The 57,671-nt window shown below is 51.2% G+C and carries 41 protein-coding genes, 1 tRNA gene, 3 pseudogenes, 1 CRISPR repeat array and 1 riboswitch (2 of these 47 only partly in view); of the genes and pseudogenes, 31 read left to right on the top strand and 14 right to left on the bottom strand.

All coding sequences use genetic code 11. The features are described 5' to 3' along the window. The 4 genes in view from EBA_RS18750 to EBA_RS18735 are tightly spaced (at most 60 nt apart) and all read left to right on the top strand, a layout consistent with a single transcriptional unit that may run on beyond the window. Positions 1–34, top strand: partial view of a DUF4912 domain-containing protein gene (locus tag EBA_RS18750; RefSeq protein ID WP_192376116.1) — the end only. Its footprint begins 650 nt before the window's first position; 34 of the gene's 684 nt are visible here — the last part of the coding sequence; its start codon lies off the left edge, out of view; the stop codon is at positions 32–34. 7 nt (positions 35–41) lie between these two features. Beyond that, a complete protein-coding gene (locus EBA_RS18745; protein WP_192376115.1) occupies positions 42–1,631 on the top strand; it encodes a glycoside hydrolase family 57 protein in 1,590 nt (529 codons plus the stop codon). Between the two features lie 48 nt (positions 1,632–1,679). Beyond that, entirely contained in the window at positions 1,680–3,176 is a 1,497-nt protein-coding gene (locus EBA_RS18740) for an endonuclease/exonuclease/phosphatase family protein (RefSeq protein ID WP_192376114.1), read from the top strand. 60 nt (positions 3,177–3,236) lie between these two features. Next, the gene (locus EBA_RS18735; RefSeq protein WP_192376113.1) at positions 3,237–4,829 is read left to right on the top strand and encodes a phospholipase D-like domain-containing protein; all 1,593 of its coding nucleotides are present in this window, start codon (positions 3,237–3,239) and stop codon (positions 4,827–4,829) included. 333 nt (positions 4,830–5,162) lie between these two features. On the opposite strand, the gene EBA_RS18730 is transcribed toward EBA_RS18735, so the two are convergent. Together EBA_RS18730 and EBA_RS18725 are read right to left on the bottom strand one after the other, a co-directional pair. Then, positions 5,163–5,999, bottom strand: a complete 837-nt coding sequence (locus EBA_RS18730; RefSeq protein WP_192376112.1) for a sterol desaturase family protein — start codon at positions 5,997–5,999, stop codon at positions 5,163–5,165. Between the two features lie 97 nt (positions 6,000–6,096). Then, positions 6,097–6,726, bottom strand: a complete 630-nt coding sequence (locus EBA_RS18725) for a hypothetical protein (RefSeq protein WP_192376111.1) — start codon at positions 6,724–6,726, stop codon at positions 6,097–6,099. Positions 6,727–7,031: 305 nt separating this feature from the next. Here EBA_RS18725 and EBA_RS25030 point away from each other — a divergent pair. Continuing rightward, positions 7,032–7,393, top strand: a pseudogene (locus EBA_RS25030) (IS3 family transposase); the annotation flags it as partial. Positions 7,394–7,542: 149 nt separating this feature from the next. Here EBA_RS25030 and EBA_RS18715 read toward each other — a convergent pair. Continuing rightward, a pseudogene (locus tag EBA_RS18715) lies at positions 7,543–9,122 on the bottom strand (IS3 family transposase). 218 nt (positions 9,123–9,340) lie between these two features. Between EBA_RS18715 and EBA_RS18710 the strand changes: the two are divergent. Continuing rightward, entirely contained in the window at positions 9,341–10,270 is a 930-nt protein-coding gene (locus EBA_RS18710) for a 2OG-Fe(II) oxygenase family protein (protein WP_225616370.1), read from the top strand. 172 nt (positions 10,271–10,442) lie between these two features. Here the strand turns inward: EBA_RS18710 and EBA_RS18705 are convergent, their stop codons facing one another. Further along, positions 10,443–10,754 carry a hypothetical protein gene (locus tag EBA_RS18705; protein WP_192376108.1) on the bottom strand — a complete coding sequence of 104 codons (312 nt, stop codon included), beginning with the start codon at positions 10,752–10,754 and terminating at the stop codon, positions 10,443–10,445. 441 nt (positions 10,755–11,195) lie between these two features. Here EBA_RS18705 and EBA_RS18700 point away from each other — a divergent pair, with 441 nt between their 5' ends. The 4 genes from EBA_RS18700 to EBA_RS18685 all read left to right on the top strand — a co-directional run bounded on the left by EBA_RS18700 (position 11,196) and on the right by EBA_RS18685 (position 14,871). Next, complete coding sequence (locus EBA_RS18700; RefSeq protein ID WP_223146712.1) at positions 11,196–11,411, top strand: hypothetical protein; 216 nt, start codon at positions 11,196–11,198, stop codon at positions 11,409–11,411. A 124-nt stretch (positions 11,412–11,535) separates the two neighbouring features. Continuing rightward, positions 11,536–11,766: a hypothetical protein gene (locus EBA_RS18695; protein ID WP_192376107.1), complete on the top strand. Its 231-nt coding sequence runs from the start codon at positions 11,536–11,538 to the stop codon at positions 11,764–11,766. 12 nt (positions 11,767–11,778) lie between these two features. Next, positions 11,779–13,146 carry a DNA repair protein RadA gene (gene radA, locus EBA_RS18690; RefSeq protein ID WP_192376106.1) on the top strand — a complete coding sequence of 456 codons (1,368 nt, stop codon included), beginning with the start codon at positions 11,779–11,781 and terminating at the stop codon, positions 13,144–13,146. 75 nt (positions 13,147–13,221) lie between these two features. After that, the gene (locus tag EBA_RS18685; protein WP_192377337.1) at positions 13,222–14,871 is read left to right on the top strand and encodes a sulfotransferase family protein; all 1,650 of its coding nucleotides are present in this window, start codon (positions 13,222–13,224) and stop codon (positions 14,869–14,871) included. Between the two features lie 154 nt (positions 14,872–15,025). On the opposite strand, the gene EBA_RS18680 is transcribed toward EBA_RS18685, so the two are convergent. Next, on the bottom strand, positions 15,026–15,862 hold the full coding sequence (locus EBA_RS18680; protein WP_192376105.1) for a PEP-CTERM sorting domain-containing protein: 837 nt from the start codon (positions 15,860–15,862) through the stop codon (positions 15,026–15,028). Between the two features lie 66 nt (positions 15,863–15,928). Further along, complete coding sequence (locus EBA_RS18675) at positions 15,929–17,167, bottom strand: hypothetical protein (protein ID WP_192376104.1); 1,239 nt, start codon at positions 17,165–17,167, stop codon at positions 15,929–15,931. A 98-nt stretch (positions 17,168–17,265) separates the two neighbouring features. Next, positions 17,266–17,349, bottom strand: a riboswitch (cyclic di-GMP riboswitch). 376 nt (positions 17,350–17,725) lie between these two features. Here EBA_RS18675 and EBA_RS18670 point away from each other — a divergent pair. The 11 genes from EBA_RS18670 to EBA_RS18620 all read left to right on the top strand — a co-directional run bounded on the left by EBA_RS18670 (position 17,726) and on the right by EBA_RS18620 (position 26,942). Further along, on the top strand, positions 17,726–18,001 hold the full coding sequence (locus EBA_RS18670; protein WP_192376103.1) for a hypothetical protein: 276 nt from the start codon (positions 17,726–17,728) through the stop codon (positions 17,999–18,001). Positions 18,002–18,205: 204 nt separating this feature from the next. After that, on the top strand, positions 18,206–19,579 hold the full coding sequence (locus EBA_RS18665; protein WP_192376102.1) for an ATP-binding protein: 1,374 nt from the start codon (positions 18,206–18,208) through the stop codon (positions 19,577–19,579). Further along, positions 19,557–20,105 carry a response regulator transcription factor gene (locus EBA_RS18660; RefSeq protein WP_192376101.1) on the top strand — a complete coding sequence of 183 codons (549 nt, stop codon included), beginning with the start codon at positions 19,557–19,559 and terminating at the stop codon, positions 20,103–20,105. Before EBA_RS18665 ends, EBA_RS18660 begins: the two co-directional genes overlap by 23 nt. 95 nt (positions 20,106–20,200) lie before the next feature. Then, positions 20,201–20,276 (top strand) — tRNA-Lys (locus EBA_RS18655). A 125-nt stretch (positions 20,277–20,401) separates the two neighbouring features. Further along, positions 20,402–21,442, top strand: coding sequence for a tyrosine-type recombinase/integrase (locus EBA_RS18650; RefSeq protein ID WP_192376100.1), 1,041 nt, complete (start codon positions 20,402–20,404; stop codon positions 21,440–21,442). Between the two features lie 372 nt (positions 21,443–21,814). After that, the gene (locus EBA_RS18645) at positions 21,815–22,735 is read left to right on the top strand and encodes a DUF5677 domain-containing protein (RefSeq protein WP_192376099.1); all 921 of its coding nucleotides are present in this window, start codon (positions 21,815–21,817) and stop codon (positions 22,733–22,735) included. Positions 22,736–23,121: 386 nt separating this feature from the next. After that, positions 23,122–24,120, top strand: coding sequence for a hypothetical protein (locus tag EBA_RS18640; RefSeq protein ID WP_192376098.1), 999 nt, complete (start codon positions 23,122–23,124; stop codon positions 24,118–24,120). Between the two features lie 90 nt (positions 24,121–24,210). Beyond that, positions 24,211–24,432 carry a hypothetical protein gene (locus EBA_RS18635; RefSeq protein ID WP_192376097.1) on the top strand — a complete coding sequence of 74 codons (222 nt, stop codon included), beginning with the start codon at positions 24,211–24,213 and terminating at the stop codon, positions 24,430–24,432. 194 nt (positions 24,433–24,626) lie between these two features. After that, on the top strand, positions 24,627–25,151 hold the full coding sequence (locus EBA_RS18630) for a hypothetical protein (RefSeq protein ID WP_192376096.1): 525 nt from the start codon (positions 24,627–24,629) through the stop codon (positions 25,149–25,151). Positions 25,152–25,352: 201 nt separating this feature from the next. Next, positions 25,353–25,820, top strand: a complete 468-nt coding sequence (locus tag EBA_RS18625; RefSeq protein ID WP_192376095.1) for a helix-turn-helix domain-containing protein — start codon at positions 25,353–25,355, stop codon at positions 25,818–25,820. A gap of 12 nt (positions 25,821–25,832) precedes the next feature. After that, the gene (locus EBA_RS18620) at positions 25,833–26,942 is read left to right on the top strand and encodes a tyrosine-type recombinase/integrase (RefSeq protein WP_192376094.1); all 1,110 of its coding nucleotides are present in this window, start codon (positions 25,833–25,835) and stop codon (positions 26,940–26,942) included. A gap of 82 nt (positions 26,943–27,024) precedes the next feature. Here EBA_RS18620 and EBA_RS18615 read toward each other — a convergent pair whose 3' ends face one another. Further along, entirely contained in the window at positions 27,025–27,324 is a 300-nt protein-coding gene (locus EBA_RS18615) for a transposase (protein ID WP_192376093.1), read from the bottom strand. A gap of 178 nt (positions 27,325–27,502) precedes the next feature. Here EBA_RS18615 and cas3 point away from each other — a divergent pair, with 178 nt between their 5' ends. Genes cas3 through cas2e form a run of 8 tightly spaced genes read left to right on the top strand, consistent with a single transcriptional unit; the run spans position 27,503 to position 35,752 of the window. Further along, positions 27,503–30,061 (top strand): CRISPR-associated helicase Cas3', encoded by a 2,559-nt coding sequence (gene cas3, locus EBA_RS18610; RefSeq protein WP_192376092.1) that lies wholly within the window; start codon positions 27,503–27,505, stop codon positions 30,059–30,061. 17 nt (positions 30,062–30,078) lie between these two features. Further along, positions 30,079–31,590, top strand: coding sequence for a type I-E CRISPR-associated protein Cse1/CasA (casA, locus tag EBA_RS18605; RefSeq protein WP_192376091.1), 1,512 nt, complete (start codon positions 30,079–30,081; stop codon positions 31,588–31,590). Next, a complete protein-coding gene (gene casB, locus EBA_RS18600; protein ID WP_192376090.1) occupies positions 31,587–32,114 on the top strand; it encodes a type I-E CRISPR-associated protein Cse2/CasB in 528 nt (175 codons plus the stop codon). The genes casA and casB overlap by 4 nt, the downstream gene beginning before the upstream one ends. Continuing rightward, positions 32,101–32,736, top strand: coding sequence for a type I-E CRISPR-associated protein Cas6/Cse3/CasE (gene cas6e / locus EBA_RS18595; RefSeq protein ID WP_223146710.1), 636 nt, complete (start codon positions 32,101–32,103; stop codon positions 32,734–32,736). Before casB ends, cas6e begins: the two co-directional genes overlap by 14 nt. 40 nt (positions 32,737–32,776) lie before the next feature. Next, entirely contained in the window at positions 32,777–33,826 is a 1,050-nt protein-coding gene (gene cas7e / locus EBA_RS18590; protein WP_192376089.1) for a type I-E CRISPR-associated protein Cas7/Cse4/CasC, read from the top strand. Continuing rightward, positions 33,819–34,535 (top strand): type I-E CRISPR-associated protein Cas5/CasD, encoded by a 717-nt coding sequence (gene cas5e / locus EBA_RS18585; protein ID WP_192376088.1) that lies wholly within the window; start codon positions 33,819–33,821, stop codon positions 34,533–34,535. Before cas7e ends, cas5e begins: the two co-directional genes overlap by 8 nt. Before the next feature lie 52 nt (positions 34,536–34,587). Further along, positions 34,588–35,469, top strand: a complete 882-nt coding sequence (gene cas1e / locus EBA_RS18580) for a type I-E CRISPR-associated endonuclease Cas1e (RefSeq protein WP_192376087.1) — start codon at positions 34,588–34,590, stop codon at positions 35,467–35,469. Next, a complete protein-coding gene (cas2e, locus tag EBA_RS18575; protein ID WP_192376086.1) occupies positions 35,450–35,752 on the top strand; it encodes a type I-E CRISPR-associated endoribonuclease Cas2e in 303 nt (100 codons plus the stop codon). The genes cas1e and cas2e overlap by 20 nt, the downstream gene beginning before the upstream one ends. A 48-nt stretch (positions 35,753–35,800) precedes the next feature. Continuing rightward, a CRISPR array of direct repeats spans positions 35,801–37,413; the repeat unit is 28 nt; unit sequence GTCTTCCCCACGCCCGTGGGGGTGTTTC. Between the two features lie 448 nt (positions 37,414–37,861). On the opposite strand, the gene EBA_RS24650 is transcribed toward cas2e, so the two are convergent. The 7 genes and pseudogenes from EBA_RS24650 to EBA_RS18540 all read right to left on the bottom strand — a co-directional run bounded on the left by EBA_RS24650 (position 37,862) and on the right by EBA_RS18540 (position 47,914). Then, positions 37,862–38,290: a tyrosine-type recombinase/integrase gene (locus EBA_RS24650; RefSeq protein WP_192376085.1), complete on the bottom strand. Its 429-nt coding sequence runs from the start codon at positions 38,288–38,290 to the stop codon at positions 37,862–37,864. Positions 38,291–39,289: 999 nt separating this feature from the next. After that, on the bottom strand, positions 39,290–40,177 hold the full coding sequence (locus EBA_RS18565) for an efflux RND transporter periplasmic adaptor subunit (RefSeq protein WP_192376084.1): 888 nt from the start codon (positions 40,175–40,177) through the stop codon (positions 39,290–39,292). Positions 40,178–40,259: 82 nt separating this feature from the next. After that, the gene (locus EBA_RS18560; RefSeq protein ID WP_192376083.1) at positions 40,260–42,257 is read right to left on the bottom strand and encodes a preprotein translocase subunit SecA; all 1,998 of its coding nucleotides are present in this window, start codon (positions 42,255–42,257) and stop codon (positions 40,260–40,262) included. After that, positions 42,250–44,394: an efflux RND transporter periplasmic adaptor subunit gene (locus EBA_RS18555; RefSeq protein ID WP_192376082.1), complete on the bottom strand. Its 2,145-nt coding sequence runs from the start codon at positions 44,392–44,394 to the stop codon at positions 42,250–42,252. The genes EBA_RS18560 and EBA_RS18555 overlap by 8 nt, the downstream gene beginning before the upstream one ends. A gap of 21 nt (positions 44,395–44,415) precedes the next feature. Next, positions 44,416–46,164, bottom strand: a complete 1,749-nt coding sequence (locus EBA_RS18550; protein WP_192376081.1) for an HlyD family efflux transporter periplasmic adaptor subunit — start codon at positions 46,162–46,164, stop codon at positions 44,416–44,418. Beyond that, positions 46,161–46,993, bottom strand: a pseudogene (locus EBA_RS18545) (HDOD domain-containing protein). The gene EBA_RS18550 and the pseudogene EBA_RS18545 overlap by 4 nt, the downstream one beginning before the upstream one ends. A gap of 54 nt (positions 46,994–47,047) precedes the next feature. After that, positions 47,048–47,914, bottom strand: coding sequence for an HDOD domain-containing protein (locus EBA_RS18540; protein ID WP_192376079.1), 867 nt, complete (start codon positions 47,912–47,914; stop codon positions 47,048–47,050). Positions 47,915–48,308: 394 nt separating this feature from the next. Here EBA_RS18540 and EBA_RS18535 point away from each other — a divergent pair, with 394 nt between their 5' ends. Next, positions 48,309–54,914 (top strand): cadherin-like domain-containing protein, encoded by a 6,606-nt coding sequence (locus tag EBA_RS18535; protein WP_192376078.1) that lies wholly within the window; start codon positions 48,309–48,311, stop codon positions 54,912–54,914. Between the two features lie 110 nt (positions 54,915–55,024). Beyond that, positions 55,025–57,671, top strand: the 5' portion of a protein-coding gene (locus EBA_RS18530) for an EAL domain-containing protein (protein WP_192376077.1). It continues 365 nt past the right edge of the window; only the first 2,647 of its 3,012 coding nucleotides appear in the window; its start codon is at positions 55,025–55,027; its stop codon lies off the right edge, out of view.

Genomic DNA, 57,671 nt, shown 5'->3' with positions numbered 1-57,671 from the left:
GCTTGCCGTAACCGCGTCCGGCCAAAAAAGCTAATTTCTCGATGAACAAAGGCTATCTCAGCATCGTTTTGCATGCCCATTTACCCTATGTGCATCACCCTGAACACAACAGTTTTTTTGAAGAAATCTGGCTGTTCGAAGCGATTACCGAATGCTATTTGCCTTTGTTGGCAATGCTGGAGCGCCTGCATTACGATCAAGTGCCGTATCGGCTGACGTTGTCTCTGTCGCCGACACTGATGACGATGCTGCGCGACCCCTTGCTGCAAAACCGGTATCTACATTATCTGCAAGGCCGATTGGAACTGGCGGAACGCGAGTTGGAGCGCACCCGCCGTCTGCCGCAGTTTGAGCCATTGGCGCAGCTGTATATGCAGTGGTTTCAGGATGCTTTGCATCGCTACCAGCAACGCTATCAATGCGATTTGCTGACGGCGTTTCAACACCATCACAGCGCGGGCGGTCTGGAGTTGATTACAACCGCGGCCACCCATGGTTTCTTGCCACTGTTGAATGTCAGCCCGGTGTCGGTGCGCAATCAAATCGGCGTTGGCATCGCCAACTTTAAGAGTCAATTCGGCTTTGCACCCAGCGGGTTTTGGTTGCCGGAATGCGGCTACTATCCGGGTCTGGAACAGCTGTTGAAAGCCGAAGGTGTAACGTATTTTTTCGTCGATAGTCACGCGATCATGGACGCCGACCAGTCGCCGCGCTATGGTGTGTATGCGCCGCTGGATTGCGGCAATGGTGTGGCGGCGTTTGGTCGAGACCCTGCTGCGTCGCGGCAGGTGTGGAGCGCTGAAGAAGGCTATCCCGGCGATGGCGATTACCGCGAGTATTATCGCGACATCGGTTTCGATTTGCCCCTGGAATATATTGCACCGTATATTCTGGACGGCGAAACTCGGATCAACACCGGCATCAAGTACTATCGCATCACCGGCGCCAAGCAAACCAAGCAGGTTTACCAGCCGGAGCTGGCCAAGCTGAAGGCACGCCAACATGCCGAGGATTTTATCTTGCGCCGTCAGCAGCAAATCGATGCCTTAGCCGCGGAAATGCCGCAGGCACCGATTATCGTCGCACCTTACGATGCTGAACTATTCGGACACTGGTGGTTCGAAGGACCTTTATGGTTGGAGCAAGTATTACGCTTGGCGGCCAGCAGCGAAAACAGGATCCAGACCGTCAGCTGCGGCGATTATTTGCAATTGCCCTTGCAGCACGTACAGGCTATGCCGGCTGCCTCCAGTTGGGGCGAGCACGGTTATTCCAGTTACTGGCTGAACGAAAGCAACGACTGGATTTATCCCTTGTTGCACAAAGCCGCCGCCGAGATGGAAAAGCTGGCGGGCGATTTGCGCGGTTTTACTGTGAGTGATTTACAGCAACGGGCTTTAAATCAGGCCGCCAGATCGTTGTTGCTGGCGCAGTCTTCGGATTGGCCGTTTATCATGAAGGCCGGCACCACTATCGATTATGCGCGCAAGCGCATCACCGATCATTTGGCCCGTTTTAATTACTTGCACGATGCGATCCGCAAAAATCGTATCGATGAACGCTATCTGACAGCGCTGGAGATCATGGACGATATTTTTCCGGACATCGATTTTCGCCATTATGCCGCCTAGACAGATGCCCGTTTCGGGCAATGCCTAACTCAACCTCCAGGGGGAGCTATGGATAACATCCAATTGTTGTATGTAGCCAATAACGTGACCGGCAAAGCCGCGGCCTGCCAGCAATCCTTGCTGTTTTTGATGCGAGTCGCGGACCTGGATTATGACAAACAGGTGGAAGTACTCTGGGCCGGAGACGATGGGGTTTGGCACTTTTTGCCAGCCTTATTTAACCGCAAGGCGGAAGACGGCCAGGAGTATTGGCAGGCTGAAATCGTGTTTCCGCCGCAAGCGCATGCCGACATTCCCGGCGATATTCGTTTTGCTTTGCGTTTGCAAGCAGCCGGCAGCGAATATTGGGATAACAACGAAGGCGCCGATTATTTTAGCGGTGCCGGCAGCGGCGGCAGATTGACCGGTGCCGCGGCCATACTGCAATTGAGCCACGCCGAACAACTTCGAGATGGCCAGCATTCCGTGCCGATCAAGCTGGCGGTGGACGCCGCGCTGGAAATAGACCATGTAACCATACATTGGACCATCGATAATTGGCAACACAGCCATACCACCAGTTGCCGCCGGCAGGCCGTCAGAAAATCCGCCAGTAAAGCGGTTTATGCCGGTCTGCATCTTGCTCAGCTGTGGAGCGGACGGATCAAGGTAGGGGATGGGTTTCGTCTGCAATACAGCATCTGCTGCGAAAACAAGGCGCAGACGCTATGGGATAACCGCGCCGGCCAAAATTACATTCTGAGCCGCGCACCGCTGCGACTGTTGATTTTGAATCTGCATTGTTACCAGGAAGACGAGCAAGACCGAAAGTTCTGGCAAATTGCGCATGCCATAGACGAACTGGACGCCGATATAGTCTGCTTGCAAGAAGTGGCTGAGCACTGGAATGACGGGCATGGCGATTGGCCCTCGAATTCCGCAAATATCATCAATCAACGGTTGCCCCAGCCGTTTCATTTGTATAGCGATTGGTCGCACCTGGGTTTTGATAAGTTCCGCGAGGGCGTGGCCATTCTCAGCCGTTATCCCTTGGCCGAGCAAGAGGCGCGCTATGTGTCCGATAGCCATGACGCCTACAGCATCCATTCCCGCAAAGTGGTGTCAGCGCGGATCAAGGTGCCTTACATCGGCACCATCGATGTATTTTCCGCGCATTTAAGTTGGTGGGAAGACGGCTTTCAGCAACAATTTCAACGGCTATCCGCTTGGGCCGATGGTAAACGCAGTGGCGAGGTGGATGCCACCTTGCTGTGCGGCGATTTCAATATCGCCGCCGGCTCGACTGGCTACCAATTAGTGGTCAACGGCCATCAATACGACGATCAATATCTGGCCGCCAACGCCCCGGCGCTGTTCGAACAGATTTTTCGGGTGAACGATGCACATTGGCGGGATTATCTGGCCGACGATTATCGGATCGATTACATTTTCATGGACAGAGATAGCGGTTTGCGGGCCGGCTCGGCGCGAACTGTGTTCACCGAGCAGGACTACGGACCGGTGTCCGATCATTGCGGCTATCTGATGACCTTTGAGCCGCTATAGACTAAATTGCTAAGGCGATTTTACGATTGAATTTAAGCTTGTTTAATTAGGCAGCACGATATGCAAGTAGCAGAACATTACGCCAGACCGGTATTTGGCAAACTCGGTGGTTGTTTTCAACGCGGTAACGACTTTAGGGAAAGCTTCGACGTTCGCTGGGGCAAGATAGACTTCGACATGTCGCATGGCATTACCGCCAATTTGAAGGTGGTAGTGAAGGTGTATAGGGAGTCGATTTGCGAAACCTATATCGTCGATACCGATGCTTACGATGTGCAGTGGGATAAGCACAAACGCTCGACGCGGGATTTTTACGTCATGCCTTATTCCGCGCAGTTCGGCAACATCAGCTGCATCAAATTTTCGTTTATCGTGCATTTGGGCGAGCACTCCATTGCCTCCCGCCACGATTACATTTTTATGGACGGCGACCAGTTGCGCGATAACCACCCGCAGCAGCGCCATATTAACGAGCATTGGGCTACGCCCAACCATTTCCGCAGTTACGAGCTGGACCCAGGCCAGTTGCAAAGCGATGTGGATTGGTACAACCATCATTTCGATTCCTTGCAACTGACGCCAAAATTCACCAAGGGCCAACAGTTTCATCCCTATCACCCCAAGCGCTTTATTCACGATCATATCGATAAAGTCATCGCGGCCAAACACAGCCAGCCTGACCGCTTATGCACCATCAAGGTCAGCGTGGATTGCATCGACGACGGCGATTTTATTAACCACTTGATTCACGCCAGCCAGCAGGGCGTGTGGGTGCAATGCATCGTCGATTGGCGGAAGATGACCCTGACCAATAGTCAGAATTATGCGCGCTTGAAACGTTCCGGCATCGAACTGGTAGGGGTGTTTTGCACGCCCAAACACCACTTGATCGAAGTGGAGCCGGACATGCACACCAAGTTTGTGATCTTCAACGACGAAGATTGCATCATCGGCTCGTTCAACATCACCTTTGATCGTTGGTGGGCCAACTGGGAGTCGGGGATGAGCTTTCATTCCAAGGGCGTGAGCCGCTTGTTGGATAATATTTTCCAAAGCCAGCGCGGCGGCGTGATCCAAAAGTACGGCGTCGATCCGCTTAGCCCGTTCAATTTGTTATACACCTTCGGCCGGCACACCATGGCCAACGGCAGAGTTTATCGGCCGCATCACGCCATATTGGCGGAAATTCACCGCGCGCGCCGTTCTTTGAAACTGTGTTTATTTTTGATCGGTGACTTGCTGGGCGATCATCACGACAGCGTGGTCCAAGCCTTGATTCAAGCCCGCGACCGTGGTGTGGATGTGCAATTGCTGTTTAACGGCCACTTGGCCCGGCAGGGCAAGATCGGCGTTGAGCGCAGCATGGCCGATGAACTGGCACGGCCGCTGTTACCGGCCGTGCAACGCTTGCGTGACGCCGGGATACGCGTGGGTTTGGTCTACGGCCAGGACGACTTGCCGGTACCTTACTCGCCCATCCACAGCAAATATTGCGTAATCGACGATTACATCGTCATCGATGGCAGTTTCAACTGGTACAACACCTCGGTGTTCTCCCACGACTTGATCGTCGTCGCCGCCAATAGAGACGTGGCGCAGCCATATTTGTACGAGTTTGGGCAGATTCAGCGCTTGTTTAGGGTGTTTTATTGACAAACGTTTCAGGCGTGCGCCCAACCAAGTCATCCGGAATCAGGGAAAGCCAGTGATAAGGCTTTGGCTCGGTTTGCAAGCCCCCGTGGAGTTATCAAGAACTCCTCTGTACTTTCTCTTACAAGCAGATTTCAAGCAACAATTGATTGGGACTATTTATGGCTTTCTAGCCCCAATTCACGGGTGGTTCGCATATGGTGGATTTGATCAATTACCTTACAGGTGGTCAATTTTCAGCCGGCACCAACGTCTATAGCCACTAAAAGCATCAAAATACCTCACCTACTTTTCGAAGAGAATCGGTCGGATTTTGCATATCAGTGGGTAGAGTAGTTATTTGCTGGTGCGTTTACGGAATGGCATAAGCAACTCATCGACTAGGGTATCTGGTATTGGATTATTAATGCCGTACTGTTGCGGAAGCTGATGGCGGGGCAAATAAAACGTGCCAAACAATTTATCTACCCAGGGCAGTAATGCCGAGTAGTTTTTATTGATTACCTCGGGATTGTCGTTGGCATGGTGCCAATGATGGAATGCCGGGCTAGTAATTAAATATTCAAGGAAACCAAGACGAATTCGACAATTAGTATGAATGAAAAAGCCCCATGTGGTGTTAAAAATCAAAATCATAGCTACAAGATCCAAGATGTCGCTGTTGGCTCGATGGCCGAGTCCCACAAGCAGCAGAAAACTAGAGCTAACTGATCGATCAAACGCCAAATCAATAGGATGCGCCCGAGTATTCACCAGCCAATCAATCTCTGTTGGACTATGGTGGATAGAATGAAAGCGCCATAAATAAGGAACTTCGTGCGACCAACGGTGAGCCCAATAATACGCAATTTCTCCCAGCACCAGCGTAGCGGCTAAACGGCACCAAAACGGCAACTCGCCGACCCAAAAGTAAACACTCTGCGGGAGTTGAGTTTGTACTAGTTTCGCCGGATAAAGAATGGCCACCACAAAAAAAGCGGGGATAATACCGCCCATGAAATAATAAAAAAGGTCATCGATAAAATTTTTACGGAAGACCTTTTGTTTTTTTACTGGCCACAAGCGCTCTAAAGGGGTTAAGAGCAACATGATAATTAGCAGCCAAGCAGCCAGTCCCAATAATCTTGGCGTGCTCTCAGAGAGCAATTGTACCCATTGATTTATCAGTTCCATGCTTTACTCGATAGTCACAAAAAAACGGCGCTTGTGGAGTAAATCAAAAGCGCCGAATTACTTCGATCAATCTGGAATGCTGTCAGAAAAATGCGGATTAAATTGATTTTCGTCTGCCGTATCCGATTAGACCCAAAATACCAGAACCGAACAACCAAATGCCAGCGGGAACGGGGACGGATGAGATTTGTGTCAAGGTGACGCCATCGAGATTAAGGATTTGGGGATTCGCGCCTGGCAAAAATGTTGCCAGAAACTTTAAGGTCTCTGAGGTGTTGGTCGCGGTAAATTGTAGAGTATCGGTAATCCAGGTGGTATTGGTTAAGGTGCTAGATCCAGTTTGGTTTCCAAAAGACACTTCCCATCGTGCCAAGCCATTAGGGTTGGTATGTTCTTCATTCGATTCAAATGACAGGCGGTAAGTTGCTCCAATAGTCAGGTTGTCAATGGTTTGATAAAGACCACCAGCAGAGAATCTGGGCGCAAAAGCGTTTAAGTCCTGAATACCAAAATAAGATCCGCCATCACTACTGAGGATTCCGGGCTCAAAAGTATTCCATAATTCGCCTCCGGGAGTGATTAATGTCCAACCCGTCGGTTTGCCAAGGGAAAAGTTCATTGATCCATTGGTTACCAAATTTGTTACCGGCGAAGCCTGTGTTGTTGTATTTAAGAGCAGAACAAATGCTGCGGAGACTGTCGTTAATTTTTTACTAATATGCTTCATGATTAATTCCCAAGTCGACTTGATAAAGTGTATTTTTTTGCGGCTTTGTTACAAAGAAATCAAAAGCCGAATAAATTTCCTCTAACCCGCGAACGTTCCGCGGAATAAAGGTAACTAATAAATATTGGGCAATATAGCGACAAACCACAGTTAGCCTCGCATAGTCAAAGCAAACTTAGTGCCAATATAAAAAAACGCTTTCTATTTAGATAGATAACTAACGGCTAATTTAACCCGCATTGATCAGTGTAAAAAAAGCTGACGTTCACGTGCGTAGTCTTAACTTGCAGTCAGCGTTTTTACACAGGCTATTTAACGATGCGCTGCTGATGGCCATTTACCCAGAGAGCACAACTGGAAGCGTAAGCCCGCTGGGCTTGTTATGGCATAGCGACCGTGGCAGCATAGGCTTCGGAAAGTCAACGAACGCTATTAAAGGAGTACGGTATCCGGCAGAGCATGAGCCGTAAAGGCAACGGCTGGGATAATGCGGTATCGGAACGTTTCTTTCATCCATAAAAACCGAGCTGATACACCATCATCCCTACCAAACCCGCGCTGAGGCTAAGCAGGCGGGGTTTGAATATATCATAACCACGAGTGATAGCATTCTATCGATGGTTATCAGTCGCCCGTGACATATGAAAGGCAGCCAAAAGCTGCTTAGTCGTGTGTCCGGAAAAAGTGTTGACACATCAGTCTTGTGCAGCCTGTTAAATTGTCGATGATTTTTGAGTTTTCAACGATTTAACGGCTGGCTCTTTTTCGTTTTTTAGCGGAAAATTTCAAGCTAGTTGTCGCCTCAAGGTGAAAATCTTAAGCAGCTATTTTCTCCTGGTTATTAATCTCCTGGGTCGTTTTGTTTTGGGGTTCGGCATGATCGGGATTTAATTTCACGGTATGGACTCTGTTCCAATTCCGAGTGTTTTGGCTCCATCGTCGCGGATTTTGGCGGCGGGCGTCTTCATAAAGCGCTTTGCGTTGATTCAACAGCGCCTCGTCCAATCCAGTATGGCGTTGGGCCGGGGTCACGAAGCCAATGGCACTATGCCGATGCTCGTGGTTATACCAATGCACTAAATCGGCTACCCATTCACGAGCGACGCTCAGGTCGGCCAACGGTTTCAACGGGTATTGCGGACGATATTTCAAGGTTTTGAACAGCGATTCCGAATACGGATTGTCATTGCTGACCGCCGGGCGACTCAGTGAGGGCATGACGCCGAGCTGTTGCAGGGTGGCCAGCATAGTCGCTCCTTTCATGGGGCTGCCGTTATCGGAATGCAGGATGACTTGCCCAGGTTGTAGGCCTTCGCGCCCAACAATATCCCGCAACAGCTCGCTGGCGTAGTGGCTGCTTTCTTCTGCAAACACCTGCCAGCCGACGATCTGACGACTGAAAATATCGAGGAACAGGTAGAGATAGTAGAACTGGCCTTTGATGGCGGTCGGCAGATAGGTAATGTCCCAACTGTAAAGTTGGTTCGGTGCCGTCGCACTTAAGGCTTTGGGCTTGGTGCGAGGCTGGCTAGGGCGTTCACTGCGACGGTGTTTCAGTTGCCGGGCGACTTTTAGAATGCGATAGATCGTCGATTCGGAGCCCAGATAAATGCCCTGATCCGCCAGGCGCGGAACAATCTGGCTGGGTGGGCAATCCGCAAATTCAACGGAATTGACCACGGTCAAAATGTGGGTGCGCTCGGCCTCGGTCAACGCATGCGGTGGCATGTATTGCCGCAGCGGTCGCCGGTCTTCGCCCAGGTTTTCACCGGCTTGCCAGCGCTGCAAGGTGCGCGAACTTAAGCCCAACACCGCACAGGCTTGGTCTTGGCGGGCACCGGCCATGGTCGCTTCGGCGACGGATTCAATCAGGTGTTGGCGCTGCTGAAGGGATGTCATTCGACCTCGCCCGCCAACAGCGCCCGGACCTTTTTTTGTAGGATCAGCAAGGCAGCGGCTTCAGCCAGGGCCTTGTCCTTACGGTTCAGTTCGCGCTCCAGGCGTTGATTCTCGGCTTTCAGGCCGCGCAGCATCAGGCTGTCATCGCCACCTGAACGCGGTCGGGCGGCAGCGCAAAAATCGCTTCGCCACTGAACGAGTTGATGCGCAAATAGCCCGCGTTGCCGACACCAGGCACTCAGCCCTTCACCGGTCAAGCCATGGCTTTCATGGAGTGCCAACAGGCGTTCTTCGGGACGCCAATCTTGAGGGCGCTTGGCCGGGGTGGGTGTGGAGGTGGCGGTCGGTACTGTGTTGCTCATCCAGGTTTTTAGGGTGTGTATACTGAGGTTCGATTCGTCGGCAATGTCTTGAATAGTGCGTTTTCCACGGTTGTAGACTTTTGCCAGGGCTTGCTCTTTGAACTCGTCAGAATACTGCTTTTTCGGGGTAATCATTTTTTATCTCAAATTTCAAAGTGTCTAAAAGTTTGAGGCGACAACTATTCTGACGCGGGGGGTTAGTGGTTCGTGCCACAAATTCCGCTCGGTTTTTCAAGTTTTGCAGCTCCCTCCTTACATAAAATACAGGATACCGGTAGCATGTTGGGGAAAATGTAAATCCGACAATTTTGCGAATGCAAGGTTCGCATAACATCTATGTAGGAGTTTAGCCCTTGCTCGCGCAGCCCATCCACCACGATAATCCCTTCCCGTTTTTTTATGTCAATTCGGCATTTTCTGAGGAGCAGTGTGCGGCGCTGGGGTGTTTATTCTTGCAAGACGCTGAATGGCAGCATCGGGATGGCGCGTTTTATCGGTGTTCTCTAAGAGACGTTACCGAGAGTATTTCCGCTGCTTTTCAGGCGGAAGTGCTCGGTAGAATGCGCGAGATTACAGGCTTGCCGCTCGTTAATCGTGTATTGGTCACGGCTCAACGAATGCTGCCTGGACAAGTCATTGGTATACATAGCGACCGGCCGCTGGTGGGTTATGAGATTGTTCGACTGGTCGTGCAACTCAATAAGCAATGGCAAGCTGAACATGGCGGCGTTCTGGAGTTATTCTCTTCGCCGGAGAGTGATGCGGTTTTCAGTGTTAATCCTGAGTACAACAAAGCCTTTGGCTTTCTGCTTCACGTCGATTCATACCATGCAGTCACCGAGGTTACCCAACCGCGACAAACAGTCGTCTTCAATTTCTGGCATGCGGCGAATACCCCGGAACTTGCCGCGCACGTTCAAGCCTTGTTTACCAACATTCATTTCTCTGAGCTGCCGACCTTACTGAATCCTATTGCCTCGGCAGCAGAATTGAGTCTCCCGGAGGATACGACATTTCGTGCAGGTACAGCTGCGATCGCACTACATCGCTGGGGCTATGATGAGCAAACCATTGTGACCGGGTACCAGCACAGCGCAGGTCTTTCCATCTGTGATACTAACGATGCCGAGACTTATGCCGCCGTGTTACTGGCAGATTGGGTTGCGTGTTTGTATCGGGATTCGTTTGACCTGGCGCGTTGGAATATCTTGCGACACGAACTTGAAGGGATCGAAATATTTGCGCGCCTGATACCCACATGGCAACTTTGTTTGCCGGAATAGAGAGGGCCTGGCAACGACAGTAGTCACGATAGCGACAAAGTTAACCAGCTCACTCTACGCGAAGCAGAGTTTCAAATGGCTGGCGATTTTTCCAGCGATAAGCGCGAAAATCGCGTTTGTCAGTAAAAACGATACTATCGGTTCATTGGATAGTGCTTGCACTAAAACGCTTTTATTCTTGCTGTTCTTCTTGCGTTTCAATCGCGGATAGATCCGTTGCAGAGTCTTTGAGATCGACGTTATTTTGCTCACACTTTCCCTTCAATAAATCGACAGCATTATTCCAGCAAGACGCTTCTACGTAAGACTTGGCATACCAAAGAAACGCGACGCCGGAACAGTCTTCATAGACAATCTTGGCCGGAACGCTAACATCGTTGTCATAAAGTCTTTCAACTTTGCAAAAGTTAACGGGTTCAGACCATGCCATATTTGTTGTCAGGCATAAAAGCGTTAGAACAGATATTTTTTTAGGGAGGGTCATCTTAATTGTCCGAAAATGCTAAATAGTGAGCTCAATAGTCGGCTTTACTATCCTGTTTGTCAAAATTTATACCTGATTTTTTGCGCAAAAAGCTGAAAATTCGCGAAGCCTATAGGAGACCCGACATAGACGCCCCAGTTTGCCAAGTAGTCATTTTGAATCGGGTGTGACAGTAAAAGATTGCAGCCATAAATTCGGACTTTTCTGAAGCTATTTCTGTTGTCCCGAATGGAATCCGCTGACTGAGGTCTGATCACGAAAGCGGGATCCAAGTCCTAAGGCTAACCCAATCACGGCCTGACCTGTCTTGCCATCATCTCAACCTGGCGTGTTTTTCATTAATGACGATAGGCATAATATGAGATTACATAAACAGGGAAAGTTTTGCTATACAACGCCGCCTAAGGCTCATAATATTGAGCAAACTAATCTGGAGCCATCATGAGTATTGCAGCGGCAGAGATAGTGCAGTTTTCCGGGCGCGGACCCAGTTTCCGCGTGATTGGTGCCGAGCGCTTGGATCATTATCATCGTCTGGAGCCTGCGCATATCCATGTATTGTTACTGCGTGAAGTTGAACGTGGGCTGGCGGATGTCGGCGGGGCATCAGCAGGATGCCCGCGTAGCGTTAAAGGAAATCAAAAAAGGCCGGGCTAAATCCGCATCCGTCTGATCCATGTAGCTACGTTTTACCTATAACTTTCTCGCCAATTGGCAAAACATCGATGACTATTGGCAAGAGCATGATTTTCCGCAAGCTTAAGACCGGTTGCTGGGTAGTTTGAGTGACCCTGTCATCTCCAATCTTGAGCGGCATCCGCAAATGGGACGCTTGTTTGCTCGTCACAACCCCGAATCGATCGAAGCGTTGAACGTGATAGAAAAAATCCCGAGCGATATATGCCGATCCGCGAAGTTGTTCTACTTGCAGACCGACACCGTTTATATGCTTGCAATCAAACACTACCAGCAGCTCAGCTATGATCTGGCTGGTTTGTGGCTAACTCGCTAAATCTGTATTTCAATGGCTAAAAAATCAAAATCCGCCTATGTCTGTACCGAATGCGGCGCCGACTATCCCGGTTGGTCCGGACAATGCAACCAATGCGGGGCCTGGAATAGCATCAAGGAAGTGAAGCTGGGCAGCAGCAAAACCGCGCGCGACAACTCCGGCTATGCAGGCAGCCGGAGTGAAGTGCGCTTGTTGTTGGACGTTAATCTGGCGCAAGCCGAACGGATTTCCACCGGTTTGGCCGAGTTTGACCGGGTGCTGGGCGGCGGTATCGTCACCGGCAGCGTGGTGTTGATCGGCGGTGCGCCGGGCGCGGGCAAAAGTACCATCCTGCTGCAAGCCATTGCCCATATCGCTCAGCAATTGCCGGTGCTGTATGTGTCCGGCGAGGAATCGCTGCAACAGATTGCCGAACGCGCCCATCGCCTGCAACTCAATGCCGCAGGCATCAAGATGCTGGCGGAAACATCGGTGCAACAGATTTGCCAGATACTCGACGAAGAGCAGCCCAAGGTGGTGATCATCGATTCGATTCAGGTGATGTACTCCTCGGGTTCGGATTCGGCTCCGGGTTCGGTATCGCAAGTACGCGAGTCGGCCAGCTATTTGACTCAGTACGCCAAGCGTACCGGTGTGTCGTTTTTTATGGTCGGCCACGTTACCAAGGATCAATCGCTGGCAGGGCCGATGACTTTGAGCCATATCGTCGATGCGCAGGTAGTATTGTCGTCCACCGACGATTCAAGATTTCGGGTATTGCGCGCCGACAAAAACCGCTTCGGCAGCGTCGGCGAATTGGGTTTTTTTGCGATGGAAAGCAGCGGCTTGAAGGAAGTGAAAAACCCGTCGGCGATGTTTTTATCCCGCGCGGAAAAGCCGTCGCCGGGCAGCGTGGTGACGGTGTTGTGGGAAGGCACACGGCCCTTGCTGGTGGAGATTCAAGCCTTGGTTACCGAGAGCCAATACGGCAATCCGCGCCGTTTGGCGGTGGGGTTGGATCAAAACCGGCTGGCGATGCTGTTGGCGGTGTTGTCGCGCCACGGCGGCATTTTCACCGGCAACGACGAAATTTACGCCAACGTGGTGGGCGGCATCAAGGTGTCTGAAACCAGCAGCGACCTAGCGATCATGGTCGGCGTAGTCTCCAGCCTGCGCGACCGTGTCATTCCTTACGATACGGTGTTTTTTGGCGAAGTGGGCTTGAACGGCGAGATTCGCCCGGTAGCCAATGGCCACGCCCGCCTCAATGAAGCCGCTAAACACGGCTTCAAGCGAGCGATCATCCCGAAAAGCAATAAACCCAAGGATGTGGTGAAGAACTTGCAAATCTATGCGGTCAGTAATATTCAAGAAGCGCTGGCGGTGTTGGCGGATTTGTAATAATCATCTCTGCAAAACTCGCTTAACCAGCAGTGTTATTATGTCCGCTTTATTGCGTTTTCACTTTCAGGGAATATGAAAAATACTGCCAATGTCTCGGCTAAAGTAGGCCGCAACGATCCTTGTCCTTGTAATAGCGGTAAGAAATTTAAAGCTTGCTGCGGTAACAAAAGCACACCGGCAACGCAACTGACTGTCGTTGAAACACTCAAAATGGCATGGCAGGCAGTCGGACAGCGCGATGTCTTAGCAACTACGCATTGGTTCCAACAAACACTCAAATTAGAGCCGACTAATGCCGAGGCGCTGGCAGGACTTGGCCAAGCCCTTTGCTGGCAGCATCGAATTCAAGAGGGTTTAAGCTATCTAAAGCAAGCGGCCAAACAGTTAAAAAATAACGCGCAGATCAAGCGCGAAGTACGCTTGATTCTGGAACTTGCCGAACAACTGCATCATTGGGGCGATCTTGTCACAGCGATTGAGCTGACCGAACTCGCGGTTACTCTGGAACCAGTCAATCCCGTAGCCTTGAACAACCACGCGCTTTATTTGGTGCGGGTCAATCGCTTCTCGGAAGCTCTATCCTATGCTCAACGGGTTTGCCAGCTTCGCCCCAACGAACCGGCTTGCAACAATATGCTGGCCATTATCGAGGCCCATTTAGGCGATTTATCCACCGCCAAACGAAGGTTTGAAGCAGTAATTAAGGCTAACCTCAATCCGCAACAAACCGCACGTGCCTGGCAAGAACTAGTCGGTGTACTAGACAAAACAGGTGAATACGAGGCCTCGTTTCAGGCCTGTTTACAAGCTAAGCAACGATATAAAGAATTACCCGAAATAAAGGCATTGGATAAACAGCAAATATTCACAGCCATTAAAAATAATCAGGCTGGATACGACCAGGCACTGCTGTCACGCTGGTCAGTTACCGATTTTGCCGACGATCTGCCGACACCCCATTTTTTAATGGGCTTCTTACGTTCAGGTACGACCCTCACAGAACAAGTCCTAGCCGCGCATCCAGAGGTGGAAACCTCGGATGAAAATGATTTGATTCACGGCCTGATACTACAACTGCAAAAATTTACAAAATGCCGCATAGACAATCTGGTTGATGGCGTGCGCCTACTCGGTATCGATCAAGCTCGCCAATTAAGGCAGTATTATTGGCAACGAGTTCGTGAAGAATATGGTCAAACCGCTATTCAAAGCCGCTTTATCGATAAAGTGGCTTTGAATAGCATTGACATTGGACTGATCGCCTGCCTATTTCCTGAGGCCAAAATTTTATTCGCCTTGCGCGACCCCCGTGATGTTTGTTTGAGCTGTTTTCAGCAAGCTTTTGCGCCATCCGCGGTCACCGCCAACCTCACCGATTGGCAGGGGGTAGCCGAACAATATGCCGCGGTGATGAAGCTTTGGTTAACCATCAAACCCATGATGCAACCGAAATTTATCGAATTACGCTATGAAGATACCGTCAATCATTTTGAAAATTCATTTCGGCAAGTCTTTGAGTTATTGAATCTTGAGTGGACTGACGAAATCAATGCATTTCACGAAAAAGCCCAAGGTCGGTTCATAGCGACACCCAGCTTTGTGGATGTTACACAGCCAATTTACACCCGGTCATTGGCTCGTTGGCAGCATTATCAGGCGTTTTATGAGCCTGTCATGCCCATACTAAAACCCTATATTGCCGTATTTGGCTACCAAGAATAGGAAGTGCGCATAAAAAACCCCGAATCGGCTTCCTGCCGTATTCGGGGTTGCATGCGTCCATGTCTTGGTTAATCCGTCAACAATCTACGTTTTATCCTTCCTGTTTAAAACATTGCGCCCGACTCCTTGAGGCAATCCGTCCCCTGGTTTTCTGTTAACCCCAGCCTTTACGCTTGCTTAGACCAAGAAAACCCATCAGTGCAGTACCGAACAACCAGACAGCGCCAGGCACTGGAACCGGTGAACTAACGGTGGCAGCAGAGATAGTTGCGGAATAAGCCAGGTTACTTCCCGCAGAATGTCCCGCCAAAGGACCGTCGTAACCACCAATAATCATAGTGTATTGACCGGCGGCCAAATTAGTCAAAGTTAAGGTGGCGGTACCATCTGAATTGTCGTCATAGGCCCAAGTGCTGGTGCTGCCGTTGATCAACTCCAGATTCGCACCTAAGGGAAATGCCGCCATTGGGTCGTATGCGCCATTATTGGGATAAGCGCCGTGTCTTGATCCGCCGCCTGTATCCCAGCCGCTCCATACACCGAAGGCTGAACGTAAGCCGGAATTCAAATCGGCACTCACAGTAATGGTTACGTCTGCGTTCGTACCCAACTCAAACATTGCGAAATCGGACGAATGCCCCCAGTTAGGTGGTGGGAAATCACCTAAACCACGGGTATCCAAGTACGAATATGCACCAGCGCCTAGAATATAGCTGCTGTTACCGGTCTGCCCTTGAGCGTCGGCCGAACTGGCGGTCAAAGAGTAGGGTACGCCACCCTGATTGTCGATATAGGCCGTCCAGGCAATTGGCAAACTGCCGGCGTATGCCGAGTCCATGCCGTCGCCGGTCCATGACGCGTTATCGTTATCACTCACGTTAGGGCCAGCCGCGTTGTAAGTCAGATGCGCACTGGCGCTGGTACTTACCAGCATCAGGCCGCCAATAGCCGCTGCCAAAGTCGATTGTTTGAACAAAGAAGAAGTTACCATTGTGTTACCTCATAAAAATAAAAGAGGGGCAATGCTGTTTTTGCATTGCCGCACATAATCAGGGGTTTAAGCGTTTTTACGACGACCGAAGCCAATCAAGCCGGCCATTGCGCTGCCGAACAACCAAACTGCGCCAGGTACTGGAACCGCCGAAGTGGTAACCAACACGTCATAGGTTAAGCCTGATAACGCTGAGCCGCCGTGAGCGCCAACCACCAAGGTATAGAAACCATTCGTTTCCGATAGGCCAGCTGTATCGGTGGCATTCCACTCGGCTTGGTTGAAAATAAAGCTGAAAGACAGTAAATCACTTAGACTGGTTGCATGAGCGCTCCAAATTGCCGCACCCAGGTCTGAGCCTTGAATGTCGGTCGGTGCTGCGCCAGTAATATCAGCCGCGGCTGTGCGGCTTGAACTTAAGCTGGAGTCGGCGCCGCGATACAAGGCTACATCCAGCAACCCGCCGGATGCGAGATTGTTTGCAGCGTAGTCGGTATCGGCTTTGATGCTGATGGTGGTTAAGACGTTGCCGGTCGTCGCGCAGTTATCGGTAGCGCTATTGTCACCACAGCTGATATGAATCAAACCGTAATCCAGGCCAAGGCCGGTTTCGGCTGAGTTGCCGGCGACTGCAATGTAGGGATGATCGCCGGCATTTGGGCCCGAGGTCGGCAGGTCGGCCATGATTGTGCCCCATGTAGACGCGTTGGCGCCTGTGTTTTTGGCGTTATAAGCATTCCACAAGCCGGTAGTTACATTGGTACCCCAAGTTCCTGTTGACGGGGCTTGTATCACTTGACCGTTTGGCAAGGTGATGCTGTTGCCGTTTCCAGTTCCGGTAACATTGGCCAAAGAGCCGGTATTGTCAGTAACGCTGCTGCCGGTAAAAATTTCACGCTTGGTGGCACCGGCTGAGACGCCTACGACTGAGCTGTTGGCTTTGACTACATTGCCCGTACCACCATAAGTATGCTGACCGGAGTACCACATATAAGGCAGGTTGCCGGATACCTCGGTAGCGGTCGCAGCTGCTGTACCGGTTCCTGGTATCAAAGTATTGGCGGTTAAGTCGCCGACAGTATAAGTATTGGTGCCGTTGGCAACGCGGTTGGTGCCGTTGGAGTTGGCTGAAACACCGTCAGTGCCGTTAATGCTATTTGCAATCCCAAAGCCTATGGCGGAATCCCCGGAGGCCACGGTGCCTGCCCCCGTCAAGTTGTAATACTGATGCGCGAATGCTTGGCCGGAAACGCCAGCCAGACCGGTTGTCAAGAGAGCTGCTATAGCGGTTTTGCGAAAAATCATGATCATCCTCTTTTTAATTAAAATAAATGCAACAGCGAAACCGACAAAGCTTGATCAATCACATTGCGTCAAACTTTGCTCAGCACCCATGTCGTACATGGGGCAATCCGGCCTTCTTTAAATTGTTTTTAAGAACCGTGATTTTCCGGCCCCGCCTCACGACGGGTGTGGCAATCCTTGCGTTCACCGATTTGCCGATGAGCCAGCGGTAGACATGGCAGGAATGAAGACCTGATAACCGCAGCTGGAAAGCAAATCCCTGAAGCAAGCACGGTATCTAAAGCGAATAATCGGCCATCTTAATAAAATGTATAAGTTTCAAAGAATTGTGACCTTTTTACGTAGGGTGGTTTCGTTGGGTGGTTGTCGAAACACGGGGAAATAACTCAGAGACTTGTTTTATATAACACAGTTTAATTACTGATAGGGTTTCTGGAATGGGAGGAGAGGATTGTTCTGGCGGATTCGCTCAGGAATTTCTTTCTTTTCTAGTCATTTGTTGTTAGGTTGTTGCCCTGCTAATTGGCTTGGCGATAGATTTTTCAGTGGAGAAGAAGTATGCAAAAAACCGATAAAACCCCGCTCTGGGTGTTCCTGGCGCTATCCAGTATAGAAACTCGCAAAGGCGCGTTGCTACTGATCTGGAGTAGTATCGTTTTTACCTTTTACTGCGTGCCTTGGACGCTCTATTTCGATGGTAATGGCTGGGTGGCCAAATTGTTTTTAATCGAGGATTGGGAGTGGTTCGCCATGATGTTGCCTATGACTTTCTGGTATTGGCTAAGCATGAGATGGGTGGATAAAAACGGTGGCTGGCGCTTAGCAAGTGCGTGATATGCCACACTATCGTTCAAAGCGCCGATTTGTTATAAACGGTCACATGCGCCTTACGCGCGCAAGGGTGATGTCGTCGTGTATAGCTAAATCGATTTTGCGTTGTTCGGGTACTGGCATCCTAAGTTGATCGGCTTTGCGCCTTCTTAAACGATCGGCGGTGCGATATCGCCAATAAGCTTTCGTCAATTTACTGTTGTTTCTATGCTTTCACACATCCTGCCTAAAGCCGAAATATCTATTCGGGAAAACCTGCGTTGGCTATACATCCTCAGAAACCTGATGCTGTTTGCCGTCACTGTCGCGGTGTTTCTTGCAGTGAATGGCCTGGGTATCAATTTGCCGCAAAACCAGTTGTGGCTGGCGATTTTTGCGATTTCGATACTCAATCTCTATACCTGGTTGCGACTGAGAACGCCGGAGGAAGTCACCGAACATGAGATTTTTTCGCAAATATGCATGGATGTGTTGGCCTTGGCTTATTTGCTTTATCTGACCGGCGGCGCGTCAAATCCGATCATTTGGGTGTTTCTGTTGCCGTTGATTGTTACCGCCATCATGCTGCCGCAGGCTTATGCCTGGAATATGGTGATCATTACGTCCTGCGTCTATACGGTACTGATAGCCTACAACGTACCGTTGCCGGCGGTGGAGCCGCATATGGCTCATCCGGCGATGGCGGAAATGACGCCGGAAATGACGTTACAAATGCATTTGATGAACGACAGGCGCTATTTCAATCTGCATGTATTTGGCATGTGGTTTGGTTTTGTGTTTAGCGCCGGCTTAGTGGCCTTTTTCGTGGTCGAGCTGTCCAAAACCTTAAAAGAGCGTGAGCGCAATCTGGCCGATGCCCGCGAAAGCGCGTTGCGAGACGAGCGGGTAGTGTCGCTGGGCACCTTAGCCGCTAGCGCCGCGCACGATATGGGGACCCCGCTGGGTACGATTGCGATTTTAACTCATGAGATGGCTGAAGAGTTGTCAGAGCATCGTTACCCGGATTTGCATCAGAAACTGGTGATTGTTCAGCAGCAGATCGACCGCTGCAAACAGGCCTTGTCGGTAATGTCGGCCTCCGCCGGCGAGATGCGGGCCGAGTCCGGTAAGGTAATGCTGGTAAGTGAGTATATCGATGAAGTGCTGGGGCAGTGGCGGACGCATAAAGCTGCTACTCGGCTCAAGCTATTTATTTCGCCGGATGTCGATATGGAGGCGCGAGTAATTGCGGAACGTACGGTGACCCACTCCATCATCAATATCCTTAATAACGCTGCCGAGGCGTCCCCGGTCGATGCTGGTATCGAGTTTCATGTTGAATGGAACGAGGATACATTAAACTTGAAAATCAGGGATTTTGGTCCGGGCTTGCCCGCTGAGTTTATCGAGTTTGCAGGGCACCAACCGGTCAAAAGTAATAAGCAGGGCATGGGTGTTGGATTGTTCTTGACCTACACCACCATCAAGCGACTCGGCGGTAAAATACAGTTCAGTAATTTACAGTCGGGCGGCGCCTGCGTTGAGATCAGTTTGCCGTTACTAGCTAAGGAGAGTACGCATGACCCAATTACCTATGGATAAGCCCAATTTACTGCTGGTCGACGATGACGTCACCTTTTGTTCGGTGTTGAAGCCAGCGTTAGAAAAACGAAATTTTCAAGTGACTGTCGCCAACGATGTCGATACGGCAATGAAATTGGCAGAACAAACCGAGCCTGAATACGCGGTGATCGATTTGCGGATTGGGTTTGACTCCGGTCTGGAAATGGTCAAGAAATTGATTTCCTTGGATGACAATACCCAAATTGTCATGCTGACCGGTTTCGCCAGTATTGCCACCGCCGTGGAGGCCATTAAATTGGGGGCGATTCATTATCTGACTAAGCCGGCGAACGCCGATGAGATTGTCAATGCCTTGTACAAAAACGAAGGCGATGCGACGGTAGCCATCAGCGATAACCCGCTATCGGTGAAGCGCTTGGAGTGGGAGCATTTGCAAAAAGTGCTGATGCAACATGATGGCAATATCTCTGCCGCAGCGAGAGCCTTAAATATGCACAGAAGAACCTTGCAAAGAAAGCTGGAAAAAAGGCCGGTAAAGGAATGAAGCGGGATTTGGGACGAGATGAGGCTATTTTTTGTATTTATTACAATTAATCGTTGCAAAGAAGATATTTTTAAGTATAATGGGCGGCTCATTCAGGGTCGTTAGCTCAGCCGGTAGAGCACCGCACTTTTAATGCGATGGTCGTGCGTTCGAATCGCACACGACCCACCACTGAATTGATTGAAAAAACAAAAGCTTACAAGGACTTTAAGCTTCAGTAACTGTGTGCTAAAACAGCCGACTACAGTGATTTTACTGGTAGTTGTGTTTTAACCCTCTAGCATGAGGAAGCACAGATGCTAAATTTTCATATCATCAAAGTTGATCTCAAAAACGGGGAAACTCGTTACCGCACAATTCTTACCAAATCTGGTAAGGGAATCAAAACTAAAACTTTTCGACGGAAGCAAGATGCCCGCACTTGGGGCAATCGGTCTGTTCTAGAATATCAAGAATTCGAAGCCAAGGGCATTCGTCCATGCACCATTCCTTTTGATCGTCTGGCCGATGAATACATGGCCTGGTGGACGGGCAAAGACCACGACCGTGCGCGTTTAGTCAAATGGTGGGCCGATCAATTCGGCAAAACGCTTTTACCGGAAATCACACCCGATGAAATTCGACTCAAGCTCAGGCCCAAACGTACGCAAGCCCCAGCCACCTACAACCGCTACCTGGCTGTTTTATCCTCTGTCATGGATTTTGCCACACGGCAGCAAGAGGACGATACGGTTGCAGAACAATACATCGACGAAAATCCCTGTAAAAAAGTTCGCTCTCAAACTGTAGACAATAAAGTCATACGCTATCTATCTGATGAAGAAAAACCGCGTCTGATTCGCGCCGCCCAAGCGATTGGTGGCAAATTTTATCTAAAAGTCCTGATGGCGCTGACCACTGGAATGCGCAAAGGCGAACTCGATCAATTGCGCTGGTGTGATATTGATTTTGACAAGGGCCTGGCCCTTCTAGCCGACACCAAGAATGGCCAGCCGAGACATACACCTATTCCCAGTGTCACGTTGGATGAACTCAAAAAACATCGGGAAGTAGGAAGTCGATTATTATTTCCATCAACAACTGATCCCAATAAGCCATTCGACTATAAAAAACAATGGGCCAGTTGCTTGAAGGCTGCCAATATCAAAAGCTTTCGATGGCATGATATGCGGCATGACACCGCATCGACGTTGGCACGTGACGGTCGTACGCTGAAGGAAATAGCGGAAATATTAGGACATAAAAGCCTAATCAGTACCGACCGCTACGCACATCTCTGCACTGAACACAAAAGCCAAATTCTCAACGAAACAATGAGCCGATCACTAAATTTCTAGGCTCAGCGTTCATGCCACTTAGATTTACTGACCACAAAAGAGACTATCAGTATTAATTGTTAGTCTCTGTTCGGCCAACACCGGCCAATTGGCATATCGAAATTTAGATGGATTGAATGACTGGTGTCTGCACCAAACTTGACATCGACTTGCTGTCTATGATTCTGAAGAATTACGCTGAATGATAACTTCAGCGTCATATGGTTTTACAACTTATCTTGGCATAACATCAGCTTACAAGATAAATTTATTTAGTAAATCAGCTGAGAATGGAGAATAAACATGAATTTTATATATGTAGCAAGAGATTTTTGAAGAAAAAAGATAACGCGATTTAAAAAAACTACAAATAAGTCTTAATTGCCAACCCATATGAATAATGATCAAATTGAAAAAATAGCTAAAATATTTTGCAGTACTCACAATATTTCTATTGATACGATGGAATATGGTCTAAAGTGGGCGACCACTGAAACATATGCGCCTTTCTTGCTATTCATCGAGTGTCTTGATACTAAGTGTTTTCAAGATAGAAATAACCCAATAGATGGTTTTTTTATCGATATGATACACAGATCATCAAATTCATTTGGAAGCATGATCACGCTCATTGCTAACGGACATTTACAAGATGCAGAAATTAGTGCTCGAACTCTTTCTGAATCAACATTAAAAATACAATCCTTATTAACTGGAAATGTTGTAGACAATATTTCTAATTATTTAGCGTATTACTATTCTGATTCAATGCATAAAAATGGACATTGGAAGTCCGTCGCAGATACCATGGCCGATTCTGATTTTTACAATAGCCTCATTAAAAACAAAAATGAAGTTGAGGATGGCGCAAAATCCATATGTAAAGCATTCATTGAATCAATTGGTGGTATTTGGCCAGCTAAACCAGAAAAATATACCATTTATGATATTTATAAAAAACTTGATCGTGAAGTTGAATACCAAACGGTATATCGAGCCATGTGTGGCCAATCTCATCAAAATCCAGAAGATTTAATTAATAGCCTGTTGTACTCATTAACAGACGATGTTGATTTAGAAAAACGAGCAAAATCAGAAAAACATTCTTTTAGTATTTTTATTTGCTTATGGAGTATGCGATATTTTCTAGAGACCATGCTATTACTTGGAAAATATTTCAAATTTAATTCTGTGATTGATAAATCTACCGAGTCTTTATCAATCATTGAGATGATGCATCACAAAATACAAAACCAACTTGCAAAGTGTGAATTTCCAGATGGGTGGACTAAATCAACGATTGACGGTATTTAGACAAGAGAATCTATTCATATGGTCAGGTTTTGCCATTCTGAAACCTGACCAAGTCCACATCAATTCATTAATTGCAAGTTACTGAATTTCCAAACTGGGTGCATGTACGTCCATTTGAAAATTGAGTTGTATTGCCAAACTGGGTATGGGGCATGACACAGCATCGACGTTGGCACGTGACGGTCGTACGCTCAAGGAAATAGCGGAAATTTTAGGACATAAAAGCCTAATCAGTACAGACCGCTATGCTCACTTCTGTACTGAACACAAAAGTCAGATTCTTAACGAAGCGATAGGTTGTTCGATTGGATTTTATAAAAAATATATTCGGCATCGTATATATGCTCAATTAACTGAACGTCGAATATTTTATTTGGAAATAAGAAATGAATGAAGAGCAAAGAAAACTTTTATTAGAGGCTTATGTTCGAATGGAAGTGTATTCGGCTAACAGTAAAACCATAGAATGGCCTTCTTTGTTCTCCAACTTAATTCAGCCAAGAATAAAAGATTTATCGGCAGCCACGGAATTTTATGCGTCTTTGAATGATAAGCAAATTGAAATTAGATTGGCCATACATCATTGGGAGGCTGGAGCATGGGGCGTATACGAGGCATTAATGGGTTGTAGCCTTGATCCTATTAGTCATTCCATTGATCCCAGAATATGGGCAAAAAAAGAATTAAATAATGTTGATTTGTTACTCGACGAGGGTATCAATCAACTAATGACCCCTCGTAACGCATTTAGTGCATCCGAAATTCCAGAGCTTTATTGCAAATTAATTACTGGTGCTTGGGAGGATTTTATTATGCCATCGTTGGAAGAATCCAAGCAACACCAAGAAGCGAGGGCGAAATATTTCAAAGAAAATGGCTGTGAGGATGAGTTCGAATTTTTTGATGCCAAGTATGATATTAGACTTTCATTCATGGCGCCGCATGAAAAAGAGTTTTTAAATAAAAACTATTTGATTTCGCGTGATATACAGGCATTACTTTGGTATAAAGAGTTTCTTGTCGAAGTAGTTCGTGAAGGCATTACTTTTTATGACGACATTGACTATACGGAAAGCCAAATTTCAAAAAAAAGAAATCCAGTTCGAGTAAAGGAATTACAGCGATCAAATGACGGATTTGAAGCAATAAGGCTTAGTTTTGATAGATTTATTTCTGAGTGTAACAGAACGCCTAAATGGGCTGAATTAATGTCGTTTATGGTCGAAAATCAGCCTCGTGGAATTATTGTTGAAGGTGTCTATGAGAGAAGTAAGCTCATCGCTATAGTTATTGAGGGTGTAGACAAGCCGATTGATCGAGCGGCATTTAAAAAACGATTTGACCGGTATTTTAAAAAAACGGACATTAAGCAGGACATTAGCTGATATTTTTGGACATTTAGCCGTTTAGAAAACAGGCCTATCAGACCCGAATACCATAGCCTCACAATGTTAAACAACTCGTGAGGCTTTCATATGACCGATACGTCGATGCATACAACCTTGGGCGACTTTTGCCCAAAAAATACCTTTGCCACCCACCCCGACAACCCGTTGAAAGAGTCTGAGTTCAATTGGTTGTTCAAAAACCGCGACGCCAACGGCTTTAAAGAAGCGTTCGTCAAAGTCAATGCCAGAAAGTTTCTGGTGCATATTCCAACCTTTACCAACTGCTTAGCCAACCGCAGAGGCGCGTAACTCGGCTTGTTCTGCCCCTGCTTGCCGGCTACCGATTCGGATAATCGGGCACAGATAGCCGGTTTCGCATGTGCAATGCGGGACAAACCCAGATAACTCGCACCTTCCAACGCAAAACTACAGTGATTTTATTTCTGATGGCTGAAAAATCCCTGTTGTTGGCATCCAGGATTGAATTGTATGGAGTCCAGTTAATGGTAGACAAAAGACAAAAATTCAAAGGCCGCCGCTCCGGCCAAACGTTTGGAGCGAAACCGCACCACATCTTTCGTGCGAACATAAAAACCAGCCAGCCTTCGCCTGCGTCAGTGTTGAGCCATATGGCTGCACATTTACTCGATAACCTGGTGGCGCAGTTCAACGGCAATAACAACGGCGACCTTGCGGCGGCACCTAAGATCATGAAGCTGTACGGTTGGACTTCTCAAGGTTCCGTACACAGCGCCTTGACCGAGTTATTGGCAAACGGCTTTATCGAGCAAACCCGCCAGGGCGGCCGAAACAAATGTTCGTTGTATGCCCTGACGTGGCTGGCGATTGACGAATGCGACGGCAAACTCGATGTATCGCCAACCCGAGTACCTTCAAATCTTTGGAAATTGGAGAACAAGGCAAATATCGATCAACGTTTTGTCGACGCTTGGCACGAAGCGCAACTCAAGCCGAAGAGAAACAAACGGCCCGAGTTAAAAGTTGTTGTCGGCATGAGGACTAAATGATGTCGCTATTAGGACAAATCAGCAAATTACTATCTCAAAACCAGCGAGTTGTTTTCGCTATCAAGACAAGTGCGGCTGTTTTTCTGGTGTTTTGTTGTCGCTATATGGACAGCTTTATAGATATGTACCATGTGCTAGGCGATCTCATGTTTTGCCATCAACCGGCTTTGGAATGGATGGCTGCAAAGCGGAGCAGGCCGAATGGCTAAACTCCAAAACCCCAACCGCGCCAAAATCCACCGCAGTTACTCGGTAGAAGAAATTGCGATGCTTTATTCGGTACATAAAAACACAGTGAGGCAATGGATAAAGTCCGGATTACCTATGATCGATCAAAATCGGCCGATTCTGATCAGCGGCGCAGACCTCCGCCTGTATTGGCAAAACAAACGGGTAAGCCGAAAAAGCAAATGCCAGCCTTACGAAATTTATTGTGTTCGCTGTCGGATTCCGCAACGGCCAGCTGGAAACATGGCAGATTTTGAACCGCGCAATGGCGACACCGGGCGCCTGATTGGACTTTGTCCAGACTGCGGCGGCATCATCAACAAATTCATTAAAGGAACCCGCTTGGATGCCATTCGCGGGCAATTAGACATCACGCACACGAAAACACTGGAACACATAAACGATAGTTTCAAACCCCTCGTAAACAGTGACTTCAACTAGTGAAATGAAACCATGACCAAATACAACGCGAATAACGAGCGCATCAAGCGCCAATACTTTACCTTTCTCAAGGAAGCTAAGCGTCAAAATGAAAGTTCGGTCGACGCTGTCGCCAAGGCTATCAGTCGCTTTGAAGCGTATAACAAGCACCGTGATTTCAAGGCCTTTCATTTTCAACAGGCCGTAGGCTTCAAACAACACCTTGGCCGGCAGACCAACCAGCAAACCGGCAAGCCGATCAGTAAGGCAACGTTGCATTCCACGCTAGGCCAACTGAAAACGTTTTTCCAATGGCTGGCCATGCAACCCGGCTACAAATCGCGCATCAACTACAGCGACTCGGAATATTTCAACCTGTCGGAAAAAGACGTACGGATTGCCACCGCAAAACGGCCAACCGCTGAACCGACCGTAGAGCAAATCAAGCACGTCATTCGAGCGATGCCGTACCAGACCGACATCGAAAGACGCAACCGCGCCTTGATTGCCTTTACCTTGGCAACAGGAGCCAGAGATAGCGCTATCGCATCAATGAAGTTGCAACACATCGACCTCGTCGGTAATAGCGTGTTTCAGGATGCTCGGGAGGTGAAAACCAAATTCAGCAAAACCTTCACCACCTACTTTTTTCCGGTCGGTGACGAGATTCTGGAAATCTTCCTTGACTGGGTTCGCTACCTCAAAGACGAACTTCTCTGGGGTAATGATGATCCGCTGTTTCCTAAAACCCATGTGACCGTCAGCGAAAACAGAGGTTTTGTAGCCTCTGGGTTAGCAAGGGCGCATTGGAGCAACGCAACGCCGATACGCACCATTTTTCGTGAATCATTTGAATCTGCGGGTTTGCCATACTTCAATCCTCACTCATTTAGAAAAACGCTGGTAAACTTTGGGCAGCAACTTTGTCAAACGCCTGAGCAATTCAAAGCCTGGAGCCAAAACCTTGGACATGAAGACGTATTGACGACGCTGTACAGCTATGGGGAGGTGCAGCAAAGCCGGCAAGGCGAAATTATTCAAGCACTGAAAAATCCACAAAAAATCAACTCACAGGGGGCAGATGTAATTGCCCATGCTGTAATACAAGCGTTAAAAATTCATCAAATGGATTTTTCAATCTAAACTCGACCACCGAGTTCGAATCTGTAAACCAATTCATTTATACTGGCGAATAAATAACGGCGGAAATTATTACCCTTTAAACCTAGTGTTGAGCCCAACGGACTGCATCGCCAGCAGCGTTTCGTTTCGTGCTTTGGCGCCTGCGGTATTTTCTTTCCAGGGTTTGCCGTTTTTGCGGACGGGGATAATTGCCTCGGTGTTCCGTTAGGAAATCGCGGTGTGTACCTTCTTTGTGTCCGTACGCGTCGTCACCGCTGACAAACTCGATGCGTTCATCGGCAGAAATTTGATTGAGTAACTCCGGCAAGACTTGGGCATCACCTTCACGATTAGAAGTCACCTCAATGGCCAGGATTTCCAAGGTTTCAGCATCGATAACCAAATTAACCTTACACCATTGGCGACGTTACTAAGCGCCATGTTTCTTGGTTGATCGGCCAGCAGACTCTCCTAAACCCTAATTATTTCGATGTAAATAGAGCGCTAAGTAAAGTTCTTGCGTGAATTTTGCGGCCAATTTAAGATGTTAGACGTTTAACTAACGAAGCAAATGGATTTGTATGCTGAAGCGTGGCTCAACTTCGCAAATTACTCTCGCACCTGACTTAGAAAATTGTTTTGCTAAGACGTGGATGGATCGAAGCGGCAAAAAACTTCTTGGTAGAACTGTTCTCAATCATACGCAAATAGTAGGGGAAATTGCTCGAACCTTGCTAATGCGTCAACCTCGATGGTTAGTTGAATCGCTGTTTCCCGTTGGCTCGGTTCTTGTGGCGGCTGCGCACGACATTGGTAAAGTTAGCCCGACGTTCCAAGAAAAAATTCTTCGTGGCACTAGCGATTACATTTGGAACTCTAAAACAGGACTGGAGCAAGTTGATCCAACGCTTGAACACAACTGGGGTGGACACGCTGGGCTAAGTCAGCTCACCGCTGATGAATTGAAGTTGGGGAAATTTATTCCCGAGATTCTCGGTCAGCACCATGGATACACTCCAGTAGTTGGCTCTCGCCTGGCGACCGATTCGGTTTTTGGCGGAGATCTTTGGCAAATGCGCCGCGCCGAATTAGTCAAAGCGTTGCAAACTGCCTTGCAAACCAATTTCCCAGTCATCACTGACCTGCTGCACGCCCGCTTATTAGCCGGCTTGACGGCCGTCGCCGATTGGATCGGTTCAGGTTCGCTATTCGACGACCCAACTGTCGACTGGCAGCCGCTCATAGACCAGGCGCTGGACCAAGCCGGGTTCGTAAAACCGGATTTTGTTGCAGATTTAAGTTTTACCGATATTTTCGATGGCAAACAGCTTCGCGACAGCCAGGCAAGTTTCATTGAATGCGTTACCGGACCCGGTCTGTATATCCTGGAAGCGCCGATGGGGCTCGGTAAAACCGAAGCCGCGCTATATGCCGCTTACCAACTGATGAGTCAAGGTCAGGCCAGCGGTTTGTATTTTGCATTACCAACGCAACTGACTTCCGACAAAATCCACGATCGGGTTGCTTTATTCCTGAACCGGATATTGCACCCGCAAAGTCCGCACCGCCAAGCCTTGCTGTTACACGGCAATGCTTGGCTGAAAACGTTGGAATTGGGTAAGGAGGGCAATCCCGGTGGCTCTTGGTTTCAAGGCGGCAAACGCGGCATTTTGGCGCCGTTCGCGGTTGGCACCATCGATCAAGCTTTGATGGCGGTGATGAATGTTAAGCATGGTTTCGTTCGCACCTTCGGCTTGGCTGGCAAGGTCGTAATCCTCGACGAAGTGCATAGCTACGACAGTTATACCGGCACGATTCTGGACGAACTGGTCAAAGCCTTGCGTCAGTTGCATTGCACGGTGATCGTACTTAGCGCCACGCTGACCAGGGACCGTCGGCAGGCATTGACAGGCCTGCCGGCGGCAGCCGAAGAATATCCGCTAATTTCAGCTCTGCCTTGGCAGGGCGAGTTAATAGAACAACCGGCAGCGGCCTTGCCCGACAATCGAGTTCAACTGCGCATCGCCGGCGACACCGAGGCGTTGGAGCAAGCTTTATTGCGGGCGGAACAGGGCCAGCAGGTATTATGGATCGAAAATACCGTGGCCGATGCGCAAGCTTGTTTCAAACAATTGGCAAGTCGTAGCGCCAATATCGGCGTCGAGTGCGGCATATTGCATTCGCGCTTCAGCAAACTGGATCGGCAGCGCAATGAAGCACTGTGGACTACTCATTTCGGCCAAGAAGGTCATGCCAGTCGCAACCGGTGTGGGCGGATTCTTGTGGGCACTCAGGTATTGGAGCAATCCCTAGATATTGACGCGGATTTTCTTGTCTCGCGCTTTGCGCCCAGCGACATGCTGTTGCAGCGTCTCGGTCGACTGTGGCGGCATGTCGATACGCCAAGATCAAGCGGTGCGACCCAAGAGGCCTGGTTACTGGCGCCCGATTTAGAATCCGCGATAAACGAACCGGAACGCGCTTTCAGCAAATCGGCCAAAGTTTACAGTCCCTATGTGTTGTGCAGAAGTTTGGAGGTTTGGCAATTCCTGCCATCCATTGATCTGCCGGGACAGATTCGCCAAGTGATCGAGCAAACCTATGCGCCGCGACAGGAGCAAGGCGTCATGCTGAAGTATTTCAATCTACTGGAGGCAGAGCGCCAGGTTTTGCAACGTCTGGCCCTGCTTGGTGTTTCCTTCGGGGTGGAAACGTTGCCGGAAGAAAAGGCCAGCACCCGATATGGTGAGCAAGACAGCGTGGAAGTACTGCTGGTGAAAAACTATTGCACCGATAAGACCGATGGCCTGATTGTCATGCTGTTGCCAGATGATAGCAAACTGGTTTTACCGACACTTGGCAAGGGTCTGACTCCGTCGCAACGCCGCGAACTGGCCGCGCAATTGCTGCAACACACAGTCAGAGTCGCCGAGTATTTGGCGCCATCCCCGGTGGCCGCCGAGCGTTTGCGCGGTCTACAAGGCTATTTATATTTGGGCAAAGCGGACAAGGGCGAAAGTCCGTTGAGAATTGCCAAACTAATGGATAGCGGCGATTTGGTAGCCCTGGATGGCGGCCCCGCGTTACCGGGTTATGCATTGGCTTACGACCATTTTGGCTACCGCGCCGAGAAACTTTAATCCCGTCTGGAGAAGACATGAGGACAGAAAATCGGTTTAACTTGATCGACGAGCCTTGGCTGCCGGTAGTGGACGTTGGACTGGTCAGCTTACGGCAAATATTCAGCCAACCGGAATATCGAGCGCTAGGCGGCAACCCGATACAAAAAATTGCGGTGACCAAACTGTTGTTGGCCATCGTACAGGCGGCAACGACACCGGCGGACGACGAAGCTTGGGCGGAACTCGGCCCGGCCGGTATGGCCGAGAAATGCCTGGTGTATTTGGAAAAATGGCACGATCGGTTTGATCTGTATGGCGAAAGGCCGTTTTTGCAGATGCCGGGAGTTTGCAAGGCAGCAATCCAATCAGCCGGGGCGGTTTTACCTGAGGTGGCGACGGGCAACACGACAGTGCTAACGCAGATACATATCGAAAAGACACTGTCGGCCGCTGATAACGCCTTGTTGCTGATAGTTCTGATGGGTTTTGGCCTAGGTGGAAAAAAAACCGATAACAGCGTCGTGTTGTCGGCAGGTTATTCTGGAAAAGCCAACGACAAGGGTAAACCTGCCACCGGCAAGCCTGGACCAGCGCTAGGATTCTCCGGTTTTTTACACAGCTTTTTAGTAGGTGCATCGCTTACGGAAACGCTGTGGCTGAATCTGCTGACGACTGAACAAATCGCCGGTTTGCGGGTGTTCACTACTGGTTTGGGCCAAGCACCTTGGGAGCAAATGCCGACGGGCGAGGCTTGTGCAATAGCGGCTCAACTGCAAAACAGCCTGATGGGTCGCTTGCTGCCTATGTCGCGCTTTTGTTTGTTGGCCGAATCGGGTTTGCATTATTCGGAGGGCATCGCCCACCCCGGTTACAAGGAAGGCATGGTCGATCCATCCGTCTCGGTGGATTATTCCGGTAAGGACGCCAAGGCGGTATGGGTCGATCCGGAAAAACGGCCGTGGCGTTTCCTGACCGCCATGCTCAGCTTTCTCGGCGTTAACCGTACCGTCGGTTATGACTGCCAATTGTTGCGCGGAGGTTTACAACGCGCTCGCCGCCATGCTGAAGCACTGGGTATCTGGTCGGGCGGTTTGCGGGTCAGCAGCAATGCCGGCGAGCAATTTGTTTCCGGCGCCGACGATTTCGTAGAATCAGTGCTCACATTACCGATGGAAATTTTGGGCGAGAAATGGTTTGAAATTTTGCAGAGGGAAATGGCCGAGCTCGACCAACTCGCCAAAATTGTCTATAGCGCCACGCTGAACTATTACAAAACGCTGGGTATGGAAGGCAAGCAGCAGGCAGGGCAAGCCAGCAACCTGTACTGGCAACTCTGCGAGCGGCAATTCCAAAAACTGGTTGACGGCTGCGATGATCCGGCCCAAATCAAAATCCTGCGCCGACGTTTTGCCGATTTCGTTCGGCAAAGCTATCAGCACCATTGTCCCAACGACACGGCCAGGCAACTGGAAGCCTGGGCGAAAAATCAGCCCAATCTCGGGCGTTATCTACACGACGCGACTCAACCCCAGGAGGCCACAACATGAGTCAACCCAGCGAGAAAGTCGGCAAGAGCGCCGCTTTCGTCAACTACACCATCGAACGCTGCCAGCAAGATAATGGCCTCGCAGCCGCCTTGCGCCGCGCCGACAACCCCAATACCGAATACCAGAGCTGGGAACACTTGGCGGCATTCGTCGATTTGGACCAGGCCTGGCGGCGCTTGCCATACGCCACTGTTGCGGCAGCTATTGCCAGGGCCAAAGCCGAGCATAACGGCTCTCTCGGCATCGGCAGAGCGATTGCCGCTTGTTACGACGACGACAATCAAAGCGACCAAGCCAAGGCCAAACTGCGCCGGCTATTGGCCTGCGAGCAAGTGGAAGAAGCCTGCCGCATTCTTCGGCCTCTGTTCGGCTTGATTGAAGCTAAAGCCGGTATCCCATTGAACTATGCCGGCTTGCTCGACGATTTGCTGTACTTCAACTTCGACCCGCAACGAGTGAAAGCTCGGTGGGCGCAAGATTTCTTCCGGCGCGGCGAGCAGGGGGCGACGGATGAGCAGCGATGATTCCGCCGATATGTACGCTGCCGTGCTGCGCCTGTCGCGAGGCGATGCCAAGGCCTTGCGTTTGACCGATGCGTATTCAGTGCATCGTGCCGTATACGGCTTGTTTGCCGATACCCGCAGTGCCGTACAAAAGCAGGCCAGCTTGCCCAGCGGTATTTTGTACGCCGATCAGGGCGGCGATTTTCATCATCGGGCGATTTTGATTTTGGCTGACCGGTTGCCAAATCTGACGCCCGACCATGGCACCGTGGAATACAAAATCATTCAACCGGCATTCTTGCAACACGCAAGTTACGCCTTTCAAGTCGTCGTCAATCCGTGTCGGCGAGACGCCCAAACCGGCAAAATCTTGGCCGTGCTTGGGCGGGAAGCGATTTCCGACTGGTTTCTCGAACGCGCCGCCGCGTCCTGGGGATTTGCCGTCAAGCCGGACAATCTCCAGGTGGAAAAACTCGCCGTGCAACGTTTTAAAAAGGGCGAGCAAACCGTCACCCACGGCAGCGCCAGTCTGAAAGGCGAACTGGAAGTCATCGACCGCGAACGCTTTGTCGCCAGTTTTCGGCAGGGCATCGGCCGCGGACGAGCTTTCGGTTTCGGCCTGCTGCAAATCGTGCCGCTTTAACCCATCCAATCACACTGTTTCAATCATTGAAGGAATCGACATGAACCAAGCAAACCCATTGAAAGGCGTCCACATCGAATACCACATCCTGCAATCGTTTCCGGTTAGTTGCCTTAACCGCGACGATGTCGGTGCGCCAAAATCCGCCGTGGTGGGCGGTGTGACCCGCGCCAGGGTCAGTTCACAAGCTTGGAAACGGGCGGTGAGGCTAGCACTGCGGGATTTCGGTGTTAAATTGGCGATTCGTAGCAAACTAGTTGCCGATTACGTGGCAGAAGCCTGTATCCGTCTCGGTGCAGCTGAGGAACAGGCACAAGCTTGCGCTATGGCAATCGGTTCAGCCTTAACTAAAGATACTTTATTGTTTTTTAGTTCTACCGAGGCGCAAGCCTTCGCTGAGTTTGCCAAGCAACATGGGTTCGATAGCGGCAATATCAAAGATAAGGAGATTCACAAACTGGCAAAGAAAGCACTAAATCCGGCGGTTGACGGCCTGGACATCGCTCTATTTGGCCGCATGGTGGCTCAGGCCGCCGAATTGAATGTGGAAGCCGCGGCGGCATTTTCCCACGCGATTTCCACCCATAAGGTCAGCAACGAGGTCGAATTTTTCACGGCGCTCGACGATTTGCAGGACGACCCCGGCGCGGCGCACATGGGCAGCCTGGAGTTCAATTCGGCGACCTATTACCGCTATATCAGCCTGGACTTGGGCCAGCTTTGTCAAACGCTGGTCGGACAAAACTTGCCGGAAGCGGTCGAGGCTTTCACCAAGGCCTTATTCGTGGCGTTGCCGGCGGCACGGCAAACTACTCAATCGGCGGCGTCACCGTGGGAGTTCGCCAAAGTACTGGTGCGCAAGGGTCAACGTTTGCAAGTGCCGTTCGAGACGGCGGTTAAGCCTAAGGACGGCGGCTTTCTGCAACCCAGCAAAGACGCTTTGGTTGCCTATTTGACCAGCAAGGAAAAACTGTCCGGCTCGCTGTTCGGCAAAATCGCCGAATACACCTGGGGCGAGGACGAAAATTTCAGCGTCGACGATTTGATTGCCGCGCTGAAACGACACGCGGAAGGCTGCCGAGATGAGTGATCCCTGGTTACTGCTATGGTTGGAAGGTCCGTTACAGGCATGGGGCCATGATTCCAAATTCGGTCGTCGCGATACCTTGGCATTTCCGACCAAGTCCGGTGTGTTGGGCATGGTTTGCAGCGCCTTGGGTGCCGGTGGCGAACAGCGGGAATTGTTGAACGAATTCGCCGGTTTGCCGCAGACCGTGATTGCTTACGCGCGTTGTCGCCAACAAAATGGCGAAACGATCAAGCAGGACAGAGAGCCGTTATTGCGGGATTTTCAGATGGTGGGTAGCGGTTACGACGATGGCGATCCCTGGGCAAGTCTGTTGATTCCGAAGAAGAGCGACGGCGGCAAGGCTGTTGGCGGAGGCACAAAAATGACCTATCGCTATTATTTGCAAGACGCCTGCTTTGCGGTGTTGCTGCAAGTTCCCGCCGAAAGGGTGGCGGCGATTGCCGAGGCCTTGCAAAGTCCGACTTGGGATGTGTACCTGGGCCGCAAGCACTGCGCGCCGACCGACTTTATCTTTCGCGGTTGCTTTACCCGCGCCGAGGAGGCGATGGCTCAAGCGCAAAGTCTGGCATCCGAAAAACAGCGTTTGGAAGACTATCGGGTGTTGGATGGCGAACACGAGGGCGAAGTGCTGACCCTGATGGATGTGCCCATCCAGTTTGGCGAGCGCAAGCGTTATCGCGACCGGCGCGTCACCGTGGTTGCCGCCTGACGACGCGGTCGGTTCTTTAACAATTTGGATTCTTTTGGACGTGGGAGGCGATATGAACGCCGAAGCCGGTAGCAACCGCTTGTTGATCAAAGTAACGCGCGACACGCTACCGCAAGTCAAAAGCAAGTATCCCTTTATTTACCTGGAACGAGGACGGCTGGAAATCGACGACAGTAGCGTTAAGTGGATAGATAGCGAGGCCAACGTGGTCCGGCTTCCGATTGCCACCTTGAATTGTCTGTTGCTGGGACCCGGCACCAGCATTACTCACGAGGCAATTAAAGTCACCGCCGCCGCCAATTGCTCGGTGTGCTGGGTCGGCGAAGACAGCTTGTTGTTTTACGCCGCCGGACATACGCCGACCGCCGATACCCGCAATTTCAAGAAGCAGATGCTGTTGGCCACCGATGAAGCCAAATCGCTGGAAGTGGTGCGGCGCATGTATGCCCGCCGCTTTCCCAAGGCGGATCTGGCAGGCAAAACTTTAAAGGAAATGATGGGCATGGAAGGTTATCGGGTGCGCGGCCTTTACGAAGAAAAGGCCCAGCAATATCAAGTCGGCTGGAAAGGCCGTTCTTATCAGCCGGGCAAGTTTGAGCTGGGTGACATAACCAATCAGGTGTTGACCGCTGCCAACGCCGCGCTTTACGGTATTTTGACATCGGCCGTGCACAGCATGGGCTATTCGCCGCATATTGGCTTTATCCATTCTGGCAGCCCGTTGCCGTTCGTTTACGACTTGGCCGACTTGTATAAAGAGGAGCTTTGTATCGATTTGGCATTCGCGCTGACTCTTGAGATGGCTGGGCGCTACAACAAGCACAAGGTGGCCGAATCGTTTCGTAAGCGGGTCATCGCAATGGATTTACTGGGGCGTATCGGCGGCGACATCGAAGAGATGTTGGGGGGCAAAAATGCTCGTCGTAATAGCTAACGATCTGCCGCCCGCGGTGCGCGGCCGAATGAAGCTATGGTTTGTAGAACCCAGGCCCAACGTGTTTGTGTCCGGCGTAAACGATGCCGTCGGTAAAGCCGTCGTGGATTACTTGTACCAGCATTGCCAGCCGGAAAGCGGACTATTGGTATTCAGGCGCATTAACGAAGCGCCGGGTTACGAAATTCGTGGCATCGGGGACCCCAAACGCGACATTGTCGAAATCTCCGGCTTGCAGTTGGTATTGGAAAAAGGTCCAACTGACAACGATGTAAAAATCTAAAACCCGAGATATAGTGGCTAAAATATGCCAACACCACGAATTGTTGGTGTCTTCCCCACGCCCGTGGGGGTGTTTCTAGGTGCGTTTTTTATTTGCACCGCTTGCTTAGGTCTTCCCCACGCCCGTGGGGGTGTTTCTGGGACGAGGGCTTGCGGTGCTTACAGATTGGCGTCTTCCCCACGCCCGTGGGGGTGTTTCCCAATACGGACCCGGCTTAGTTGCAGCCACCCCGTCTTCCCCACGCCCGTGGGGGTGTTTCTGCTTCGGTTAAGGTGTACACCTGGCCGTTTGGGTCTTCCCCACGCCCGTGGGGGTGTTTCTGTTTTGCCGTTGCTTTTGGCTATCAAACGCAGGTCTTCCCCACGCCCGTGGGGGTGTTTCCTATGCTAACGATGCTGCTGCTGCTGGTGGGTCTTCCCCACGCCCGTGGGGGTGTTTCTATATCCATCTGGCAAGTAAGGCATGTGGCGTAGTCTTCCCCACGCCCGTGGGGGTGTTTCCCATCTTTCCACGTTCGACCAGCACGAAAACTAGTCTTCCCCACGCCCGTGGGGGTGTTTCCTTCAAGATGGCGAAATCGTCCTGATTGATCCGGTCTTCCCCACGCCCGTGGGGGTGTTTCCATAAGTCTTTCGTGAAAGCAGTTTAGCTATTCGTCTTCCCCACGCCCGTGGGGGTGTTTCCGACATCAACGCGGCGTTGACTGCTTCGATTGCGTCTTCCCCACGCCCGTGGGGGTGTTTCTATTGGGTTATTGATGGTCAACATAGACTGTTAGTCTTCCCCACGCCCGTGGGGGTGTTTCTACGCCAATCCCGCCTAACGCGCTGTTTTGGTAGTCTTCCCCACGCCCGTGGGGGTGTTTCTATCTATCGCCGGTTGTCGGCGCGTTGCAGAAGAGTCTTCCCCACGCCCGTGGGGGTGTTTCTGGCGTAGACAAGCCTCTGTATTACGACGGGTCAGTCTTCCCCACGCCCGTGGGGGTGTTTCTGGTGTCGGCTCAAGCGTTTTAAATCAGGCTGGGTCTTCCCCACGCCCGTGGGGGTGTTTCTAGCGTTTTCATCGATGTTTGTTCCGGGGCTTCGTCTTCCCCACGCCCGTGGGGGTGTTTCCGGTTTAGTCTTTCGCTTTATTGTTTCTGCTACGTCTTCCCCACGCCCGTGGGGGTGTTTCTTCAACAAATCACTTTGGCTTCTATAGCGGTGTGTCTTCCCCACGCCCGTGGGGGTGTTTCTATCCCGGTCGGCTTCGGTGTGACATTGCACAAGTCTTCCCCACGCCCGTGGGGGTGTTTCTATTCGGCACAAACCTTAGCAACGCCACCAAAAGTCTTCCCCACGCCCGTGGGGGTGTTTCTGATCGATTGTTCCAACGCGCCGGCAATGTCGGGTCTTCCCCACGCCCGTGGGGGTGTTTCCACATCAATTACTTTCGGGTCGACGTATGTAGTGTCTTCCCCACGCCCGTGGGGGTGTTTCCTACTATGTCGGGCTAGCTGTGGAAAGCGCCCCGTCTTCCCCACGCCCGTGGGGGTGTTTCTTCTGTCATTTGCGCCCAGGTTTGTTCGCTAAAGTCTTCCCCACGCCCGTGGGGGTGTTTCCTACTACGCGCTGATTCAGGACGAGTGGAATTTGTCTTCCCCACGCCCGTGGGGGTGTTTCCTCCAGCGGATCTCGATAACACCGCCAAGGCATGTCTTCCCCACGCCCGTGGGGAGATGAAAATTTCGCCAGCATCTTCGGTGTCCGGATTTGGCACTGCCAGCGTCAAACTCGCCTATACAAAGCCGGAACAATTCCGAGCCTATTTTTTGTGGCTCTACGCTTGAGCTGGTTCGAGCTTTTGTGCTCAGTTTCGGAGTTGATCGTAAGAGCGTGAATAGGCTTAATTTGCCAATCAAAAACTACGGTAAAAACTACAGCGGTTTATTTTGCTCCATACTACTTTTAACAACTTTACACTCGGTCAAACTGCTGATAAGCTTTTGATTAAAGGACGTTTTAAGTAGTATGCAGTTGCATGAAAGTTGTTTGAATCGAACTTTTAATGCGATGGTCGTGCGTTCGAATCGCACACGACCCACCATGAATGACCAGATAAAACAACCAGTTAGCTTGCAAGAGCGACTGGTTTTTTTATGCCTACCGGTTTTGTGTGCGCAAAATGTGCTGAATCGGTGATTCGGTTGGCGTATTCGGCCAGATGTTCCGGCCCCAGGTGTGCGTAACGCAGCACCATCGAATAGTCACTCCAACCGCCTAACTCCTGCAACACATTCAACGGCGTCCCTGCTTGCACATGCCAGCTTGCCAAGGTATGGCGTAAATCGTGCCACCTGAATTCGCTAATGCTGGCGCGATTCAATGCTTTCTTCCAGGCGTTACCACCGGCTTTCAGCACGGGTTTACCTTTGAACGTGAACACATAATCCTTATCGGCTTCAGCGCTGTTGAAGAAATCGTAAAAAAATTGTTGTGGATCTTCTGCTTGGGCGGCTTCCTTGATCTTATCTTGCCAATCCAATATGTACACGCCCATGGCAATATGAATTTCAAAAGGCTTTTCATAGAAATGTGCCCAGGAAAAATCGTCACCTAAAATTGCTTTAAATCGTTACGGATCAGCCTCACGAAACACTTTTTCAAGGGTCGGGGCTAGATTCTTGGATTCGTGGACTAAGTCAGTTAACTGTTTGAATTGTTCAAGGGTAAATTTACCGTAGGGTTTGTCGATCATCGGGCTAAAATACGAAATGTTTAAAGCCGATTATAATAGATGCTAGTCGCGCGTTCCGCCACCCAACCACAGGGACCTGCAAGAGCGACTGGTTTTTTTCGTCTTTCATTTGCAATTCCCGGTTTTTAGGAAATAATCCCGATTTCCTGACCAAGCTAAAGTCGGGCTTGCTCTCCTGGCAGAGCAGTTCAACACATTCAATCAAATGCAGTATCTACTCTTTTTCACGGATTTAACTGCTTCAACTCTACTCGAGAGCGGCCAGTTTTATTCTAAGCACCCAGGTGCACGTTGCATGCTGCCTCACAATTTCCGAGATAAGTTTTATAAGATGTTCAAAGTATGTGCCTGGACAACCCATCCGCTTCGTCCCACATTTGGCAAAAAGTTAGCTGGGGAAACACCTCTCGGCATTTCGCTTTTTAAACTGCTCTAGTTGTTACTGGCGCTGAAAATCTTGGAAACGGAGCGATAGCGAAGTGAAGATTTTTAGTCCCCGATAGCCGTAGCGCTGGGCGGGTTTTCGCAGCGAAGCGGAGAAAACCTGCAAGGCATCGCGACACGGCGTCAAGTCATGCGAGAGTCGATGTTTCGACCCCCTGTTGGGTCGAAACGAGGTGACGCGGACGAATCGGGGCCGCCGAAGGCATAAACTGCAAGCAAATTTTTCGCGCTGAAATCGGATGGGACCCATTTCAGCTTTACCGAAAAATGCTGGCGCTCTTGTACGTTCGGACGGAATCTCTTGAAGCATATCCGGCCTGCCCTTTGACGGTCTCAGTGCAAGCAGTGTAGCTTAGCTCAACGCTTGATGACCGGATTCACTGGAGCCGCACTCTGTGGTGCAAAAGGCGGGAGAGTCGGTGTCGTGCTTACAGCAGGAGTTGCGAAATCGAAGCTGGCAATACAGTTTACGCCGCCGATTAGCTCGTCGCTGGCGTTGGGTAAGGTCATCCGTACAGTAAAGCTGCCGCTGGCCGGATCGATCAATTGGTCCACTTTGGTGATCGTGGCTTTTACTACTTTTTTGGCCGGCAGTTCGGGGCGTACTTCCGCTTCCATGCCCGGCTGAATTAGGCCAAAGTATTCAGTAGGGGCGATCAACTCGACTCGCAGCGGGTTGACTTGGGCCAACTTCATAATCGCGCGGTCGCTGACCGACTCGCCGGGCATCGCATACCGGTCTATTACGATACCGTCTATCGGGCTTTTGACGGTTTTAACTTCTAGTTGTGCCTTGGCCATTTCCAATGCCAGCATCGCCGACTTTCTGCGTTCCTCGGCCTTTTTCAACTCGATTTCGGCTAGCACCACTTCGGTTTCGACTTTGTCTTTCTCGATTTGAGAAATGACATTGGTCGTGGCCAAACTGCGGTAGCGGGTGCGGTTGCGGGTGGCGTATTCCAGTTTGATTTTTTGATTGCGCACCTCGCTGTTGGTCTCGGCATCTGCCTTGGCTTGGTTGAACTTGGCCAGTTCCACCGACGCTTCCAATTGGGCAAGAGGCTGGCCTTTGACAACGTGATCGCCCTTGTCGACCAATAGTGCTGCGACGGTACCCGCCACAGGGCTGCTCAGCTCGACGTACATTTCCGGCTTGACCATGCAATCCAGATTGGCGGCAAGCGTAGTGCCGCTGAATAGGCCAAGGCCGAGTAGTGCGGAAGAAAAATAAGGGTTTATGGACATGTAAAAATTAGTAAGCGGTTAATCCGACTTGATTTGAAACGGGGCGATTTTTAACAAAACGGCAAATCCAAGACCACTGCATTTATTCAAACTTGCCGGAAAACGCCAAAATACGCGACAAACGTTTGTCCTGTTTGCTTAATTGCCTTCTGACGCTGCGCTGGTGCCGCTCTTTGTAAGTTTGCGGCAAGCGTAAGATCAGGTTTCCCAACCACGCCGGCAAGGCTTGATCTCCATTCGCCAAGCCGGTCAGCGTTTTGAGAATAGCAGAGGAATAAAACTCCCGCAGCCCCGCATCCTCCAGTGATAGTATCGCTTCGCAGCTACCGGGATCGCCTTGCCGGGCGCAACGGCCGTATAGTTGCCGATCTATGCGCCGGGATTCGTTGCAGTTCAATGCAATCACATGCAGGCCGCCCAGTTCCGCCACGCCCAGCCCCAAGGCTATATCGGTGCCGCGCCCGGCCATGTTGGTCGCCACGGTAATCGCATTCAGCTGGCCGGCATGAGCAATGATTTCGGCTTCGTGTTGATCTTGCTCGGCATTCAAAACCCGGTGGAGCAAACCGGCTTGTTCCAGCCAATCGCTGACCTCCAGCGATTCGGCAACGGAGCCGGTGCCTATCAATATCGGTCTGCCCAGTGTGTGCAACTCGTTGACCCGTTGCAGAAACATTCGTTGCTTGGCTGCCTGTGTAGTATAAATCCGCTCGCTGAGCAGTCGTCGTTTCGATATTCTGTGCGTTGGTACTTTCACGGCGTGCAGGCCGTAGACGCGATGCATTTCCGCGGCCACTTCCCGCACCGTGCCCGAGGTGCCGGCCAGTTTGAGATAGCGACCAAAAAAGCGCTGGTAACTGATGCGCGCCAGCGGCTCGCGCTGTTCGGAAATCAAGCAACCTTCCTTGGCTTCTATCATTTGCTGCAGCCCCTGTTCCCAGGATCGATCTTCCATTACCCGACCGGTAAACTCGTCGATGATTTGTACCTTGTTATCTTTGAGGATGTATTGCTTGTTGCGCTTGAAGCAATACTCGGCGATCAAAGCCTGTTTCACCATGGTTTCCCGCCAGCGCTTGTTTTTCCAATTAGGTCCTAGGCCGATAGCCATGTCGGCTAGGGTGTTTTCGCCCTGCGATGTCAGTTCGATGTCGCGGCTCTTGGCGTCAATCACAAAATCGTCGTTGATGAACAACGATGAGGCTAAATACAAGGCGTCGCCATAGGTCTTCGGCGATTCGTCATTCGGCTTGGTTTGAGTAATGATCAACGGTGTCTTGGCTTCGTCAATCAAGACACTGTCTGCCTCATCGATGATCGCAAAGCACAAGCCGCGCATGATCAACGCCTCATGTTTTTGCTCGGTGACGTCCTGGCGAATTTGCCGATATTGAAACCTGAGCGGTCCGGTATCCTCGCCGATCTCGATGCGGTCGCGCAGATAATCAAAGGCAATTTGCTTGTTGGTGGTATGAACGATGGCGTTTTGATACATTTTTCGGCGTTGCTCCAGCGCCATACCATCGACCACCGCACCCGATTTCAAGCCCAACCGCAAATACAGCGGTTTGAGCATGTCGGCATCGCGACCCGCCAGATAATCGTTGGCGGTGATGACGTGGACCGGGATGCCGGCCAATGCTGCGGTGCAGGCCGGCAGCGTGGCGGTCAGCGTCTTGCCTTCGCCGGTTTCCATCTCCGCCAGCAGGCCGTTGATCATCAGCCAGCCCCCAAACAGTTGCTCATCGAAATGGCGTTTGTTCAGGGTGCGGTCGGCGGTCTCGCGAATCAAGGCAAAGGCCCGGAGCATCAAAACTTCAGTCAAACCTTGCCGGGATAAGGCCTCCCGCAACGCCAGGATGGCAATGGTTAGCTGTTGTTCGTTGCAGTGGCGTAAGGGCTCGGCATGTCGGTTTACCTGCTCCACGACATAAGTCAGGCTGTAGCGTTTACGCGTCAGGCGTTTGACGATTTTGTCGAAAAAGGCCGCTGCGCCTTGCTCGAAATCCGTGAGTCGGCTTTCCGGTTTCTGCGGATAGCTGCCAAAGCGCAGCCCTGGGCGCCACAAAACCTCAGACATTGAATTGCCTCAAAAATACCTGGCGTAGCCGGCGGTACAACTGGGTCGCCGCCGATTCGCCGCCATGATTAATCCGCACATACGCGCGCATGCCGATAGGTAGATTTTTCGGCGGCGCGAAACCCAGGTCCACCAGAAAAATTTTCTGCAAGGTCTGCATCTCTTTTGGGTCTTCCGAATTGACCCGAATCTTGCCGCCGCCGGTAGTCGCCAGCGCCGGGCTCGGCAAGCTGTTAGTGGCCTCCGGCGCCAGGCGGATGATATTGGCCGGATACTCGCGATACGGGTCGCTGACCAGTCGCACACTGATTTGCGGTGTGCGTTCGCGCAGCAGGCCAATGTTATCTTGGGTGACTACCATGCGTATGGTCGGCGCTTGTTGGTCCATGATGTAACCGATCAACTCGCCTTGCCGCAGGTAGCTGTCGGTCAGGTCGTCGGCGTCCGGCATCAGCAAATAACCGGATTTGGCGGCGCTAATGAGCATCGCGCTGGATTTGTGATTTAAATGATCCAGTTCGGATTCGGCGACTCGCAAGGATTCTTTCAATATTTCCGCCTTCACCAAATCCTGCTCTTTCTCGGCACGATATTGACTTTGCAATTCGGCTACCTTGGCGCGTGCAATCTTAGCTTTGGACTCCAGGGCATCGTCATGCATCACCAGTAGGGCATCGCCCTGGTTGACGAACTGCTGCGATTTGACCAGCAATTCACCGACAAAGCCGTCTTGCTCGACCTTGATCTGTGCTTCATCGGGCAGCCAGACCACGCCTTCGGCCAGGGTGTAATTAGGAAAGGGCACGACACCAATCAGCAGGATAAGTGCTACGGCGATGCCTGAACTGGTGAGCAGGGCTTTGTCGCGTTTTCGCCCCAGGCTGGGGCTGGTCAACACGAAACTGATAGCTTTGTAGACGGGCAACGCCAGTTGCAAGGCCACCATCGCCAAGGCCAGCAGCACGCCCAGCACAAAGAATTTTTCGGTCAGATACACGCAGACAAACCACAGCATCGCCAAGCGATAGGATAGTGATGCCAAGCTGTAAACCACAAACCAGCCGGTTTCGCCTGGTGCTGAAGCTGGCGACACCGCCTGTTTCAAGTCAAACAAATAACGCTGGGCCAAGTAAGCCCAGATTTGGCTTGAACGCTGGTATAAATTGGGGATGCTCAGTGCATCTGCCAGAATGTAATAGCCGTCGTATTTCAACAGCGGGTTGCCGTTAAAAAACAGCGACGAGACGCCGCCCGTTAGCATGATGTCGAAACCAATATCCTGCACAAACCCGGTCTCGGTGCTCAAAAACAGGAATAGGCCGAGCGCGGCCAGGAATCCTTCCACCAGAATGCCGGCAGCACTGATCAAGATCCGGTCGTATCGGTTGCGCAGATGGTTGGCGGCCGAGACATTGACGTAAGGCACCGGCATGAACAATAAAAAATTTACGCCCATTTCATGCACTTCGCCGCCTTTCAACTTCATCGCAAAGCCATGCCCCAATTCATGCAGGATTTTGATCAGGGGATACAGCAAAAACATAATCAAAAAATTGTACGGAGCCAACGCGTTCAATTCAAAATGATGACTGATTGTCGGCCAATTGGCGCCGGCTTGCAGCAGGGCGGTAGCCACGACCAACAGCCAGACCAGGCCGAACTTGACGCTGAACAAACCGGCCACCTTGGGCAAATGTTTGTCGAGAAACTCGTCCGGATCCCACAGCGGTAATTTCAGTGACAGCGGGTTCAACAGCCGCTGGTTAGTTTTGGAGCTGCGCAGCCGAGCCTGCCGTTCGAACAATTCTTCGGTGTTGACCAAGGCTTCCGTTTGCATCAAATCGGCCTGATGCAATTGCCCGAGCAGTTCAACCAGATCTTGCTGGCTGGGTGCATAGTCGCCCAGTTGTCGATTCAGAATGTCGGCAATCTCTTGTACGCTCAATTTGCCGTCCAGTAACCCGATGAACTGATAGGCCAGGCTGTTAAAGCGCTGGTGGCGGGCGGTATTGGGGTCTTCGAGAATGTACCAAATCAGGCCGCGATATTCGTGGCGATGAATCTCGATATGGCTATGCAGCTTGGGTTTGAGCTTGGCGACCCGGTACCAATGCGGACTGAACAGTTCGCTAGCCATGAGTAAGCCTCAGCATCGCAATCACCACGACCAAATCCATAAGCGCAGCCAAGCCAGCATATCGTGGCTCCAGATCCACAACAAGCTGGCCCGGCCGGCCGCGATTTTGCCTATGCCCTCCATGCCCGGCCGTAACAGTTCAGGCGCGTTTTCCAGACTGGCTTCGACGCGGAAGATGTTTTTGCCGCTATCGGTTTTGGCGACTGCGGTAATCTTTTGCACCCGTAACGGAAAGGTTTGACTTGGCATGCTGGCCAGCACCAATTCGCCTTTTTGGCCTTCCGCAACATAGGAAATCAAGCTTTCATCCACTTTCAGAATGATGCGGTAGCCCGACAATGGGGCGATTTTGAACAGGATTTCGCCGCGTTCGACCGGCGAACCGAGTTTCTGGCTTAAATCGCCCTCAATCACTACGCCATCGAACGGCGCGGCCAGATTGACTTTCTGCAACTGCTGGCGAGTCAGTTCCATTTCCGCATCGGCTTGCTCAATTTGTGCGCTGATGACGCGGACTTTTACCAGATCGCCACCAGACAGAGCTTCGCGGTATTCGCGGCGGAATTTTTGCAGTTGCCCATCCAGCTTGTTCAGTTCCAATTGCAGTTCCGCGTCGTCCAGGCTGGCCATCACTTCGCCTTGACGTACCGTGTCACCGGCCCGCGCCGAGGCTGCTTGCAAAAAGCCGGTAATCGGTGCCGCCACCACGCGTTGAATCTTGCCTTCCAACACCGCATCGGCGGTCAGCCGAAAATCGCCGCGCAGCACCGCGGAGACCAATAGAAATGCTAATAGACTGATGGCAGTCAGCTTCAACTTAAAGTGTTGCACGCCGAACAAGGCGCTCAGGCGTTGTTTGAGTGTCGCACCGATTTTTAGCGTTAACGCTTGTTCATCGCGCTTTTTTAAAGTCATGTAAGGCCCGAGCAAAGCCAGAGCTTGTTCGCAAAGCCGCACTGCTTCCTTGGCGAACGGCTGCTCTTCGCCGCGTAACAAGGTGATCGCGCCGATAAACTCACCGCCATGCAGCATCGGCACGGTCAGCAATGAACCGTAGCCATACTTGCGGATAATTTCCTGATGGGCGCGCTGGATGCCGACTGATTTGGTGTCGGGTACTGACACCACGGCGTCCTGCTCGATGGCTTCGTCCATCGCGTCGGCGATTTTTTGCAACAGATTGGCTTGCTGATCCAATTGCGCGTTATTGGAGATCGCCACCACCGTACTGTAATTGTCCTTGAATTCGCCGATGGCTATCCGGTCGCAATTCAGTAGCCGGGGTAGTTCGGTAGCGAGGCTAATCAATACTTCGGGGTAAGTGTTTTGCTGGAAACAGGCGGCTAGCAAACCCACTATCGAGGCGTAAAAGTCGTCGTTTTGTTGTCCGCGGCCGTGCGCCAATCGCCACCATTGCAAGCTCTGCCGCAGTGTATCGAATACCATCTGCCGGTTATCGACGTCCGCATGCTCCAGTTTGAGCACCAGTGCGCCCAGCAATACCGACTCATCCACGACCGGTAGCCCGAACATATCGTAATGGCGCTGGTCGGGTTGTAAGACATTGGGAACACAAGTCGGCTGATTTTTATCCAGCGTCAATTTGCAGATCGCCGATAACTCAACGGTATCTGTGATAGTTGCCGGCCACTCGGCCAGTGGCCTTAATGTTTTGCCGTCGGCATCCATCACCATGAGCATAGCGGCCTGGGTGTGCGGGACTAGGCGGCACAGAATGTCCAGCCACTGTTGGGCAAAGCGCGTGCTCATGGCAGAACGCTCCCTTGACTGGCCGAGTCGGCGGCGAAGGCCAGCGGGCATAACATCAGGAAGACTTCATCGAGATGCGCGGCTATTTCCTGATTGACCAGATCTTTCAAATTCACGGGAACCTGCGCAAATTGTGGGTGGATGCGCTGAAGATCGTTAAACGCTTTATGAAATTGTTCAGATTCGGCAAACACTTGCTGAGCCAGATAAATCAGATAGGTTTCGTTGCGGTAATTTGGATCGGTGCTTTCGGGGTGCAAGTGATGACCAATGATGTGGGAATATACCTCCGGCAAATGCCACAAGCGCATCAGTTCCGAGCCCAGCTGGCAATAGTCAAAGCCAAACACCTGGCGCTCCTGTTCGTCTATCGGCAAACCCGCTGCCTGGCTGGCTAGCAAGGCGTCCAGCGCCTGTTCCGGCGCCTTGACAAACATGGCGGCGTGGCCGATTTCCAGCAACAATCCCAGCGTGAAAAAACGATGCCCCCCGGCAAGCCGCTTAGCTTGGCCAAGGTGCGGCAAGCAATCCCGCATTCGATAGCGTGCAACCAGAATTGTTTCAGATCCAGCACCGCGCCAGGAATGTTGCAGAACGTCCGCATACACAAACTACTCAGCAGCCAATCATGCAACTGGATGGTGCCGATCAAGCTTATTGCATCATACAGATCATCGGCTTTGCGGTTAAAGCCAAAGAAGCTGCTGTTGGCCATGCGAATTATGCGGATAGTCAGCATCGAATCGGTATGTAGCACCGCGACATAATCGCGGATTCTGGCATCCGGTTTTTCGAGTAACAACCTGATTTTCTGATACACCTCGGGCATCGAAATTTTTTCGGCCAAATCGCACAGGAATTGTTGTTCGGCTTTCATAGGGGATCAGTTGAACATGAGCTTTTCCATCTCAGTCGCAGCTTTTAGCGCTTTTTCGACAGTGTCCGTCAACAGTTCGGAGTTGAGCTGCAAAATATCCCAAATGTCTGCGGATACGCTCTGCTCGATTGCACTCATATGCCCGAATATGTATTTTTCGGCACACGCCCGCACCAGATGCAATAGTGCCGTTTCCCTGCGCTGCTCCGGGGCAAGATCAGGGGTGGGCTGATAATGCACAATATCTTGAAAATGCGCCGGTAAGCACCATTGCGCCATCAGCTTCGCACCGATCTCGCCATAATGCATACCAAACAGTTTTTGTTCAGCGGTGTGCAGCATTTCCTGGTTGTTCCGGGATAACTCGATCGCGCGCTTGGCCAACTCAGGGTGCTTTGCGTAAAGCACCAGATGCCCTATCTCGTATAACAAACCAATCACAAACAAGCGTTCGCTCTTGGGGATTTTTAGCTGGCTTGCCAACAACCGGGTTAGCACCGCGGAGAACAAACTGAAGCGCCAAAAGGTTTTCAGCGGCATGATGTCGTTAGGCAATTGCAAAGAGGCAATCGCCGACGTCGCCAGCACCAGATCGTGCAACTGGCCGATGCCCAGCATATTCACAGCCCGGTTGAGACTGTCAATTTTGCCGGCGAAGCCGAAAAAGGCGCTATTGGCAACTTTCAGGACTGCCACGGTTAAATTGGGATCGCTGGCAACCACTTCGACAAACTGATCAATGTCGGAGTTGGGGTCGTCTATTAAAGCTCTAACCCTTTGATAGACCTCGGGTAACGACATTAACCCTTTAATATCCTCCAAGGTTTGTTCGATTAAACCCGCTTGCGTGCGGACCACTGCGGCAGTATGCAAGGGAGTCTCTCCTAATTAGACAATGTTCACATTGACGGCAAGTATAGTGGGGGAAACGGACACTTAGTAGTATAGGTCAGCATTGCCGGTCAGATAGGGCGCAGGACAACTTCCGGCCAAGCGGTTATTGGCAATGTAGGCTTGCCTCGGTTTTTGCGGCTATAGCAAAAGTGATTTCGGTTTCTCCTCAGCGCAAGGCTGTCACGGCAACCTCCTTTCCAGATTTTCTCAGCAAGAACCATACATTTTATTTGCTCGGTCGGCATTTAAGGTTTGGATTGCCAGTGACGGTCGCAGAAAAATTTACGCGAATGAGGCTACAATTCAACAGAATCGCCGAAAAAGGCGCAAACAGTGTTTAACGTTGTTTGGTCAACCAGACTGCCTTGGGTCCATGAGTTCAAAATCGCCTTTAAAACACTATCACTCGAAGCCGATTCTGGAAGAATTGGAAGCTCGACAATTGTTTTCCGGTGGGGTAGAGGGACTGTTGACTGAACAGCTTGTCGAGGCAAATGCGGTTTATGTCAACGCCGATGCCACACCACCCGCTGAGATTCAGCAGCCAGCCACGCAAACCAGCGCTAGCGAAACCACTCGCAACGAAATTGTCTTTGTCGATACTCGCGTTGACAATTACCAATCGCTGTTGAATGACATCAAAAGCAGTGATGTCTCCGACCGTAATCTGGAAATTATTACGCTGGACAGCAGCAGCGACGGCATCCAACAAATCTCGCAAATTCTAGCCGAGCGCGACAATCTGGATGCGGTGCATATCATTTCCCATGGCAGTGACGGTAGCCTGGATTTAGGCAACAGCCAGCTCAATTTTGATACCCTGATTCAAAACCAGACCGACATCAGTGCCTGGGGCAATGCCTTTAAAGACAGCGGCGATATTATGCTTTACGGCTGTAATGTCGCGGAAACCCAGTTTGGCCAGAGCTTTGTCGATTATTTGTCCGGCATCACCAATACCGAAGTCGCGGCTTCCACAGACGCCACTGGTAGTAGTGATTTAGGTGGCGACTGGCAGCTTGAGTATCAAACCGGCACCATCGAGGCCCAAAGCGCGGTGAGTGTCGAGTTTCAACAGCAATGGTCAGATGTGTTAGCGGTAACCTCTAATGGTACCGTGACATCCACCCAAACCCTCTATGCAACCAGCTTAACTTGGTCGCATACCGTGAATGCCGGCGTCGACCGGGTGCTATTCGTCGAGATTGCCATTGATGATGTCAACGCTGGAGTCAACAGCGTTAAATACGGTACCGCCGATCTTACCCGCGTCGGACGCACAGCAGCCAATCACGCCGTCGAAATCTGGGCATTGATTAACCCCACAGAGGGAACCGATAACGTCGTTATATCATTTACCGGAAATACAGAAGCCGCTGCGGGTGCATCCACCTTTAATGGTGTTAACCAATCGACGCCCTACGGTACTTACGCTGGCAACACCGGCACCACCGGTTTGTTGGGAGGATCAGGCACGGTGAATGTCGCCAGTGCGACTGGCGATTTGGTTATCGATGTGCAGTATTGGAAAGCTATTTCAGCGGATACAACGGGTACCGGGCAAACTTCGCAATGGACTAGCTCTTCCCTATTGTCTACGGCAAAGGCAGGCTCTTCCGCGGAGGAAGGCGCGAGCTCAGTAACGATGAGCGGTTCAGCGTTACTTGCTGCCAATTGGTCGATAGGTGCGGTATCTGTCAAAGCAAGCACAAACATCGCGCCAGTAAATACGGTACCGGCCGCCCAAACCAGCAACGAAGACACAGCCAAAGTGTTCTCATCGGCCAATGGCAATGCGATTACCATTGCCGATGTAGATGCCGGCGGCGCAAACAACGAAATTACCCTGACGGTAACCAATGGCACACTAACTTTGGCCGGTACCAGTGGCCTGACCTTTGTGACTGGCGACGGCACGGCCGATGTCACGATGACTTTCCGAGGTACCGCCAGCGCGATCAATACTGCTTTAGATGGCCTGAGCTATACGCCCACCGCCAACTACAACGGCAGCGGGACCTTGACCGTATCGACCAAAGATTCGGTGTTATTGAGTCTGGACATCGACACCAGCCTGAAAGGCCGCTATACCTTTGATAACACTGGTGTGCTCGGCACCGACACCAGTCCGGCCGCGGGTTACAATGGCACGGTGGTAAATGGCACGTCGGTGAACGATGCTACACGAGGCAATGTGCTGAGTTTGGCGGGTAACGGCTACATCCACACAACGGGACATTTTGGCAATTCAGCAAATTTGACGTTGGCAGCCTGGGTGAATCTGACTACAGCTGATACTAATGGGGCTATGGTTATTTCACTGGGCGATAGTGTAGGTATTGCGCTTGATGACGGTGGGCGACTGAACGGCTTTTACTACAATGGGATTAATTGGCCACAAACTTTTTACACAACCACTCTCGCGGGAGCTGGTTGGCATCATGTAGCCTTTTCGTTCGACGATGCGGGCAATATGGCTACGCTCTACCTTGACGGCGTGGCGGTTGGCTCCACCGCCACGACTGACTCTATCAGCTACACACTTGGCGTGGATAGCTTTATCGGTAAACACGGCGACGGCGCTACAACCTGGGACTTCAACGGCAAAATCGACGATGCCAGGATATACAACCGAGTGCTCACAGCATCTGAAATTGCTACGCTAGCCACCGACCTGTCGAAGACTGACACCGATATTGTGGCGATTACCGTTTCCGCGATCAATGACGCACCGGTGCTCAATACCACCGTTGGCACGCTGTCTTACACTGAAAATGCGGGAGCCACAGTAGTCGATAGCTTACTCACGGTCACTGATCTAGACAGCACCAATCTCGCCAGCGCAACGGTAACCATTTCCTCCGGCTTTGCCAGCGGTGAGGATACGCTGGCCTTCACTAACCAGAACGGCATCTCCGGTAGTTGGGATGCCAGCACGGGGGTGCTGACCCTGACCGGTAGCTCATCGGTAGCTAACTATCAAACAGCGTTGCGCAGCGTTACTTACGCCAATTCGTCAGATTCGCCCAGTACCGCAACGCGCACGGTCTCGTTTGCGGTCAACGACGGCTCGTTGAGTAGTGCCAGCGCCACTCGGAATATTACGATTACGGCCGTCAACGACGCCCCGGTGCTGACCAGCGCCAGCCTGGCCTTAAACGAAGGCGACACCGTCACCCTGTCGGCCGCCAATTTCGGCGTCAGCGACCCCGACAACGCCAGTTTCACCTACACGGTTAGCAGCGTGGCCGGCGGCTACTTCCAATTGACTTCGGCAGCCGGTACGCCGATCAGCAGCTTTACGACCGCCCAGCTGGCCGCCGGCCAAGTGCAATTTGTCGACGACGGTAACGAAGTGGCGCCGAGCTTCAGCGTCACCGTCAACGACGGCTCCCTGGACTCCAACACCCTGGCGGCCACGATCAACTACACCGGTGTCAACGACGCCCCGGTGCTGACCAGCGCTAGCCTGACCTTGAACGAAGGCGAGACCGTCACCCTGTCGGCCGCCAATTTCGGCGTCAGCGACCCCGACAACGCCAGTTTCACCTACACGGTCAGCAGTGTTGCCGGCGGGTACTTCCAATTGACCTCGGCAGCCGGTACGCCGATCACTAGCTTTACGACTGCCCAGCTGGCCGCCGGCCAGGTGCAATTTGTCGACGACGGTAACGAAGTGGCACCGAGCTTCAGCGTCACCGTCAACGACGGCGTCCTGGACTCCAACACCCTGGCGGCCACGATCAACTACACCGGTGTCAACGACGCCCCGGTGCTGACCAGCGCCAGCCTAAGCTTGAACGAAGGCCAAACGGTGACGCTATCGGCTGCCAACTTCGGCGTCACAGACCCCGACAACGCCAGCTTCACCTACACGGTCAGCAGTGTTGCCGGCGGCTACTTCCAATTGACCTCGGCAGCCGGTACGCCGATCACTAGCTTTACGACCGCCCAGCTGGCCGCCGGCCAGGTGCAGTTTGTCGATGACGGCAATGAAGTGGCGCCGAGCTTCAGCGTCACCGTCAACGACGGTGCCCTGGACTCCAACACCCTGGCGGCCACGATCAACTACACCGGTGTCAACGACGCCCCGGTGATCAGCACTGCCAGCTTGACGTTGAACGAAGGCCAAACGGTGACGCTATCGGCTGCCAACTTCGGCGTCACAGACCCCGACAACGCCAGCTTCACCTACACGGTCAGCAGTGTTGCCGGCGGCTACTTCCAATTGACCTCGGCAGCCGGTACGCCGATCACTAGCTTTACGACCGCCCAGCTGGCCGCCGGCCAGGTGCAGTTTGTCGACGACGGTAACGAAGTGGCACCGAGCTTCAGCGTCACCGTCAACGACGGTGCCCTGGACTCCAACACCCTGGCGGCCACGATCAACTACACCGCTGTCAACGACGCCCCGGTGATCAGCACTGCCAGCTTGACGTTGAACGAAGGCGAGACCGTTACCCTGTCGGCCGCCAACTTCGGCGTCAGCGACCCCGACAACGCCAGTTTCACCTACACGGTTAGCAGTGTTACCGGCGGGTACTTCCAATTGACGACCAACCCCGGCGTCAGCGTCGCCAGCTTCAGCTCAGCCAATCTCGCGGCCGGCCAAGTGCAATTTGTCGACGACGGTAACGAAGTGGCACCGAGCTTCAGCGTCACCGTCAACGACGGCGTCCTGGACTCCAACACCCTGGCGGCCACGATCAACTACACCGGTGTCAACGACGCCCCGGTGCTGACCAGCGCCAGCCTAAGCTTGAACGAAGGCCAAACGGTGACGCTATCGGCTGCCAACTTCGGCGTCACAGACCCCGACAACGCCAGCTTCACCTACACGGTCAGCAGTGTTGCCGGCGGCTACTTCCAATTGACCTCGGCAGCCGGTACGCCGATCACTAGCTTTACGACCGCCCAGCTGGCCGCCGGCCAGGTGCAGTTTGTCGATGACGGCAATGAAGTGGCGCCGAGCTTCAGCGTCACCGTCAACGACGGTGCCCTGGACTCCAACACCCTGGCGGCCACCATCAACTACACCGGTGTCAACGACGCCCCGGTGATCAGCACTGCCAGCTTGACCTTGAACGAAGGCGAGACCGTCACCCTATCGGCTGCCAACTTCGGCGTCACAGACCCCGACAACGCCAGCTTCACCTACACGGTCAGCAGTGTTGCCGGCGGCTACTTCCAATTGACCTCGGCAGCCGGTACGCCGATCACTAGCTTTACGACCGCCCAGCTGGCCGCCGGCCAGGTGCAGTTTGTCGACGACGGTAACGAAGTGGCACCGAGCTTCAGCGTCACCGTCAACGACGGTGCCCTGGACTCCAACACCCTGGCGGCCACGATCAACTACACCGCTGTCAACGACGCCCCGGTGATCAGCACTGCCAGCTTGACGTTGAACGAAGGCGAGACCGTTACCCTGTCGGCCGCCAACTTCGGCGTCAGCGACCCCGACAACGCCAGTTTCACCTACACGGTTAGCAGTGTTACCGGCGGGTACTTCCAATTGACGACCAACCCCGGCGTCAGCGTCGCCAGCTTCAGCTCAGCCAATCTCGCGGCCGGCCAAGTGCAATTTGTCGACGACGGTAACGAAGTGGCACCGAGCTTCAGCGTCACCGTCAACGACGGCGTCCTGGACTCCAACACCCTGGCGGCCACGATCAACTACACCGGTGTCAACGACGCCCCGGTGCTGACCAGCGCCAGCCTAAGCTTGAACGAAGGCCAAACGGTGACGCTATCGGCTGCCAACTTCGGCGTCACAGACCCCGACAACGCCAGCGTCACCTACACGGTCAGCAGTGTTGCCGGCGGGTACTTCCAATTGACCTCGGCAGCCGGTACGCCGATCACTAGCTTTACGACTGCCCAGCTGGCCGCCGGCCAGGTGCAGTTTGTCGACGACGGCAATGAAGTCGCACCGAGTTTTGACATCACAGTCAGCGACGGCAATCTCAGCTCCAATACCTTATCCGCGACGATCAGTTATACCGCTGTCAACGATGCGCCGGTGATCAGCAATGCCAGCTTGACGTTGAACGAAGGCGAGACCGTCACCCTGTCGGCCGCCAACTTCGGCGTCACTGATCTCGACAATGCCAGCTTTACCTACACGGTCGCCAGCGTGGCCGGTGGCTACTTCCAACTGACGACCAACCCCGGCGTCAGCGTCGCCAGCTTCAGCTCAGCCAATCTCGCGGCCGGCCAAGTGCAATTTGTCGACGACGGTAACGAAGTGGCACCGAGCTTCAGCGTCACCGTCAACGACGGGATAGTGAGTTCCAGTCCGGTGGCGGCCAGCATTAACTATGTTGCGGCTGACGATACGACCAATACTTTGCAGGACATCATTACCTACAATCAAAAAAATGGGTTAAATGATAAAAATCAGGGCGAAAACACTCAATCAAATAGCGGCTCAAGCCATCGCACTCTTACCAATCAATTTGAAGTAATTGACGATTTAAACGCCCATATAGACAAACTGACCAATGAAGTTGGCAAAGACAACAAAGCGATTGGCGATGAATTAGTTTTGGCACCAACTGCTTTGACGAACGATGTAAACATAACTAAATTTTCCGAACTATCAGGCAGTAGGAGTAGCGAAGAACAGCGCAACGAAAATGGCCGGAAATATCACCTGCAAACCAAGCACATCTCTTTCGAACAATATAATATCGACAGCCAGACTGCCTTCACCGAACATGAGGAAATGGAGTTTTGGAACAGATTGGAAAACATTCGCAAGCAAATGAGCGATCCTGAGGTCGTGGCCGACGCCAATCCGGTGAACATTAAAATTATCCTAGGAACTAGCGCCGGTCTCACTGCCGGATTTGTCAGCTGGATCTTGCGGGCAGGATCGCTATTAGCCAGTTTAATGTCTACGGTACCTTTACTAAAACGCTTTGATCCATTACCCATAATGCGGTCAGTCAAAAAAACAACTCCGGCAAAAAACAATTAACCCAATGTGCTTGACACCGCAGCCTCGGACTCTAAGGATACCTAGCAATCACCTAAAACTCCTTGCTTGAGTTTTCTATTTCATATTCTGGGATCGCATCTTTTAAGAACATGGACACCCTAAAAAAGACTGTTGGAGTTTTATTGCCGGCAATGCGCATCAGCCTGGCTTTGGTGTTGCTTAGTATCTGCTTACTATTTACGGCAGAAATGTTGGGATTCATGCCGGATAAGTCCAAGTTTATGCTGGAGTCGCGCAAACAAGTCAGCGAAGCGCTAGCCATTCAATTTTCTACCATCGCCCCCGATCAAGACCCTCGCCGGATTGAGCGAATGCTCAACGCCCTGATCAAGCGAAGTCCGGACATTCTTTCAGCAGGAATCCGCTTGCAGAGCGGTCAGTTAGTTTTTCAAGTAAACGACCACCTACAGGAATGGGCCGATTACGATAGCAAAAAATCCACGTCTACACACTTGGTGGTGCCTATTTTTCGAGATTCGGAAAAATGGGGGGATATTGAATTTAAATTCGCCCCTATCGCCGGGGAGTCCGCTGCGGATTTTTTTGAGCACCCCAGCTTTAAAATGGCGATATTCTTTTTGGTTGTCGGCTTTTTTATTTACCTGGCGTTCATGCTCAGAACCTTGAAAATGCTCGACCCCAGCGCTGTGATACCCGGCCGGGTAAATGCGGCTTTCGATACGTTGGCGGAAGGTGTGATTATTATTGATGAGCAGGAACAGATCGTGTTGGCCAATAATGCATTTTTGCAAAAAATCGCCAGCCCCATGGCCGCTTTGATGGGGAAAAAAGCCTCGAAATTAAAATGGAAAAGTGCCGACGATGCGACAAGCGACACCTACCTACCCTGGCAAACCGTGTTAAAAACCGGCAAACGTTCGATTGGCAACCATTTAAAATTAGTCGGTCCTAACGATGTGAACTTTAAATTTGTCATCAATGCCTCGCCGATTCTTGGCGGCAACGAGGCTACACAAGGCGTGCTGATTACCCTGGACGACATTACCGAAATAGAGGAACGCAATACCAAATTGCAAACCATGGTCAGCAAGTTGGAGGAAAGTCAGGCTCAGGTTAAAGAACAAAACAAGGAATTGCACTTTCTAGCAACCAGAGATTCCCTGACCGGCTGTTTAAATCGGCGGGCATTTAACGAACTGTTTGAAAAAGCATTTGCCGATGCCCTGCAAAACAATTTGGAGCTATCCTGCATTATGGTCGACATCGACCATTTCAAACTGGTTAACGATAATTACGGCCATGCAACCGGTGATGTCATCATCAAATTACTGGCCGAAATCTTAACCACCAACACCCGCAAAATTGATTTGGTTGGCCGTTACGGCGGTGAAGAGTTTTGCGTGGTGTTACCCGGTTTAAGCGTTGACGAAGCCATTACGGTGGCCGAGCGTATCCGCTTGCGCATCAAATCCGAATCGGTCGCCCGTTACGAAACCGGGCCATGGGTCACCGCCAGTTTGGGTGTCGCCAGTATCTTCGATAAACCTGAAGACCCGAGCGAACTCAATAAATTTGCCGATGAAGCGTTATATGTTGCTAAGGAATCAGGCCGGAACCGGGTCGTCCGCTGGCAACTGCAAAACGAATTTGCAGAAAAAGTTAAATCCGATGCGCAGCCCGCCGAAAATAACCAAACTGCAACTCATACAGAGATGGCTGAGGACGACAGCAAAGTCTCCAAATTGCAACTAAGGGTTGATGAACTTGAACAAATAGCCTCGCAAATCTCGACAGAACTTGATTATTCCAAGCACTACGACCAACTTACCGGCTTGCCCAACCAGGTTTTATTTTACGACAGGGTTAATCAGGTCATTGAAAGAGGTCATCGATATAGCCATTTGGCAGCCATATTTGTGATCGATATCGGTATGTTCGGCATGATTAACGCAACCCTAGGCCGTGAGGTCGGCGACAAGGTTTTGAAAGAAATCGCCGACCGCTTGAATGTCACCTTCAGAAAAAGTGACGACATCTCGCGCTTGACGCTTTCCCGAATCGGCGGCGATGTATTTGCCGTGTTAATTCCGGAACTACCGAATAAGGAAGGAGTAACCTGGATGGTCGAGCGACTGATAGGTGCTTTAGGCGTGCCAGTCGAGATTGATGGCAACAGTATTTATATTACTGGTCACATCGGCATCAGCTTGTATCCGGCCGATGCAAATTCGGTTGATGTCCTAATCAACAATGCCATCACGGCCAAAACATTCTGTAAAAAGACATCATCTGAAACTAGCTTTCAGTTTTTTGACAACCAGATGCAGGAATTGTCGATCAAGCATCTGCACTTAGATAAAGAACTGCGTAGGGCTATTCAGACCCAAGAGTGGGAATTGTTTTACCAACCTAAAATGGATGTCGCCACCAAGGCCGTCGTTGGAGTAGAAGCCTTGATTCGGTGGAGACACCCCAGCAAGGGACTACTTGCACCTTTTGAGTTTATCGACTTTGCCGAACAACGAGGCTTAATTGTTACAATCGGCGAATGGGTAATCCGAACGGCCTGCCATCAACTCAAACAGTGGGAGGAGATGGGCTTTATGAATCGCAAAATTGCCGTGAATTTATCCGCTGTGCAATTGAAACAGGATGATTTTGTTGAAAAAGTCCTCGCGATCATCGCGGAATACCAGATCGCACCAAGACAACTGGAATTGGAAGTGACGGAAACTACGTTGATGAATAATTTCCAATCGGCATTGACAGCCTTAA

Source organism: Methylomonas albis, assembly GCF_014850955.1.
In the GTDB taxonomy this organism is placed as follows: Bacteria; Pseudomonadota; Gammaproteobacteria; order Methylococcales; family Methylomonadaceae; genus Methylomonas; species Methylomonas albis.
The sequence above is the reverse complement of the archived record's forward strand: the minus strand, read 5'-3'. Positions and strand labels throughout refer to the sequence as shown.

What these genes read in the sequence shown, in the direction of transcription:
- EBA_RS18640 (WP_192376098.1), top strand. Translation starts at nt 23,122, where the DNA reads ATGAATGAAGAGCAAAGAAAACTTTTATTAGAGGCTTATGTTCGAATG.
- EBA_RS18675 (WP_192376104.1), bottom strand. Translation starts at nt 17,167, where the DNA reads ATGATTTTTCGCAAAACCGCTATAGCAGCTCTCTTGACAACCGGTCTG.
- EBA_RS18625 (WP_192376095.1), top strand. Translation starts at nt 25,353, where the DNA reads ATGGCTAAACTCCAAAACCCCAACCGCGCCAAAATCCACCGCAGTTAC.
- EBA_RS18650 (WP_192376100.1), top strand. Translation starts at nt 20,402, where the DNA reads ATGCTAAATTTTCATATCATCAAAGTTGATCTCAAAAACGGGGAAACT.
- EBA_RS18730 (WP_192376112.1), bottom strand. Translation starts at nt 5,999, where the DNA reads ATGGAACTGATAAATCAATGGGTACAATTGCTCTCTGAGAGCACGCCA.
- EBA_RS18660 (WP_192376101.1), top strand. Translation starts at nt 19,557, where the DNA reads ATGACCCAATTACCTATGGATAAGCCCAATTTACTGCTGGTCGACGAT.
- EBA_RS18680 (WP_192376105.1), bottom strand. Translation starts at nt 15,862, where the DNA reads ATGGTAACTTCTTCTTTGTTCAAACAATCGACTTTGGCAGCGGCTATT.
- EBA_RS18740 (WP_192376114.1), top strand. Translation starts at nt 1,680, where the DNA reads ATGGATAACATCCAATTGTTGTATGTAGCCAATAACGTGACCGGCAAA.
- EBA_RS18565 (WP_192376084.1), bottom strand. Translation starts at nt 40,177, where the DNA reads ATGTCCATAAACCCTTATTTTTCTTCCGCACTACTCGGCCTTGGCCTA.
- casA (WP_192376091.1), top strand. Translation starts at nt 30,079, where the DNA reads ATGAGGACAGAAAATCGGTTTAACTTGATCGACGAGCCTTGGCTGCCG.
- EBA_RS18630 (WP_192376096.1), top strand. Translation starts at nt 24,627, where the DNA reads ATGGTAGACAAAAGACAAAAATTCAAAGGCCGCCGCTCCGGCCAAACG.
- EBA_RS18685 (WP_192377337.1), top strand. Translation starts at nt 13,222, where the DNA reads ATGAAAAATACTGCCAATGTCTCGGCTAAAGTAGGCCGCAACGATCCT.
- casB (WP_192376090.1), top strand. Translation starts at nt 31,587, where the DNA reads ATGAGTCAACCCAGCGAGAAAGTCGGCAAGAGCGCCGCTTTCGTCAAC.
- EBA_RS18725 (WP_192376111.1), bottom strand. Translation starts at nt 6,726, where the DNA reads ATGAAGCATATTAGTAAAAAATTAACGACAGTCTCCGCAGCATTTGTT.
- cas7e (WP_192376089.1), top strand. Translation starts at nt 32,777, where the DNA reads ATGAACCAAGCAAACCCATTGAAAGGCGTCCACATCGAATACCACATC.
- EBA_RS18555 (WP_192376082.1), bottom strand. Translation starts at nt 44,394, where the DNA reads ATGGCTAGCGAACTGTTCAGTCCGCATTGGTACCGGGTCGCCAAGCTC.
- EBA_RS18700 (WP_223146712.1), top strand. Translation starts at nt 11,196, where the DNA reads ATGAGTATTGCAGCGGCAGAGATAGTGCAGTTTTCCGGGCGCGGACCC.
- EBA_RS18620 (WP_192376094.1), top strand. Translation starts at nt 25,833, where the DNA reads ATGACCAAATACAACGCGAATAACGAGCGCATCAAGCGCCAATACTTT.
- EBA_RS18550 (WP_192376081.1), bottom strand. Translation starts at nt 46,164, where the DNA reads ATGAGCACGCGCTTTGCCCAACAGTGGCTGGACATTCTGTGCCGCCTA.
- EBA_RS18745 (WP_192376115.1), top strand. Translation starts at nt 42, where the DNA reads ATGAACAAAGGCTATCTCAGCATCGTTTTGCATGCCCATTTACCCTAT.
- EBA_RS18670 (WP_192376103.1), top strand. Translation starts at nt 17,726, where the DNA reads ATGCAAAAAACCGATAAAACCCCGCTCTGGGTGTTCCTGGCGCTATCC.
- cas1e (WP_192376087.1), top strand. Translation starts at nt 34,588, where the DNA reads ATGAACGCCGAAGCCGGTAGCAACCGCTTGTTGATCAAAGTAACGCGC.
- cas5e (WP_192376088.1), top strand. Translation starts at nt 33,819, where the DNA reads ATGAGTGATCCCTGGTTACTGCTATGGTTGGAAGGTCCGTTACAGGCA.
- EBA_RS18560 (WP_192376083.1), bottom strand. Translation starts at nt 42,257, where the DNA reads ATGTCTGAGGTTTTGTGGCGCCCAGGGCTGCGCTTTGGCAGCTATCCG.
- cas3 (WP_192376092.1), top strand. Translation starts at nt 27,503, where the DNA reads ATGCTGAAGCGTGGCTCAACTTCGCAAATTACTCTCGCACCTGACTTA.
- EBA_RS18705 (WP_192376108.1), bottom strand. Translation starts at nt 10,754, where the DNA reads ATGACCCTCCCTAAAAAAATATCTGTTCTAACGCTTTTATGCCTGACA.
- EBA_RS18635 (WP_192376097.1), top strand. Translation starts at nt 24,211, where the DNA reads ATGACCGATACGTCGATGCATACAACCTTGGGCGACTTTTGCCCAAAA.
- EBA_RS18735 (WP_192376113.1), top strand. Translation starts at nt 3,237, where the DNA reads ATGCAAGTAGCAGAACATTACGCCAGACCGGTATTTGGCAAACTCGGT.
- EBA_RS18665 (WP_192376102.1), top strand. Translation starts at nt 18,206, where the DNA reads ATGCTTTCACACATCCTGCCTAAAGCCGAAATATCTATTCGGGAAAAC.
- cas6e (WP_223146710.1), top strand. Translation starts at nt 32,101, where the DNA reads ATGAGCAGCGATGATTCCGCCGATATGTACGCTGCCGTGCTGCGCCTG.
- radA (WP_192376106.1), top strand. Translation starts at nt 11,779, where the DNA reads ATGGCTAAAAAATCAAAATCCGCCTATGTCTGTACCGAATGCGGCGCC.
- EBA_RS18645 (WP_192376099.1), top strand. Translation starts at nt 21,815, where the DNA reads ATGAATAATGATCAAATTGAAAAAATAGCTAAAATATTTTGCAGTACT.
- cas2e (WP_192376086.1), top strand. Translation starts at nt 35,450, where the DNA reads ATGCTCGTCGTAATAGCTAACGATCTGCCGCCCGCGGTGCGCGGCCGA.
- EBA_RS24650 (WP_192376085.1), bottom strand. Translation starts at nt 38,290, where the DNA reads ATGGGCGTGTACATATTGGATTGGCAAGATAAGATCAAGGAAGCCGCC.
- EBA_RS18535 (WP_192376078.1), top strand. Translation starts at nt 48,309, where the DNA reads ATGAGTTCAAAATCGCCTTTAAAACACTATCACTCGAAGCCGATTCTG.